The organism is Leptobacterium meishanense (assembly GCF_037645805.1).
Lineage (GTDB): Bacteria > Bacteroidota > Bacteroidia > Flavobacteriales > Flavobacteriaceae > Leptobacterium_A > Leptobacterium_A meishanense.
Map to the genome: position 1 here is coordinate 1 of NZ_JBBEXE010000010.1, position 57,671 is coordinate 57,671.

47 protein-coding genes and 1 tRNA gene (1 of these 48 running past the window's edge) are annotated in these 57,671 nt (G+C 36.3%); 26 read left to right on the plus strand and 22 right to left on the minus strand.

The window, feature by feature from the left end; all coding sequences use genetic code 11:
* Positions 1-134: 134 nt before the first annotated feature.
* Positions 135-207: transfer RNA gene (locus WBG21_RS10525), tRNA-Phe, on the minus strand.
* 100 nt (positions 208-307) lie between these two features.
* Between WBG21_RS10525 and WBG21_RS10530 the strand changes: the two genes are divergently transcribed.
* From WBG21_RS10530 to WBG21_RS10560, 7 genes are all read left to right on the plus strand, one after another.
* A complete protein-coding gene (locus tag WBG21_RS10530) occupies positions 308-1,039 on the plus strand; it encodes a type III pantothenate kinase (RefSeq protein ID WP_340077673.1) in 732 nt (243 codons plus the stop codon).
* On the plus strand, positions 1,036-2,307 hold the full coding sequence (locus WBG21_RS10535) for a hypothetical protein (RefSeq protein WP_340077675.1): 1,272 nt from the start codon (positions 1,036-1,038) through the stop codon (positions 2,305-2,307). Before WBG21_RS10530 ends, WBG21_RS10535 begins: the two co-directional genes overlap by 4 nt.
* Before the next feature lie 18 nt (positions 2,308-2,325).
* Positions 2,326-3,699, plus strand: coding sequence for a tetratricopeptide repeat protein (locus tag WBG21_RS10540; RefSeq protein ID WP_340077677.1), 1,374 nt, complete (start codon positions 2,326-2,328; stop codon positions 3,697-3,699).
* Positions 3,699-4,259 carry an LPS export ABC transporter periplasmic protein LptC gene (gene lptC, locus WBG21_RS10545; RefSeq protein WP_340077679.1) on the plus strand — a complete coding sequence of 187 codons (561 nt, stop codon included), beginning with the start codon at positions 3,699-3,701 and terminating at the stop codon, positions 4,257-4,259. Before WBG21_RS10540 ends, lptC begins: the two co-directional genes overlap by 1 nt.
* 20 nt (positions 4,260-4,279) lie before the next feature.
* On the plus strand, positions 4,280-4,474 hold the full coding sequence (locus WBG21_RS10550; protein WP_340077681.1) for a hypothetical protein: 195 nt from the start codon (positions 4,280-4,282) through the stop codon (positions 4,472-4,474).
* On the plus strand, positions 4,475-5,749 hold the full coding sequence (locus WBG21_RS10555; RefSeq protein ID WP_340077683.1) for a hemolysin family protein: 1,275 nt from the start codon (positions 4,475-4,477) through the stop codon (positions 5,747-5,749).
* A gap of 88 nt (positions 5,750-5,837) precedes the next feature.
* Positions 5,838-7,946 (plus strand): peptidylprolyl isomerase, encoded by a 2,109-nt coding sequence (locus WBG21_RS10560; RefSeq protein ID WP_340077685.1) that lies wholly within the window; start codon positions 5,838-5,840, stop codon positions 7,944-7,946.
* Between the two features lie 60 nt (positions 7,947-8,006).
* Here WBG21_RS10560 and WBG21_RS10565 read toward each other — a convergent pair whose 3' ends face one another.
* Both WBG21_RS10565 and WBG21_RS10570 read right to left on the minus strand, forming a co-directional pair.
* Positions 8,007-8,981, minus strand: coding sequence for a GYDIA family GHMP kinase (locus tag WBG21_RS10565; protein ID WP_340077687.1), 975 nt, complete (start codon positions 8,979-8,981; stop codon positions 8,007-8,009).
* A complete protein-coding gene (locus WBG21_RS10570) occupies positions 8,981-10,330 on the minus strand; it encodes a hydroxymethylglutaryl-CoA reductase, degradative (protein WP_340077689.1) in 1,350 nt (449 codons plus the stop codon). The genes WBG21_RS10565 and WBG21_RS10570 overlap by 1 nt, the downstream gene beginning before the upstream one ends.
* A gap of 135 nt (positions 10,331-10,465) precedes the next feature.
* On the opposite strand from WBG21_RS10570, the gene WBG21_RS10575 reads away from it, so the two are divergent.
* Together WBG21_RS10575 and WBG21_RS10580 are read left to right on the plus strand one after the other, a co-directional pair.
* Positions 10,466-12,631, plus strand: a complete 2,166-nt coding sequence (locus WBG21_RS10575) for a S9 family peptidase (RefSeq protein WP_340077691.1) — start codon at positions 10,466-10,468, stop codon at positions 12,629-12,631.
* Positions 12,632-12,657: 26 nt separating this feature from the next.
* Positions 12,658-14,217, plus strand: coding sequence for a peptide MFS transporter (locus tag WBG21_RS10580; protein WP_340077693.1), 1,560 nt, complete (start codon positions 12,658-12,660; stop codon positions 14,215-14,217).
* A gap of 6 nt (positions 14,218-14,223) precedes the next feature.
* Here the strand turns inward: WBG21_RS10580 and WBG21_RS10585 are convergent, their stop codons facing one another.
* From WBG21_RS10585 to surE, 5 genes are all read right to left on the minus strand, one after another.
* Positions 14,224-16,245 carry a ComEC/Rec2 family competence protein gene (locus WBG21_RS10585; RefSeq protein WP_340077695.1) on the minus strand — a complete coding sequence of 674 codons (2,022 nt, stop codon included), beginning with the start codon at positions 16,243-16,245 and terminating at the stop codon, positions 14,224-14,226.
* Between the two features lie 28 nt (positions 16,246-16,273).
* Positions 16,274-16,789 (minus strand): C40 family peptidase, encoded by a 516-nt coding sequence (locus tag WBG21_RS10590; RefSeq protein ID WP_340077697.1) that lies wholly within the window; start codon positions 16,787-16,789, stop codon positions 16,274-16,276.
* Between the two features lie 91 nt (positions 16,790-16,880).
* Positions 16,881-17,996 carry a lipid-A-disaccharide synthase gene (gene lpxB / locus WBG21_RS10595; protein WP_340077699.1) on the minus strand — a complete coding sequence of 372 codons (1,116 nt, stop codon included), beginning with the start codon at positions 17,994-17,996 and terminating at the stop codon, positions 16,881-16,883.
* Between the two features lie 2 nt (positions 17,997-17,998).
* The gene (locus tag WBG21_RS10600) at positions 17,999-18,280 is read right to left on the minus strand and encodes a hypothetical protein (protein WP_340077701.1); all 282 of its coding nucleotides are present in this window, start codon (positions 18,278-18,280) and stop codon (positions 17,999-18,001) included.
* On the minus strand, positions 18,273-19,052 hold the full coding sequence (surE, locus tag WBG21_RS10605; RefSeq protein WP_340077703.1) for a 5'/3'-nucleotidase SurE: 780 nt from the start codon (positions 19,050-19,052) through the stop codon (positions 18,273-18,275). The genes WBG21_RS10600 and surE overlap by 8 nt, the downstream gene beginning before the upstream one ends.
* A 149-nt stretch (positions 19,053-19,201) precedes the next feature.
* Here surE and WBG21_RS10610 point away from each other — a divergent pair, with 149 nt between their 5' ends.
* The gene (locus tag WBG21_RS10610) at positions 19,202-21,334 is read left to right on the plus strand and encodes a carboxy terminal-processing peptidase (RefSeq protein ID WP_340077705.1); all 2,133 of its coding nucleotides are present in this window, start codon (positions 19,202-19,204) and stop codon (positions 21,332-21,334) included.
* A 7-nt stretch (positions 21,335-21,341) separates the two neighbouring features.
* The gene (locus WBG21_RS10615; protein WP_340077707.1) at positions 21,342-22,445 is read left to right on the plus strand and encodes an ABC transporter permease; all 1,104 of its coding nucleotides are present in this window, start codon (positions 21,342-21,344) and stop codon (positions 22,443-22,445) included.
* Here the strand turns inward: WBG21_RS10615 and rodA are convergent, their stop codons facing one another.
* The 7 genes from rodA to WBG21_RS10650 all read right to left on the minus strand — a co-directional run bounded on the left by rodA (position 22,446) and on the right by WBG21_RS10650 (position 30,082).
* Complete coding sequence (gene rodA, locus WBG21_RS10620) at positions 22,446-23,726, minus strand: rod shape-determining protein RodA (RefSeq protein WP_340077709.1); 1,281 nt, start codon at positions 23,724-23,726, stop codon at positions 22,446-22,448. It lies immediately after the preceding gene.
* Complete coding sequence (gene mrdA, locus WBG21_RS10625; protein WP_340077711.1) at positions 23,719-25,590, minus strand: penicillin-binding protein 2; 1,872 nt, start codon at positions 25,588-25,590, stop codon at positions 23,719-23,721. Before mrdA ends, rodA begins: the two co-directional genes overlap by 8 nt.
* Entirely contained in the window at positions 25,587-26,012 is a 426-nt protein-coding gene (locus WBG21_RS10630) for a rod shape-determining protein MreD (protein WP_340077713.1), read from the minus strand. The genes mrdA and WBG21_RS10630 overlap by 4 nt, the downstream gene beginning before the upstream one ends.
* Positions 26,013-26,085: 73 nt before the next feature.
* Positions 26,086-26,910: a rod shape-determining protein MreC gene (gene mreC / locus WBG21_RS10635; RefSeq protein ID WP_340077715.1), complete on the minus strand. Its 825-nt coding sequence runs from the start codon at positions 26,908-26,910 to the stop codon at positions 26,086-26,088.
* Between the two features lie 15 nt (positions 26,911-26,925).
* Complete coding sequence (locus tag WBG21_RS10640) at positions 26,926-27,954, minus strand: rod shape-determining protein (protein ID WP_340077717.1); 1,029 nt, start codon at positions 27,952-27,954, stop codon at positions 26,926-26,928.
* A 63-nt stretch (positions 27,955-28,017) separates the two neighbouring features.
* The gene (gene purH / locus WBG21_RS10645; RefSeq protein WP_340077719.1) at positions 28,018-29,544 is read right to left on the minus strand and encodes a bifunctional phosphoribosylaminoimidazolecarboxamide formyltransferase/IMP cyclohydrolase; all 1,527 of its coding nucleotides are present in this window, start codon (positions 29,542-29,544) and stop codon (positions 28,018-28,020) included.
* An 82-nt stretch (positions 29,545-29,626) separates the two neighbouring features.
* The gene (locus WBG21_RS10650) at positions 29,627-30,082 is read right to left on the minus strand and encodes a GAF domain-containing protein (protein ID WP_340077721.1); all 456 of its coding nucleotides are present in this window, start codon (positions 30,080-30,082) and stop codon (positions 29,627-29,629) included.
* Positions 30,083-30,217: 135 nt separating this feature from the next.
* On the opposite strand from WBG21_RS10650, the gene WBG21_RS10655 reads away from it, so the two are divergent.
* The 7 genes from WBG21_RS10655 (at position 30,218) to WBG21_RS10685 (ending at position 41,406) form a co-directional block, all read left to right on the plus strand.
* Entirely contained in the window at positions 30,218-30,628 is a 411-nt protein-coding gene (locus tag WBG21_RS10655) for an HYC_CC_PP family protein (RefSeq protein ID WP_340077723.1), read from the plus strand.
* Positions 30,629-30,752: 124 nt separating this feature from the next.
* Positions 30,753-34,508: an efflux RND transporter permease subunit gene (locus WBG21_RS10660; RefSeq protein WP_340077725.1), complete on the plus strand. Its 3,756-nt coding sequence runs from the start codon at positions 30,753-30,755 to the stop codon at positions 34,506-34,508.
* Positions 34,505-35,731 carry a TolC family protein gene (locus WBG21_RS10665; protein ID WP_340077727.1) on the plus strand — a complete coding sequence of 409 codons (1,227 nt, stop codon included), beginning with the start codon at positions 34,505-34,507 and terminating at the stop codon, positions 35,729-35,731. The genes WBG21_RS10660 and WBG21_RS10665 overlap by 4 nt, the downstream gene beginning before the upstream one ends.
* 93 nt (positions 35,732-35,824) lie before the next feature.
* Positions 35,825-37,585 (plus strand): efflux RND transporter periplasmic adaptor subunit, encoded by a 1,761-nt coding sequence (locus WBG21_RS10670; RefSeq protein ID WP_340077729.1) that lies wholly within the window; start codon positions 35,825-35,827, stop codon positions 37,583-37,585.
* Between the two features lie 19 nt (positions 37,586-37,604).
* Complete coding sequence (locus WBG21_RS10675) at positions 37,605-38,177, plus strand: DUF3347 domain-containing protein (protein WP_340077731.1); 573 nt, start codon at positions 37,605-37,607, stop codon at positions 38,175-38,177.
* Positions 38,178-38,181: 4 nt separating this feature from the next.
* Positions 38,182-40,560: a heavy metal translocating P-type ATPase gene (locus WBG21_RS10680; RefSeq protein ID WP_340077733.1), complete on the plus strand. Its 2,379-nt coding sequence runs from the start codon at positions 38,182-38,184 to the stop codon at positions 40,558-40,560.
* A 93-nt stretch (positions 40,561-40,653) separates the two neighbouring features.
* Positions 40,654-41,406, plus strand: a complete 753-nt coding sequence (locus tag WBG21_RS10685) for a PepSY domain-containing protein (protein WP_340077735.1) — start codon at positions 40,654-40,656, stop codon at positions 41,404-41,406.
* Between the two features lie 35 nt (positions 41,407-41,441).
* Here the strand turns inward: WBG21_RS10685 and groL are convergent, their stop codons facing one another.
* From groL to miaB, 7 genes are all read right to left on the minus strand, one after another.
* A complete protein-coding gene (gene groL, locus WBG21_RS10690) occupies positions 41,442-43,082 on the minus strand; it encodes a chaperonin GroEL (protein ID WP_340077737.1) in 1,641 nt (546 codons plus the stop codon).
* A gap of 41 nt (positions 43,083-43,123) precedes the next feature.
* Positions 43,124-43,402, minus strand: coding sequence for a co-chaperone GroES (locus WBG21_RS10695; protein WP_340077739.1), 279 nt, complete (start codon positions 43,400-43,402; stop codon positions 43,124-43,126).
* Between the two features lie 144 nt (positions 43,403-43,546).
* Positions 43,547-43,897: a preprotein translocase subunit SecG gene (secG, locus tag WBG21_RS10700; protein ID WP_340077741.1), complete on the minus strand. Its 351-nt coding sequence runs from the start codon at positions 43,895-43,897 to the stop codon at positions 43,547-43,549.
* 20 nt (positions 43,898-43,917) lie between these two features.
* Positions 43,918-44,742: a hypothetical protein gene (locus WBG21_RS10705; RefSeq protein ID WP_340077743.1), complete on the minus strand. Its 825-nt coding sequence runs from the start codon at positions 44,740-44,742 to the stop codon at positions 43,918-43,920.
* A gap of 18 nt (positions 44,743-44,760) precedes the next feature.
* Positions 44,761-45,264, minus strand: coding sequence for an LptE family protein (locus WBG21_RS10710; protein ID WP_340077745.1), 504 nt, complete (start codon positions 45,262-45,264; stop codon positions 44,761-44,763).
* 21 nt (positions 45,265-45,285) lie between these two features.
* Entirely contained in the window at positions 45,286-46,545 is a 1,260-nt protein-coding gene (locus tag WBG21_RS10715) for a sigma-54 interaction domain-containing protein (RefSeq protein WP_340077747.1), read from the minus strand.
* Between the two features lie 68 nt (positions 46,546-46,613).
* Positions 46,614-48,059: a tRNA (N6-isopentenyl adenosine(37)-C2)-methylthiotransferase MiaB gene (miaB, locus tag WBG21_RS10720; protein ID WP_340077749.1), complete on the minus strand. Its 1,446-nt coding sequence runs from the start codon at positions 48,057-48,059 to the stop codon at positions 46,614-46,616.
* A 115-nt stretch (positions 48,060-48,174) separates the two neighbouring features.
* Between miaB and WBG21_RS10725 the strand changes: the two genes are divergently transcribed.
* The 8 genes from WBG21_RS10725 to WBG21_RS10760 form a co-directional block, all read left to right on the plus strand.
* Complete coding sequence (locus tag WBG21_RS10725; RefSeq protein ID WP_340077751.1) at positions 48,175-49,089, plus strand: lipid A-modifier LpxR family protein; 915 nt, start codon at positions 48,175-48,177, stop codon at positions 49,087-49,089.
* Between the two features lie 65 nt (positions 49,090-49,154).
* A complete protein-coding gene (gene topA, locus WBG21_RS10730; RefSeq protein WP_340077753.1) occupies positions 49,155-51,626 on the plus strand; it encodes a type I DNA topoisomerase in 2,472 nt (823 codons plus the stop codon).
* 3 nt (positions 51,627-51,629) lie between these two features.
* Positions 51,630-52,787 (plus strand): formimidoylglutamase, encoded by a 1,158-nt coding sequence (locus WBG21_RS10735; RefSeq protein WP_340077755.1) that lies wholly within the window; start codon positions 51,630-51,632, stop codon positions 52,785-52,787.
* Positions 52,788-52,921: 134 nt separating this feature from the next.
* A complete protein-coding gene (gene porK / locus WBG21_RS10740; protein ID WP_340077757.1) occupies positions 52,922-54,283 on the plus strand; it encodes a T9SS ring complex lipoprotein PorK/GldK in 1,362 nt (453 codons plus the stop codon).
* Between the two features lie 44 nt (positions 54,284-54,327).
* Complete coding sequence (gene porL / locus WBG21_RS10745; protein WP_340077759.1) at positions 54,328-54,972, plus strand: type IX secretion system motor protein PorL/GldL; 645 nt, start codon at positions 54,328-54,330, stop codon at positions 54,970-54,972.
* A 43-nt stretch (positions 54,973-55,015) separates the two neighbouring features.
* The gene (gene porM / locus WBG21_RS10750; protein ID WP_340077761.1) at positions 55,016-56,578 is read left to right on the plus strand and encodes a type IX secretion system motor protein PorM/GldM; all 1,563 of its coding nucleotides are present in this window, start codon (positions 55,016-55,018) and stop codon (positions 56,576-56,578) included.
* Positions 56,579-56,594: 16 nt separating this feature from the next.
* The gene (gene porN, locus WBG21_RS10755) at positions 56,595-57,485 is read left to right on the plus strand and encodes a type IX secretion system ring subunit PorN/GldN (protein WP_340077763.1); all 891 of its coding nucleotides are present in this window, start codon (positions 56,595-56,597) and stop codon (positions 57,483-57,485) included.
* Between the two features lie 58 nt (positions 57,486-57,543).
* Positions 57,544-57,671, plus strand: the 5' portion of a protein-coding gene (locus WBG21_RS10760; protein WP_340077765.1) for an NAD(P)/FAD-dependent oxidoreductase. 934 nt of this gene lie beyond the right edge of the window; the window shows 128 of its 1,062 coding nt (coding positions 1-128); it begins with the start codon at positions 57,544-57,546; its stop codon lies beyond the right edge, outside the window.

Genomic DNA, 57,671 nt, shown 5'->3' on the forward strand with positions numbered 1-57,671 from the left:
AGAGTTTAACGATGGGGAGCGGGAACCTATTGATGGATGGGTATATTTGAATAGATAAGATAGGAAATATTGACATTCTTTTTTGCCTCAAAAGAAAACCCCTTAATTCAAATTAAGGGGTTTGTGTTTGCTAGTGGTGCCTCCAGGAATCGAACCAGGGACACAAGGATTTTCAGTCCTTTGCTCTACCAACTGAGCTAAGGCACCAGTTGCATTATTGCGGGGCAAATATAAATGGTAATTTATTATTACCAAAAAGAAACCTTAAAAAAATGGTTTCGTAAATTTACAAACTTTTGTGCAAAAGATGAACCTAGTCATTGATGTTGGAAATACGATTGTAAAAGTGGCCGTTTTTAACAAGGGGGTAATACTATACAATGAAACTTTTAAGGTAAAATCCTTTCCAGATAAAATAGCAGTTATCTTTAGTAAATATCCTGAACTGCAATATGGTATCTTATCCAACGTGGGAATGATATCGGCGGATACTGTACAAATAATAAAGAACAAATTAAAACTTCACATACTTTCGCCAGATTCCAATATTCCATTCAAAAACAACTATACTACACCAACTACATTAGGGGCGGACCGTATGGCTTTGGTAACTGCCGCTTATTATCGTTATCCAAAACAAAATAGCTTGATTATAGATGCAGGAACTTGCATTACCTATGATATATTGGATGCTCAACAGAACTATTGGGGAGGCGCTATTTCGCCCGGTATACAAATGCGCTTCAAAGCACTTCACCAATTTACCTCAAACTTGCCTTTGGTATCGGATATAGTGCTGGATGACTTTATTGGAAACTCAACCCAAAAAAGTATTATTTCAGGGGTTATTAACGGAATTGTACAGGAAATAGAAGGAATAATAGTACAATATTCAAAAAGATATAAAGATTTAACAGTTATTTTAACAGGAGGAGATGCACAATTCTTGTCAAAACAATTAAAAAACACCATATTTGCCAATTCCAAATTTTTATTGGAAGGTCTTAATTATATTTTGAAACTCAACAAGGATAGATGACACGAAAGGTTTTTGTTGGAATTTGTATTATTTTCTCATTGTCTTATAGTAGTATATATGGACAGGAGGGATCAGCGTCCCCCTATTCCTTTTTTGGTATAGGAGAACTGCGTTTTAAGGGCGTAGTTGAAAATCAAATGATGGGAGGGGTTAGCGTATATCCGGATAGTTTATACCTCAACTTAAAAAATCCGGCTGCATACGGGAAATTACAACTTACAGCATATGCTGTTGGAGGTAGTTATAACCTACTGAACATAAAAAATGACGAGGTAAAGGAAAGTTCGTCTTTAGGGACTTTCGATTATCTGGCACTTGGTCTCCCTATCAGTAAAAAAATAGGGATTGGTTTTGGAGTACTCCCCTATACATCTGTTGGGTATCGTTTAATAAGTGTTGATGAAAGCCAGGAATTGGATGTTTTAGATCAATTTACAGGTGAAGGTGGCCTGAACAGGGCATTTTTTAGTATAGGGTATGCAATAACAGAAGGTTTGAGCATAGGTGCTACGGGAAATTATGACTTTGGAAAGATAGAAAACAGCAACTTAAGAATAAGGGAAAATGTAGAATTAGGTACTAGGGAGACAAATGCGTCATCGTTAAGTGGAATGGACTTTAACTTTGCTGTCAATTATCAGAAAGACATAGGAAAAGGATATACCATATATTCTTCTTTGCTATATGCCCCTGAAACCAACATCGCATCAGAAAATGAAAGAACCATAGCTACCATTGCATTTATTGATGGAAGAGAGATACCGGTAGAAGAAGTTGAAGTGGATTTGGATGCATTGGGTCTTGAAGAAACAGATTTGGTTTTACCTTCTAGTATTACTTTTGGGCTTGGATTGGGAAAGAAAAATAAATGGTTTGTTGGGGGAGAATATGAATTTAAAAAAAACAGTAAATTTGACAACCCTTTTGTGACTATAGATAATTTGAGATATGAAGATGCCAGCAGAATTTCTGTTGGAGGGTTTTATATTCCCCGATATGATTCGTTTACGAATTATTTTAGTAGAATTGTTTACCGGTTGGGAGTTCGTTATGAACAGACAGGGATAAACCTAAATAATTCATCTGTTGACGACTTTGGCATATCTTTTGGTCTAGGTTTACCGGTAGGGATATCAAAACTCAATGTAGGGTTTGAAATAGGCCAACGGGGAGATACCTCTTTTGGGAAAATACAAGAAAATTATTTTAATATAAGAATAGGCTTGTCATTAAGTGATAAGTGGTTTATAAAAAACAAATATCAATAACCATATAAGTTTAAAAAGATGAAAACGAAGCGCCCACTATTTTTATTTGGTTTGATAAGCATTTTTTCAGGAATAAATGTTCAAGCTCAGAATGCTGAATGTACAACAAACCTGTCTATTTTTGCTGAGCATGTAAAAGTAAAGAACTATGATGCTGCTTATGAACCATGGAAGAAAGTAAAAGATGATTGTCCGGATTTACATGTTGCAACTTATATATACGGAGAGCGTATTTTAAAAGATAAGATTAAAAAATCTTCCGGATCAGATAAAGAAACCAATGTAAATATGCTTTTGAGCCTCTATGATGATGGGTACAAGTATTTTCCTAGCAAGTTTAAGTTAGCAGATGTCCTTTCTGATAAAGCGTTATTAATGTATGATGAGAAAATAGGTTCAGATGAAGAGATATATGAATTGCTTAATAAAGCATTTACAGAAGACAGGGCTAATTTTAAAAACCCAAAAGCACTGTACCTTTATTTTTCATCACTTGTAAACCTTCACAATGCTGGTAAAAAGGATTTACAAGTAGTTTTTGACACGTATGACAATGTAACAGAACGGATTGAAGAAGAAAAAGCAGACCTGTCTCAAACTATCGATAAGTTAGTGCCGAAGGAAGAAACTGGGACTTTAACGAGTAAAGAGAAAAAGGCACTTGAAAGATCCCAGGTCAATTCAGAGTCCTATGATAAGATTGCAGGGAGTATAGATGGAAAATTAGGAGTATTAGCTGATTGTGAAAACCTTATTCCTTTATACGAGAAGAATTTTGAAGCTAAAAAAGGCGAGGCTATATGGCTTAAGAGAGCAGCAGGGAGAATGGATGCTAAAGAATGTACTGATTCGCCTCTTTTTGTAAAATTAGTAGAGGCCTTACATCAACTAGAGCCTTCTGCGAGTTCTGCATATTATCTGGGGATTTTAAATGATAAAAAAGGGAATAGTTCAGAAGCAATTAAATATTACAATGAATCTGTAGAATTAGAAACAGATAATTATAAAAAAGCAAAAACATTATATAAGATTGCTTATAAATATGAAAAAAGAGGGCAAAAATCTACTGCTAGAAATTATGCCCAAAAAGCAATACAATATCAACCTTCTAATGGAAATGCATACCTCCTAATAGCGAGGTTATATGCAAACAGTGCCAATGATTGTGGTGCCACGCCTTTTGAAAAACGTGCCATTTACTGGAAAGCTGCTGAAATGGCCAGAAAAGCAGGGAGGGTAGATCCGTCTGTAAAAAGTATTGCAGATAAAACGGCGAATAGCTACTCGCAACGAGCACCTAGTAAGCAAGATATATTTAGTGCTGCTATGGGAGGAAAAACGATTAAGTTTAATTGCTGGGTAGGTGGAAGTGTAACAGTTCCTAACCTGTAATGAGAAGTAGCTTAAAAAATAATTTCAACCTTACTGTCACAGTTATTGCTGTGACAGTATTTTTTTCATGCCAAGGGAACTACAAAGAAGTGCAAAAATTGAGTGTTACAGAAAGATTTCCCGGTGGGGTTGCCGAAAACTTTCAGTTAACATATACAGACTCCGGAGTGGTTAAAGCCATCCTGACAAGCCCATTGAACACTGATTTCTCTAATCAGGAATTTCCATACCAAGAATTTCCAAAGGGGTTAAGCGTAGAATTTTTTGATGAGCAACAGAAAAAGAGTGTAGTAACGGCAGATTATGGGATTATTTATTCAGCAACAAATTTGATTGACCTTCAGGGGAATGTTATTTTAGAAACGCATGACGGTAAAAAACTGGAAGCCCCTCAAATATACTGGGACCAGTCTAATGAATGGATCTTCACAAAAGAGAAATTTGTATTTACGAACCCTGAGGAAGGTACCATTATGCATGGGGAAGGAATTGATTTTGATAAAGAGTTTAAAGTGGCAAATGCCCATAAAACGTATGGTGTATTTTCTATAGAAGATTAATAATAATAATAGATGAAACCATGAGGTTTTTTAAATTTTTTGAAATTGTATATCTTGTAGTGGCCATTATATCCATTATTGAAGTTTTTATACAATGGAATGTGGATAGAAACAGAGCATATTTATTTGTAGTATTTGCGGTAGTTTCAGTGTTTATGTTTTTCTTTCGGCGTTATTACCGAAAGAAATTTGAAGCCCGCCATAAAAAGAAATAAATGGATTTTTCGATCCTTATTATTGCATTATCACTCGCCTTATCAGCCTTTTTCTCCGGAATGGAGATCGCTTATGTCTCGTCCAATAAAATTCACATAGAAATTGAGAAGAAGCAGAAGAACCTTTTGGCAAAGGTGCTTACAAAACTGACTCAAAAACCTTCAAAGTTTATTACCACGATGTTGGTGGGGAATAATATCTCGTTGGTGGTTTATGGATTTTTTATGGGGGAACTGATTGTTAAATGGCTGTATCCGGAATATATAGCTATTACTGAAAAACCGTTTTATGTGATTTTATGGCAGACCTTAATATCTACATTGCTTATTTTAATGACGGCTGAATTTTTACCTAAGGTTTTTTTTCAGATATATGCCAATACTTTAATCAAGCTGTTTGCTGTTCCAGCATACTTTTTCTATATCTTGTTTTCGCTTATTTCAGATTTTGTTATTTGGATATCGGATTTCATTTTAAAAGTGGTTTTTAAAACGAAAGGGGATCAAATACAATTGGCTTTCACAAAAGTAGAATTAGGGGACTATATCAATGAGCAAATGGAAGCTGTGGATGATCAGGAAGTAGTTGATTCTGAAATACAGATATTTCAGAATGCACTGGAATTTGCTGAGGTAAAAGCTAGAGAGGTAATGATCCCAAGAACAGAAATCATGGCTGTAGAGATACATGAAACCCCTAAAAACCTCATAAAACTATTTACAGAAACGGGCTATTCAAAAATATTGGTTTATAAGGACACTATCGATGATATTATTGGTTATGTGCACTCTTTTGAACTTTTTAAAAAGCCAAAAACCATAAAAAGTATTTTGCTCCCTGTAGAATTTGTTCCGGAGACGATGCTTATTAATGATATTCTAAACATCCTTATAAAAAAGCGAAAAAGTATAGCAGTTGTCCTAGATGAATATGGAGGCACTTCAGGAATTATGACAGTAGAAGATATAGTAGAAGAGCTATTTGGGGAAATAGAAGATGAACACGATACAATAGCACTCCATGAAGAAGTAATTAGTGAAAAAGAGTTTAAGCTTTCAGCCAGGTTGGAAGTAGATTATTTAAATGAAGAGTACCGCCTCGAACTTCCGGAAAGTGAAAATTATGAAACCTTAGGGGGGCTCATTGTAAACCACTTAGGGGAGATTCCCGAAAAGGGTGAAACGCTTAAGATAGGAAACCATCAATTCACAATTTTAGAAGTAAGCAATACTAAGATAGACCTTCTTCATCTCAAGATTATAGAAGAAGATTAAAAAAGCCGTAATTAATACACCTACAGGTTTTTATTGTTCCAAAAAAGTGGTATTTTCGCCCCCTGTAATTTCATAAAAATAAGAGGAAATGGCAATTCTTGAGAAAATAAGAAAACGTTCGCTTTTCTTGATATTGGTAATAGGTTTAGCATTGTTTGCATTTGTGGTCTCGGATTTATTCAGGAATGGAAACTTTAGCTCTACAAAATCCATTATAGCTGAGGTTAACGGAGAAAGTATTCAGCGTGATGCGTTTGTGCAACAAGTAGAAAACATTTCGAGACAATATGGCGCAGGAGCTTCCACTATTCAAGTTGTAAATCAAGTTTGGAACCAAGAATTACGAAAAACATTATTAGGACAACAATATGAAGAATTAGGGTTGAGCATTGAAAAAGATCAAATTATAAATGTAGTAAAAGCAAACCCTTCCTTTGCTTCAGACCCAACGTTTCAGAACGAAGCAGGATTGTTTGATGAAGGAAAGTTTGTTGAGTTTATTGCTGATTTAAAAGCAAACAACCCACTAGCATATCAACAATGGACACTACAAGAAGAAGCCTTGATAAACCTTGCAAAAGAACAAATGTATTTTAACTTGATAAGGGCTGGCGTGGGGGCCACTATCAAAGAAGGAGAGTTAAACTATAAATTGGAAAATGATAAAGTAGATATAAAATATGTTCAAATCCCGTATAGTACCATCCCCGATAGTACGGTAACTGTTTCTAAGAAAGAAATTGAAACATACATAAATGCACATAAAGAAGAATTCAAAGAAGAAAAATCCAGAGACATTCAATATGTATTTTTTGAAGAAAAACCATCTTTAGAAGATGAAGAGACTGTGAAGGATGCTATAACTGCTTTGCTTGGGAACAGCATAGAATACAATGAAGCTACTAAGCAAAATGATACTGTTGCTGGGTTTAGGACAACGAATGATGTTGAAAGCTTTGTAAACAAACATTCAGATGTACGTTATGATTCTACTTTTGTGGCAAAGAAAAGTCTTTCTATTGTTTATGCGGATAGTATCTTTAACCTAGCTATTGGTGAGGTATATGGCCCATATAAAGATGGAGATGCTTATAAATTGACACGAATGTTGGCAAGAAGACCTAATGGCTCTGTAAAAGCAAGCCATATCCTTATTGCTTATGAAGGAGCCACAAGGGCAAACCCTAATATAACCAGAACAAAAGCTGAAGCTGAAGCGAAAGCAAAGGAATTATTAGTTGAAGCCAGAAACAATAAAGATAAATTTGCCGAACTGGCAAGGGATAATTCAGATGGACCTTCAGCACCACAAGGAGGTGATTTAGGGTATTTTCAAGAAGGGGTAATGGTTCCTGAATTTAATGATTTTGTTTTTTCAAATCCAGCAGAAAGCGTAGGTTTTGTAGAAACGGAATTTGGGTACCATGTCATAAAAATTGATGATAAAGAAGATGTTATTCAGTTAGCTACTGTAGTACAAGAATTGGAACCTTCTGAAAAAACAATTAATGAACTTTTTACTACAACGACGAAATTTGAAATTGCTGTTGCTGATGGAAACTTCACAGACGTAGCAAAAGAAAATAATTATTCGGTACGCCCTGTAAATAAAATAAAAGCGATGGATGAGAACCTTCCTGGTGTTGGCAATCAGCGAGCAGTAGTGCAATGGGCCTTTTCCAAGGACACAAAGGTGGGTGATGTGAAACGTTTTAACATTAGCAACGGATATATTGTGGCACAGCTTACAGATAAAACAGAAGAAGGAGTGATGACCCCGGAAGATGCGTCAGCCAGAGTACTACCTATTCTTAGAAAACAAAAGAAAGCAGCAATTATTAAGGAAAACAATACAGCTGCCAGCTTAGAAGCGTTCTCACAGGCAAACAATGTTCAAATTAATACAGCATCAGCATTAAACATGAAAACACCAACAATTGTTGGGGCAGGTAGAGAGCCAAAAGTTGTAGGTGTTGCTTTCGGCCTACAAGAGAGTGCTACTTCCGGATTGATTGAAGGTGAAAATGGGATATATATGGTTCAGGTAACAAAAAAATCATCTGCTATAGCGTTAGACAATTATATTACCTATGCTATTACGAAAAAGACTTCAAACAGAAACAGTGTCAGTAGTTCGGTATTTAATGCATTAAGAGAAGTTGCTGAAATAGAAGATAACAGGTCAGATTTCTATTAAGATATCGGATAAAAATGAAAATATTGAAAGAGTGTCCGACGGACACTCTTTTTTTATAGATTACAAAAACATTTTATGATAAGGAACAATAGTTTTAAACCCCTTATTATAGAAATAATCCAAGGTATTTTTATTACCTGTTGCTAAGATAAAGTCACCGCCCCAGGCACCTAAACTTTTAATTGTACCATAATTATAATCAGGGAATAGGGATTTCTTAATTGTCGGAAACCCCAACATTTTTGAAATAACCTGCTCGTGCTGTTCAATAAGCGACTCAAAATCATTTAGCGTTTTTGCAACAAGGAGTTTTTCGGTAATTTTTGAAACAGCTTTTATATATGGTAATTTTGACCCTCTCAAATTTTTATACAGCGCAATTCCATCCCTGCTGTTTTGTTTTTTATTGAGGTAAACAAAAAACAGCCGGTCTTTATATAGAGGGTCAAAACGGACTTCTTTTACAATGGGATTTTTATTGACAAGTTGATATGTGATGGGCGTATTATGTTTTGCACAAGCAATATCATAGCCACTGCCCGAAAAGGTATGCTGTAAAAGTTTATATGGGTCAATAGTGGCCCATTGCGCTATATTATTTATAAGTGTAGAAGAAGAGCCGAGCCCCCAATCTTTATTAAAAGTAAGTTTTGTGGTTATCTCATATCCTTCCGGGCCGCTTAAAAATATCGAATTTAATTTTTGTGCCTCTATGAGTATTTTCAGAAGTGTAATCGCTATTTCAACGTCAGAGGTTTTAGTAATTGCTTTGGCTAGGGCATTGTTTTTTTTATTTTGAAATGTTTGCACTTTATTAAATATATTCAACTTTAATTCATCTAAATCAATAGTTGCTTCAAACCATCTTTTTCCTTGCTCATCAATGCTTTCCCAGTAAAGAAAACGGTTATTTTTAGGCTCAATAGTTAATGACTGTCCGTAAGAAGTAGGCATTGCCAAACTTAATGCCCCGTCTAGTACGACATACTCTCCGGTAAGTAACAGTTTACCATTGCTATAGAATGTTTTATGCATTATGTTTTTGCTCTATGATTGTTAAAAGCTGAAACTACTGCAGCATGGGTAGCTGTTTTATCTTTGAAATAGTTGACAAAATATTTTTTTTCGTCTTCTGTGGCACCCAATTGGTTAAGAATATTCAATAAATGCATTTTCATATGCCCTTTTTGGATACCAGTAGTAATAAGGGACCTGATAGCAGCAAAGTTTTGTGCCAATCCGGCAACAGCCACAATCTGCATTAATTCTTTAGCACCGGGGTTTCCCAGAATGTCTAAAGCCAATTTCACTAGTGGGTGCAGACTGGTTAAACCACCCACAGTACCCAATGCTAACGGAATTTCAATCCAAAACCGGAAGGTTCCGTTTTCTATAGTGGCATGTGTTAAGCTTCCATAAGTTCCATTCCTGCCTGCATAAGCATGGGTGCAGGCTTCTACTGCTCTAAAATCATTTCCGGTAGCTACTACAACGGCATCGATCCCATTCATGATACCTTTATTGTGTGTTACGGCCCTGTGCGGTTCTACTTCAGCAATGGTAACTGCTTGTATAAACTTTTCAGCAAATTCATGGGGGGACAATTCTTCATCTTCATTTAGCTCTTCTATAGGGCATGAGACTTCTGCTTTTACCAAACAATTGGGCACATAATTAGAAAGAATGCTCATAATTATCTGCAATTGCTTATCGGAATTATTACACAAGCCTTGTATTTCAGCCTCTTCTGTAAGGGTAGTTGCAAATTGCTCCAGACAACTGTTTATGAAATTGGCTCCCATGGCGTCCAATGTTTCAAATGTGCAGTGAAGCTGGTAATAATTAGGTAACAATGTTCTTTTATCCCTTAATTTGATCGCTGAGATACCACCGCCACGTTTTTCCATATTTTGGGTAATGGTTTTCACGGCGGCAAACAATTTAGGTTTTATAGACTCAAAAAAAGAGGTTAATTTATCAACCTCTCCATTGTAAATAAAATGTACTTGGCCTATTTTCTCAGTTGATAGCACTTCTGCTCTGAACCCTCCGCGTTTTTCCCAAAATTTAGCTGCTTTTCCTGCTGCAGCAATTACAGAGCTTTCTTCTATAGCCATAGGGATAACATATGTGCGGCCATTGATATTAAAATTAGGGGCTATTCCAAAAGGAAGATAGTAGTTGGTAAGCGTATTTTCTATAAACTCATCATGTAATTTTTGAAGCCCCTCATCAGTATTCCAATATTGTTTTAAAACTGCAATACCTTCCTGGATGTTTGTGAAATAATTCTCAGCAAGCCAGAGTATCTTTTTTTCTTTTGATAATTTAGAAAACCCTTCAATTTTTTGCCCCATACTATAATTGGCTTTATATGAAGACAAAGATAGTAATTAAGGGGATTAGCAAAGTATTGTTCCAAAGAACCAATAGGAACTCCTAATGTTTAACGAAAAAAGTTTATTTTTTTGTTAAATTATTAGTAAACTTGATGGTTTTTTGCTCAATCTTTAAAAACTATGAAAAAAAATATTGTTGTATTCTTTTTGTCTTTAAGTTTTTCAACTTCTTTAATTGCTCAAAATCAACAAATTACACTAGAAGAAATATGGGGAGGGGCTTTTCGGACGGAAAGTATGGATGTGCTTCGCTCTTTAAATAATGGAAAACAATATGCTGTTTTAAACGTTGATAGACGAACCAAAGCAACTACCGTTGATGTTTATGACTATGAAACGTTGGAAAAAGTAAAAACGTTAGTCTCTAGTAATAACCTAGATGCTTTAGATAATTTCTCTTCTTATGAATTTAGTAATGATGAGTCTAAGTTGCTGTTGGCAACAGATATTACTTCAATATATAGGCGTTCTACGTTGGGAAGATATTATGTGTACGATATTAAAGCAAAAACACTGAGCAGTGTTTCAGAGAATAAAATTCAAGAACCTACTTTTTCTCCTGATGCTGGTAAAGTAGCATTTGTTTATGAAAATAATATCTACGTTAAAGACTTAACTTCCGGGGAGACGAAACAAATAACAACAGATGGTAAAAAAAATAAAATCATAAATGGTGTTACGGATTGGGTATATGAAGAAGAGTTTAGCTTTGTGAGGGCTTTTGACTGGAACGAAACAGGGACTCACATAGCATACATTCGTTTTGATGAACGTGAGGTGCCTGAGTTTTCTATGGATGTTTATGGTGAAGCGCTGTATCCTACGCAGCAGGTATTCAAATATCCTAAGGCAGGAGAGGAGAATTCGGAAGTTAACTTATTTGTATATGACTTGACTACAGGGAAAGCTGAAGAAGTCTCATTAAAAGATGCATATTACATACCTAGAATGAAATGGACCAATGATCCAGAAGTGTTAAGTATACAAGTGATGAACCGACATCAAAATAAGTTAGACATCATGTCATATGATGTTAACTCAAAAACAACAAAAACAATATTAAGCGAACAAGATGATGCTTATATAGATGTTACAGATAATTTAAAATTCTTGAATGACAACAGTTTTTTATGGACTAGTGAACAAAATGGGTATAATCATATTTATCTATATGACCGCAATGGAAAATTAATTCGTCAAATTACCTCAGGTGAGTGGGAGGTTACTAATTTCTATGGATTTAGCCCCAATACGGCCAGAATATATTATCAATCCACAGAGGAAGGATCTATTAATAGAGCGGTATATTCCATAGGAATTAATGGAAAAGGAAAAAAATTATTAACCCCTCAAACAGGAAATAACAGTGCCAAGTTTAGTAGCGATTATACTTATTTTATAAATACGCACTCGAGTGCATATAGCCCTTATCGATATACATTGCATAGATCTAAAGACGGGAAGGAACTTAAAGAAATAGTTAATAATAATAAGCTTGAGGAAAAGTTAATAGCATACAACCTTCCTAAAAAAGAATTCACCACGATTAATGTTCATGGAAATGAATTGAATATGTGGATGATGAAACCGGTTGATTTTGATCCTGAAAAATCATATCCGTTATTTATGTTCCAATATAGTGGTCCCGGTTCTCAACAGGTTTCTAACAGATGGCATGGAAGTAATGATTACTGGCATATGTTATTGGCACAACAAGGATATATAGTAGTATGTGTTGATGGGCGAGGCACAGGGTATAAAGGAGCTAATTTTAAGAAATTGACTTATAAGGAGCTAGGAAAATATGAAGTAGAAGACCAAATTGAAGCTGCAAAAGTTTTGGGGGAACAATCCTTTATAGATGAAAACCGTGTAGGTATTTGGGGATGGAGCTATGGAGGCTTTATGAGCAGTAATGCCATTCTTAAAGGAAATGATGTGTTTAAAATGGCCATAGCTGTAGCACCGGTAACGAGTTGGCGTTTTTATGATACCATCTATACAGAAAGGTATATGCAAACACCACAAGAGAACCCATCAGGATATGATGATAACTCACCCATTAGCCATGTGGACAAACTGAAAGGTTCGTATTTGTTGATACATGGTTCGGCAGATGATAATGTGCATGTACAAAATACCATGCGGATGATTGAAGCATTGGTACAAGCAAATAAGCAGTTTGAATGGGCTATTTATCCGGATAAGAATCATGGGATCTTTGGTGGTTATACCCGTTTACAGTTGTATACCAAAATGACCAACTTCATCAAGGAAAATTTATAAAAAAATAATAACCAACACTTTGACATATGGAATATAAATATGGTGGATCAGAAATTAACCAAAGAACCGTATTAGGGCATCCCTCAGGGCTATTCGTTCTCTTTTTTACGGAAATGTGGGAGCGTTTCTCTTATTACGGAATGCGCGCCTTGTTAGTTTTATTTTTAACCTCAGCATTATTTGGGGACAATCCCGGATGGGGATGGGAACGCGAAGACGCATTAAAATTATATGGTATATATACCGGTTTGGTCTATTTGACCCCAATTATAGGAGGGCTTATTGCTGACAAACTACTGGGATATAGGAAAGCAGTAGTATTAGGGGCATTGATTATGACACTGGGACATGCCTCAATGGCTTTTGAAACCAGTTTTTTCTTCTATGCCGGGTTAGCTTTCTTAATTGTAGGGAACGGACTTTTTAAACCGAATATTTCTTCTATAGTAGGACAACTCTATAAAACACAAGGTAAAGAGAAAGATGCGGGCTATACCATTTTTTATATGGGGATTAATGCCGGAGCCTTTTTAGGAATTTTACTTTGTGGGTATATTGGTGAAAAGATAGGTTGGAGCTATGGCTTTGGTTTGGCCGGAATATTTATGTTCTTTGGAATGTTACAGTTCCATTATGCTCAAAAAATATTTGGAAAAATAGGTTTAAAACCTGATAAAAATGACAATTTCATAGACATTGCAGAAAAGGATGAGAAAGATAAAGCACTTCCTGCTAAAGTTAAAATAGATAGGATTATTGTAATTTCAGTTTTTTCATTATTTACGATATTTTTCTGGTGGGCATTTGAACAAGCAGGAGGTTCTATGACTGTTTTTGCAAAAGATTATACAGATCGGGTTTTAGAAGGCAATGGAGCTTTTATTTTCAAAATTATAAATACGTTATTGACTGTTGTTCCTATGCTTATTATTACATGGGTTTTAGCAATGTTATTTAAACAAACATATAGTAATTATTCACTGTCAAACATTTTTTTAGGCACTAGTTTTGCAATCATATGGGTAGTTGTTATATGGATGCTCAATAGAGAATTTGCAGCCGAAACCACTGAGGTACAAGCTTCTTGGTTTGGAATATTAAACTCATTCTATATAATCACTTTTGCGCCGTTATTTTCTAAAATATGGCAAAGTAAACTCAATCCTTCAGGGCCTGTAAAATTTGCTATAGGCTTAGTACTGTTAGGCATAGGTTTTGCAGCTTTGGCATATGGCTCTGCAGAAATTCCGCAAGGAGCTAAAACAGCTTCAGTAAGCATGCTGTGGCTTATCTTAGCATATTTATTCCATACACTTGGAGAACTGTGCATTTCGCCTGTAGGGTTATCGTATGTGAGTAAATTGTCACCTCCAAAACTGGTAGGCTTGATGTTTGGTATATGGTTTTTGGCTAATTTCATTGCAAACCTTACGGCCGGTTGGACAGGAAGTTATATTGATGCCATTACAGAGGCGTATTCAATAAGTACGTTTTTCTTAATATTTACATTAATACCTATAGCAGCAGGAGTTGTAATGTTCTTGCTTAATAAAATCTTGATTAAGAAAATGCATGGAATACGATAAAAGGCATTAAAAGTTTATTATAAAAACTCCTTTTTCACTAGTATCATGGAAAGGGAGTTTTTCTTTTAGGCAAGTAGTTTTCCATTGTGCTTTAAGGTTTTTATAATTGCTAGCATCTGCTATAATAACTTTTGGTTGAATAGTATGTATAAGGCGTTCCAGATTAATCTTAGGAGATTGTGTAAGTAAGACATACTTTGGTCTTAAATGAGGAATTTTGTAAACTCCGAAACTATCTACTTGCAATAAGATATCATTGCCTATTGGATAGATATTTTTGTTTTTATCCTTTCTAATGTTTTTAATACCATTTAGCACTTTATAATCATTAAATACATTAGTAATACAATCATTCGTATACACAATTAATTCATCACTTATTTTTTGCCCCAGTAATGTATTCTTACTATTGTTGAATACAATAAACGCATTGGTTGTTTCAGTAAGGTATTTATGATAGATAAGAACACTTTGGAACAATAAAAAAGTAGTTAAAAAGAACACAATTTGACGTGGTCTTTGTTTTTTAAGCAATAAAACAAGGCTAATAATCATAATATAAGAGACAATAAATAAGCTCTTGTCAAAAAAGATGTTTTTAAATAAAAAGGTTTCCTGTAGTGCAACCCATTTCACAAAACTGTTCATTGCATTTAATAAGAAAGAGTAGAATGTTACTAGAAATGAAGGGAGTAAATTCATCAATGCCAGAAGCACTACAATGACCCCTATTGAGAGGATTAACCCAATAAAAGGAATGATAACGAGGTTAGAAATAAAAAATAACCCGGGAAATTGATGAAAGTAAAACAAGCTAATGGGCAGCACACCTATTTGTGCAGCCAAAGTGACTGTAAGTAACTTCCAAAAATAATTAGGTATCATATATTTAGGTAACCATAATCGATATAATTGAGGCTGTATCCAAACAATGGAGAGAACAGCAGCATAGCTTAGTTGAAAACCAACATCAAATAAAAACTCGGGCTTGATCAGTAACAGAATGAACATAGAAACAAACAATGTATTATAGATATTTGTTGGTTTTCTATGGTGCATTCCCAATGAAACGAATGAAAACATAGTAACTGACCTGACTACAGATGGGGACAACCCTGCAACAAGCGCAAAGAGCCATAGCAAGGAAATTACTAGAACTAATTTTACAGTTTTTCCATACTTGAAACGTGCTAGTGGATTGAAGAGAAAATTGAGGACTAACAAAACAATCCCCACATGGAGCCCAGATACTGCTAAAATATGCACAGCTCCCGCATTAATATAATTAGTATAAATATCCTCATCAATAGTGGTTCGCTGACCCAATAAAAGAGCATTAATAATGGATAATTCATTACTCTTAAATTCATTTAAAATAAGAGCAGTATTAATATTTTTTCTCCAGTTGGCAGCCATACGGTGTATAGAGCTATTACTTTTTTTAGCTAGTACAATTGCATCTTTATCCAGGTATAATTGATGATAGATGTGATTTCTTCTTAAATATTCTTTGTAATTGAATAAGGAGGGGTTTAAAGGAGGCTTTATTTCTCTGAACAATACCCACGAGGTGATTACATCACCAACTGTTAAAGGAAGCGAAACACTATCTTTTTTGATATTCACTAAAAGTGTTCCTGAAGCATTTTGTTTGTCGATTTTTTGAATATATGCTTCATAACGTTCATAAAAGTCATTGTCCTTTAATACTTTTTTTATACTAAGTTGAGCATAGTAAGGATTATTAGTATTTAATTTTTTTGTGTAATGGTTTTGGTGGTTTTTTTGCTGATGAAATGTAATGGTAAGTACACCTACTTGAAACGTTGTCAAAAAAGCAATAATTCCAAATAAATACCCTTGTTTTAATTTCTTATCCGCATAAATAAAAAGAATGGCTAAAAGAACTAAGGAAAAGATAAATGAAATAAGAATGCTTTCCCATGAGATAGGCATATAAAGACCAAACAATATTCCTATAACAAGAAAAAAAGTAAGCTTTATGATTACAAAATTCAGTAATTTCATATACAAAACTACTGAAAAAACATATAAATTATAAAACCCTTCGCGCCTCTACAAAAGCACTGCTCCAATACCCTTCATTTAAGGAAGACACCAAGACCCCTCTAGAAGTAGTGGCATGAATAAATTTTATGTCATTCCCGTTAGCAGAGACAACAAGCCCTACATGATTGATATTATTATGGTTTTTATTGGTGTTGAAAAATAATAAATCACCTTTTTTCACTTCTTTGACTTTGATCCTTTTACCTTCTGTAGCCATCAATGAAGAAGTTCGTTGAATATTAACATTGTTTTCCTTAAAGGAAGTATAAATAAGCCCTGAACAATCCATTCCTTTGGAGGTAGTGCCTCCATATAAATAGGGGATTCCGTTAAAAGATAATGCTGTTCCAATAATTTTGGGAGCCTTGGGGGCAGCGAAAGTATTACGGGTCTTTTTGGTGGAAATAGTCTCCGTTTTAGGCTTTACCGTAACAGTTTTCTTGGTGGATTTACATGACAAAACTAAAAAAGCAAGTATAAAAACAGGAAGAATTGTTTTCATTAGGGCTGTGTTTATACAAATTTAGCTATTTTTTGTTAGAGATTTCAGCTCTTTAGATATTTGGCAAAATTTAAATCTGTGAGATTCTCATTTAAATATTTTGAAAGATCAGTTTTGCTGTTTTTTCACTGGCACCTTTACCACCCAGTTCTTTCTCTAACTCATGATAATCACTAAAAAGCTTTTTTCGATGGTTATCATCTAGGAGTTTATCAAGTTCTTTTCGTAATCGTTTAGGGTTGAAGTCATTTTGTATAAGCTCGGTAACAACTTCCTTATCCATGATGAGGTTTACTAATGAGATATAACTAAGGGTGATAACCCTCTTTGCAATTTGATATGAAATCCAATTTCCTTTATAACAGACCACTTCCGGTACCTTAAATAATGCAGTCTCAAGTGTTGCGGTACCACTTGTTACCATAGCAGCATATGCGATACTCAATAAATCATAAGTTTTATTGGCAACGAAATGAACATTTGAAGCCTTTGAAATAAATGGTTGGTAAAAAGCATAATCAATGCTTGGCGCTCCGGCAATTACAAATTGATAATCATTATAATCACCAACAATAGTGAGCATTACAGCAAGCATTTTCTTGATTTCCTGTTTTCTACTACCCGGAAGAATAGCTATAATCGGTTTTGTGGCATCCAGTCCATTTACATCTCTAAAAGCTGCTTCATCTACTTGAGGGCGTCCATTAATGGCATCAATGAGGGGATGGCCTACAAAGTGTACTTTGTAATGATGTTTTTCTTCATAAAAAGATTTTTCAAAGGGCAAGATTACATACATTTTGTCAACGTCTCGTTTAATTGCTTTTACCCGGTTCTCTTTCCAAGCCCATACTTGTGGAGAAATATAATAATGTGTATTATAACCTAATTGATGCGCCCATTTAGCGATGCGCAGGTTAAAGCCCGGATAATCTATGAAAATAAGCACATCAGGTTGAAAAGCCAGAATATCTTTTTTACAGAATTTTATATTCCTTAAGATAGTCCTTAGGTTTAAAAGAACCTCTAAGAAGCCCATGAAAGCAAGGTCTTTGAAATGCTTAACGAGCACTCCACCTTCCTTTTGCATAAGGTCGCCCCCCCATATCCTGAACTTAGCTTTAGGGTCTTGCTTTTTTAAGGCTTTCATTAAATTAGAACCATGAAGATCTCCGGATGCCTCTCCTGCTATAATGTAGTACTTCATGATTATAGGATTTTATAAGCTAAAGAAACTAAGGCAGAGAGAATAGTGGCCATCAACACCCCCTTTGCGCGCATGTCCTTATTGAACCTTAAGAATATAAAAAATACAATAAGGTTCAGGATAGCGCCCAGTGCAAACAAACTTCCCAGATAACCATTTATTTTGGCTATTTTGATGGTTTCAATAACCTTGTTTTCAGAAAAAATAAGAATGTACAAAAGAGTCCCTAATGCATTGGCAATAATGCCTGTAACAAAGCCAATAAAAAGTTCCCTTTTAATCATTTAGTGCCCATGTGTTTAAATCCTGAATAGCATGATGCGCTGTAAGGTCAAACTGAACCGGTACAACAGAAACATAACCATTTTCCAATGCCCATTCGTCAGTATCTTCCCCTTTGTCTAAATTTACAAATTTTCCTGTTAGCCAATAATAATCACGTCCTTGTGGATTTGTTCGCTTGTCGAACTCTTCTACCCAATTAGCTTTGGCTTGCCGGCATATTTTGACACCTTTAATTTCTTCTTTTTTCAATTTTGGAAAGTTCACATTGAGCACAACCCCCTTTGGCATGCCATTTTTAAGCGCATTCAATGTTATTGTTTTTACATATTCCTTAACAGCTTCAAAGTCAGCTTCCCAAGAATAATCACATAAAGAAAACCCAATAGCAGGGATACCCTCTATACCAGCCTCAACAGCAGCACTCATGGTTCCGGAATAAATAACATTGATAGAAGAATTAGAGCCATGGTTGATGCCACTTATACAGATGTCCGGTTTTCTGTTTAAAATTTCATTCACAGCAAGTTTTACACAATCAGCAGCAGTACCACTGCAAGTATACTCAATTTGAACATCATCGTCATGAATTGTAATAGGACTGCAATAGAGGGTGGAGTTTATCGTGATAGCATGTCCCATAGCTGATTGTGGGCTATCTGGAGCTACAACCACTACATCACCTATTTCATTCATTACAGCTATTAATGCTCTTAATCCGGGAGCTGCTATACCGTCATCATTTGTAACTAGAATTAGTGGTTTTTTACTCATATGGAATACTTTGTTTATTTATAATGCTAAAATACACAATTTGGGAGTTAAATAATCCTTAAGTCATGTTTAACAAAAAATTAGTAACATTGTGTAAAACTGGCATGGTTTTTTAAGTATTTTAGTAACTTAAATAAAAGTTTGATAATATGAAAAGGAACTTAATTTACCTGATGGGCGTACTGATTATATCAGTTGCCTCTTGTAGTTTCACAAATAAAACATTTGATAATCCGGATAAAGATGCGGTGCTTGTAGAGCTTATCTCTTATGTTTTAGAACGTGGCCACTTTGACCCCAAGGACATTAATGACAATTTTTCTGAGAATGTATATTATGATTATTTAGATGCAATTGATCCATTAAAAAGGTTCTTTTTGGCATCAGATATCAAAGAGTTTGAAAAATATAAATATGATCTGGATGACCAAATAAAAAATTCCAACATTACTTTTTTTAATCTCACATATGATCGTTTCATGAAACGTATTAAAGAAAGTGTTGAGCTTTATAAAGAAGTGTTGAACAGCTCTTTTGACTATACTGTTGATGAAACTATTGATGTAGACTATGAAAAACTTCCTTATGCTAAATCCAAAAAGGAAATGGTCGAGCGATGGAGAAAGCAACTTAAATTTTCAGCTATTTCAAACTATGCCTCTAAAATAGAAGATGAAGAGCGAAAAGCAAAAGATGACCCTGACTACAAAAAGAAGGCAATAGTAGACATAGAAAAAGAAGTGAGGGCATCAATTCTAGAAACGTATAATGAATATTTTGATTTTGTAAACGATTTAGAGCGTAAAGATTGGTTTTCGCAGTACCTAAATGCTATTGTGGAGGAATTTGACCCACACACCTTCTATTTTGCGCCGGATGATAAAGATAGGTTTGATACAAGCATGTCCGGTAAATATGAAGGGATCGGAGCTCGGTTACAGAAAAAAAGTGACCATATCCGGATAACTGAGGTTATTTCTGGAGGACCTGCATGGAGAGACCAAAAACTGGATGTGGGAGATGAAATACTAAAAGTAGGGCAAGCGGAAGAAGAACCTGTGGATATAGTGGGAATGCGGTTAGACGATGCTATAAAATTAATTAAAGGGCCTAAAGGAACTGAAGTTAGGTTAACCATTCGCAGAGTAGATGGCACCATAGAAGTAGTGCCCATCGTAAGAGATATTATTGAATTAGAAGAATCTTATGCAAAATCGTCTATTGTAAAGAAAGGTGAGAGGACATTCGGAATTATTAATTTGCCTAAGTTTTATATTGATTTTGATGACTATAAGGAGCGGAATGCCGCTTCGGATGTTGCTAAAGAAATAGGACGCTTAAAACAAGAAGGTATAGAAGGTTTGGTGCTCGACTTAAGGGATAATGGAGGCGGATCACTTAAAACGGTAGTAGATATGGCAGGATTGTTTATTAAAGACGGACCAATTGTGCAAGTGAAAAGTACCGGACAACGAAAAGAAGTGCTTAGCGATAAAGATAAAACCATTCAATGGGACGGGCCTTTGGTAATATTGGTAAATGAACTTTCAGCCTCTGCTTCAGAAATATTAGCTGCAGCCATGCAAGATTATAAAAGAGCTATTGTTTTAGGGAGTAAACAAACGTATGGAAAAGGAACTGTCCAAAACATAGTGGACTTAAACCAATTTCTAAGAAATAACAACGATTATGGAGATGTAGGCGCATTAAAGCTTACTACTCAAAAATTCTACAGGATTAATGGCGGTTCTACACAATTGGAAGGCGTAAAGAGTGATGTGATAGTGCCTGATCGTTATAGCTATATTGATATTGGTGAAAAAGACCAAGAAAACCCATTGCCTTGGGATAAAATAGACCCTGCCTATTATGAAGTTTGGGATGGCTATATTGATTATGAAGAAACGATTAAAAAGAGCAAGGAACGAATGGCCAATAACCCACAAATAGGATTGATTGATGAAAATGCAAAATGGATAAAGAAACAGCAAGATGATAAAGAATATCCGTTAAGTTATGATGCATACAAAAAACAATTAGAAGCAGATGATGAGAGAGCTGCTTATTTTAAGAAAATAGCAGATTATAAAACAGATTTAACATTTAATTCATTACCTTACGAAAAAGAACTGTTTTTAAAAGACACTGTTTTAAAAAAGAAAAGAATGCGATGGCAAGAGAACATGTCCAAAGATGTATATATTGAAGAAGCATTAAATGTATTGGAAGATCTTAAATTGAGTAATATAAAACGAGGAAAAGTAGCTGGAATTAAAGGCTAATGATTACATGGAGTTCTCAAACTCATTAACACAACTAACGCCCCAAAAGTTTAAGAAAAACTTTTGGGGCGTTCTTAGTTTAGCGATAATCCTTTTTTATGGTTTTATTGCAATTTTTGCATACACATTGGCTCCGGACAATTCTAAAAATGCCAATCAAATGCATATATCTATTCATTCCAAGAAACCCGGATTTGAAGTAAAGATGCTCACAATACCATCACAAACTAATGAAAAGCAACCCGTTATTGATAAAATATTTTTTGGAACAAAGAATAATAACACAGAGATTCCAATAAGTGACTATAGAATAGTAGAAAATACATTATACTATACAGAATATGCCCCATCCGGCAGAGGACTTGAAAAAGAAATTCCTTTGGGAAGTTTTTCAAAAAACATACCTAAAGAGGCAATAGCATTAACCTATATAAAGAATAAAAAGTTTTTTTTAGGAACGGATAAATACGGTAGGGATATGCTTAGCAGGATGTTGATAGGTACCCGAATTTCTTTTTCTATTGGTTTTGTTGCTGTACTGATTTCGTTACTAGTTGGATTGTTCTTGGGAGCTCTTGGAGGATATTATGGAGGAAAAATAGACGCTTTGATTATGTGGTTAATCAATATTGCATGGTCTATCCCTACACTTTTATTGGTTATTGCAATAACACTGGCTTTAGGAAAAGGTTTTTGGCAAGTATTTATTGCAGTTGGACTCACAATGTGGGTAGAAGTAGCCCGTGTGGTCCGGGGGCAGGTAATAAGCGCGAAAGAAATGCAATATGTTACTGCAGCAAAAGCATTAGGATTTAAAGACACGCGTATTATTTTCAATCATATACTTCCTAATATTATGGCACCTGTAATTGTAATTTCAGCAGCAAATTTTGCTGCGGCAATTCTTATCGAAAGTGGCTTGAGTTTTCTTGGGATAGGAGCACAACCACCTATGCCAAGTTGGGGAGCTATGATAAAAGATCATTATAATTATATAATATTAGGCAAACCATATTTAGCAATTATCCCCGGATTAGCGATTATGACACTGGTAATGGCTTTTATGTTTATGGGCAATGCGCTTAGGGATACTTTAGATGTAAAAAGCTAATTATTTCCATTCGTTGAGCCTATTGGCATCTACCTTTAGAAAGATAAAAAGAAGAATTGTAAAACCCCAGAGGGCAGACCCTCCGTAGCTAAAAAATGGCAATGGAATCCCGATAGTTGGCAATAGGCCTATGACCATACCGATATTTACAGTAAAATGGACAAATAGAATTGCGGTAATACTATAACCAAAAACTCTACCAAAGGATGTTTTTTGTCTCTCAGCTAAGAAAATGAGCCGTAATAATAACACAGTAAATAAAATGATAACTACAATACTTCCAATAAATCCCCATTCTTCACCAACGGTGCTAAATATATAATCTGTATGCTGCTCAGGGACAAAATGTCCTTTTGTACGGGTACCTTCCAAATATCCTTTTCCCGTGAACCCTCCGGAGCCTATGGTGGTTTCTGATTGATAAGTATTATAACCAATAGTCTTTCGTATTTGATCTAATTTTTCAGGGTCTTTTTCTAGTCTTAGCCATAAAGAAAATCGATCCCTATGTCGTTGTTCAAAAACATTGTCATAAATAAATTGTACAGAAAAGGAAAATCCTATAGCGACGATCAATGCAATGAACAATGGAAACACTGGCACTTTTTTTTCTGCTCGCTTCCTAAATGAATAGAAGATAAAAAGAATTATTGCAGCACTAAAGGATACAAGTGCCGGTCCAAAAATTAGTGTAGCTACAAAAAGGACTATAAAAATAAATCCTATCAGGATATATAAAGGAGAAAGTCCTTCCCTATGTAATGGAAATAGAAAAGCGGTAAATACTAAGGCGCTGCCAGGGTCAGGTTGAAGCGCAATAAGCAGCGCCGGTAATGCGATAATTAAAAATGAAGCAAATTGATCTTTAAACTTGTTTAAATTTGTTTGAATATTGCTAAGATGTTTTGCAATGAGGAGTGCTGTCGTAGTTTTTACAAATTCAGCTGGTTGAATAGTGATTCCTCCAATAGCATACCATGATGTAGCTCCATTCACATTTTTTCCAAAAAGAAAAAGCCCTAATAAAGAAATAATACCCAGTAAATAAAAAATATTAGAAAAGCGTTCATAAAACTTTACTTCTAACGCTAAGATTAAAACAATTAAAATACTACTTAGAATTATAAACAACAACTGTTTCCCATATGGTTGGCTCATATTAAAGATCCCGGTACTCTCATCACTTATGGTGGCTGCATAAATGTTTAACCACCCTATAAATACAAGTAAAAAATAAAGGAGTACGGTAAGCCAATCTATTCTTGGAATGAGCTTATTCATTTATTTTGAAGGGTTTTCCACTATATGGTTTGGCATATTCTTCTTCAAGGCTTTTTGTTAGCATTAACCACTCTAAGTCAGTTCGGGAAATAGCCCCTTTGATATGTTTTTCAATCATTAATGAAGCAATGGGCCCTGCATACCTTGCTCCCCAGTAACCGTTCTCAACAAATACAGCAATAGCAATCTTTGGGTCTTCTACTGGTGCAAAAGCAACAAAAATAGAGTGATCGGTCAGCTGAACTCTTTTGCCGTCTATTTTAGTAAAATTCTCTGCAGTTCCGGTCTTGCCTGCTATGTTTATACCTTTTACCTGTAATCCTTTTGCAGTCCCTTTTTTATATACATCATACATGCCTTGCACAACAGGTTCAAAATGCGCTTTCTTAATAGTTGTTCTTTTAGGAATAGTATAACTAGCATTATTAATGGGATTGTCATCAATTTTTTTAATGATATGTGGCGTATAATAGAACCCTCTATTAGCGATAGCTGCTGTAATATTTGCTAATTGGATAGGTGTGGTGAGTACTTCACCTTGTCCTATGGCATTGGACATGGTATTGGTTGCAAACCAATGATTTTCACCATAGACATCATTATATAGTCGGGGTCCGGGAACTTTTCCGGATTTTCCCACTGGAAGGTCATAACCAAGATAATCTCCGAGGCCAAAGCTTTTTACATGCTTCTCCCATACTTTCATACCTTCTTGGGAAGAAGGGTATTTTTCAATGACTCTTCTATAAGCATTTCCAAAATAAGTGTTGCACGATTTGTAGATACCCCTGTTCATATTGCTTTGTGCACGATACCCATCATTACAATGGCATCGCATAAAAGCATTTTTTCCATACCGGAACCCACCATAACAGGTAAAAGAAGTTTCTGTAGTAACCACACCTTCTTCTAAGGCAATTAGGGCATTTAGTGTTTTAAAAGGAGATCCGGGGGGGTATAATGCTAAAAGCCCTCGATCGTAAAGAGGTTTTGCGATGGAATCATAATAAAGCTTTGTGTAATTTTTAGAGCGCTTTCGGCCTACTAACAATGCAGGATCATATGTAGGGGCAGAAATCAATGCTAAAATCTCTCCTGATTTTGGATCCAGTGCAACAATACCTCCTCGTTTATTTTCCATTAACTTCTCACCATAAGCTTGTAAATTGGCATCAATAGTTAAGGTTATATCTTTACCGCGTACAGGTAATGTGTCATACATACCTTCTTTAAAAGGCCCAATATCCCTGTTGAATCGATCTTTTTGAATGAATTTTACACCTTTACGCCCCCTTAAAACATCTTCATATTGTTTTTCTACACCTTGTCGCCCTATCAATTCTCCTGATTGATAGTAAGAGTTGTTTTTGAGATCCCTGTCATTTACTTCACTAATATATCCTAAGATATTGGCGGCAATATTTGTATTGTAATAGCGAAGTGACCGTTTTTGAATATAAAACCCTTCATATTTGCGCATCTTCTCTTGAAGTATGGCATATTCTTCTTTTGATAATTGAGGCACAAATACAGAAGGTAGTCGGGGAGAATATGATTTTGCTTTGGAAAGCTGTTTAATGAACACTTCTTTAGAAATATTTAATAATGTACAAAACTCAAGCGTGTCAAGTGTTTTTACATCTTTCGGGATTACCATTACATCGTATGCAGGTTGATTGGCAACCATTAAAGCTCCGTTTCGGTCATATATATAACCTCTTTCAGGGTAATCATATATTGATTTAATGGCAGTATCCTCTAAAATATTTCCTACGGGGGGATTGATAAGCTGCAAATAAGAAAGCCTGCTTATATAAATAGTAGCAATGATAATTATAATAGATGACAACAATAGTTTTTTCATGATCGTTTTCTTGCAAAGAAAGGAATCGCCAACAAACAAACAAAAAGTGTAAAAACACTAGAAAATAACGTTTTTTTAAGGATTGTAAGTATATCCGTAAAGCTAAAAATTTCTAATGAGAAGAGAATTAAATGATGTGTTAAAATTAAGATACTCAAATATGCCAAGCGTTGTCCTAAAGGAGTATTGGCGATCTTAATATTTTGGTGTTCTATAATGGTGCCAAAAGAGAAATTTATGATTATAGGTCTCATATAGGCAACACAGAGACAGGCTGTAGCGTTGATCCCTCCACTATTTCCAAAAAAATCAAGGATAAGTCCCATTACAAAAGAAGAAATAAGAAATAGTGTCCTGTTATCATCCTTTACGGGATATAGAATGATAAAAAGGATATAAACATAAGGATTGATATATCCCATAAAATTAATGTTATTGAATATGAGTATCTGAGCAGACAAAAGGACTACAAAACGAATAATATTTATAGTGGTTTCATTCCTCATTACTATATGCCTCTAATTTTTTGATCTCATCAGTATGTTTATTCTCAATGATATATACATAACTTATATTGGTCATATCATTGAAGAGCTTCACATTTATTGTATAGTAATTTTCAGAAATATCAGGATTAAAATCTTGAATCGTTCCTATTAGGATTCCTTTTGGAAATATAGTGGACATTCCTCCGGTAATAATGGTATCACCTACTTTAACAGGGGCTAGAGATGGAATATCCGTAAGTTGTACTATGGTGTGGTCTTTTCCATTCCACTTAAGTGTTCCAAAGTGACTGGTGTTTTGAAGTTGAGCATTGATTTCCGATAATGAATTCAGGACAGATTGAATTACAGCATAGTTTTTGGAAGTATTATCTACAATTCCAACAATACCCTTAGATGTTATAACTCCCATATCTTGTTTTATACTGTCTTTTTCTCCTTTATCGATGGTAATATAGTTCTTAGTCTTTGCATAGCTGTTGTGAATAACAGTGGCAGTTTTCACATTGTATAGATGAGGGGAGAAAGCCTTGGGTGTATTTATGGAGTCGCTAAATGTATCGTTGTTTATTAGCAGACTACGAAGTCTTTTATTTTCCTCGATTAAAGTTTGGTTGGTTTCTTTCAGGTCAAAGTACGCATAAACGTTATTTACAGAATTATATATACTGCCGGTAAACCAGTTGGCTGAGGTTATGAATTTACTTTTATGATATGAGTGTGATTGGAATGTAAATACAAGCGATAAAGACAATAAAAAAATAAATAAAAAGAAATTTCTGTTTCTTATAAAGAAGCTTATAATGTTCAGCATGCCATTCTAACCGTCTTACTTGATGAGGATACTTTTATATTTTTCTATATTCTTGAGAGCAATACCTGTTCCCCGAACAACTGCTCTTAATGGATCTTCTGCGATGAATACAGGGAGGTCTGTTTTTTGTGAAAGGCGTTTGTCCAACCCTTTTAACATAGAACCTCCACCTGCTAAATAAATCCCTGTATTGTATATGTCAGCAGCAAGCTCGGGAGGTGTTTGTGACAAGGTTTCCATTACAGCATCTTCTACCCTTAAAATAGACTTGTCTAATGCTTTGGCTATTTCTCTCCAAGTAGTGGAAATTTGCTTAGGCTTTCCGGTCAACAAATCCCTTCCCTGAACGCTCATTTCATCCGGAGGGGTTTCTAAATCTTCAGTAGCAGCTCCAATTTGTATTTTAATATTTTCTGCAGTAGTTTCACCGATATACAAGTTGTGCTGTGTACGCATGTAATAAATAATATCATTCGTGAAAACATCTCCTGCAATTTTAACAGATTTGTCACAAACAATTCCGCCAAGGGCAATAACTGCAATCTCTGTAGTTCCTCCCCCAATATCAATAATCATATTTCCTTTGGGCTGCATAATATCCAATCCGATACCAATAGCTGCCGCCATAGGCTCATGGATGAGGTACACTTCTTTCGCATTTACACGCTCTGCAGATTCCTTTACCGCACGCATTTCTACTTCTGTAATTCCGGAAGGAATACAGATAACCATTCTCAGAGAGGGTGTAAACCATTTTTTCTTTAGGGCAGGAATGTTTCTAATAAACATATTGATCATCTTTTCAGATGCATCAAAATCTGCGATAACACCATCTTTTAATGGTCGGATAGTTTTTATATTCTCATGAGTTTTTCCTTGCATCATATTAGCTTCACGGCCTACGGCAATAATTTTTCCGCTGGCACGGTCTCTGGCAACTATAGAAGGGCTGTCAACTACGACTTTATCATTATGGATGATAAGTGTATTTGCAGTTCCTAAATCGATAGCTATTTCTTCAGTTAAGAAGTCAAAAAATCCCATGTAACTCTTTGTTTATTAGTGTTATCCTGTTTTTAAAAAATGATGGTTTTCAAAGGTACTAAATTAATGTTTAAAATGACGGATGCTTGTAAAGACCATCGCCATATTATTTTCATTGCAATAATCAATGCTTAGCTGATCTTTGATAGATCCTCCGGGTTGAATGACTGCTGTAATACCTGCTTTATGTGCAATTTCTACACAATCGGGAAATGGAAAAAATGCGTCACTTGCCATTACAGCTCCCTTCAAATCAAAACCAAAAGACGTCGCTTTTTCAATGGCTTGCTTCAAAGCATCTACTCTGCTTGTCTGACCCGTTCCACTAGCAATAAGTGTATTGTCTTTTGCCAATACAATAGTGTTTGATTTTGTGTGTTTACATATTTTGGAGGCAAATAATAAATCAGCTATTTGAGTTTCAGAAGGCTTGGTTGTTGTAGGGTAGGTTAAGTTTTCCTTAGCATCGGTAATCAAGTCTTTATCTTGAACTAATATGCCATTGAGTGAAGTGCGGACTAGTTGTGTTGGAAGCTCAAGCACTTTTTGAACCATGATAATCCGGTTCTTTTTTCCTTTAAGGATTTCTATAGCTTCTTCTGAAAAAGAAGGGGCTATCACTACTTCGCAGAAGAGTTTGTGTATTTCCTCAGCTGTCTGAGCATCAATAGGTGTATTCGAAATCAAAATTCCACCAAAAGCAGATACTGAGTCTCCAGCTAGTGCATCAAGATAAGCTTGTTTAATCGTATTTCGGGTCGCTATTCCACAGGCATTGTTATGTTTTAAGATAGCAAAAGTGGGCGGAGCCTCTCGGAATTCTGCCATTAAGTTAACGGCTGCATCTACATCTAACAAATTGTTATATGACAATTCTTTTCCATGGAGCTTGTCAAATAGAGCTTCAAAATCCCCAAAAAAGAACCCTCTTTGGTGTGGGTTTTCTCCATACCGAAGGACTTTTCCTTTTGTAATACTGGCTTTGTAAACTAATTCTTCTTCATTAAAATAATTAAAAATAGCGGTGTCATAATGTGATGATACATTAAAGGCCTTTGCAGCAAAACGCTTTCTGTCCGCTAAAGAGGTTGTGCCACTTCCATCAGCTATCAATTTCAAAAATTCAGCATAATCTTCTACGGAAGCCACACACATAACATCCTTAAAATTTTTAGCAGCAGCCCTAATGAGGGAAATACCGCCAATATCTATTTTTTCAATAATATCTTGTTCTGAAGCACCACCCGCCACTGTTTTTTCAAACGGATATAAATCCACAATCACAATATCAATTTGAGGGATTTGGTATTGCTCCAGCTCAGCAACATCCGTATGGTTATCCTGTCGGTTAAGGATGCCTCCGAATACTTTTGGGTGCAATGTTTTTACCCTTCCTCCCAAGATAGATGGATAACTGGTAACGTCTTCCACTGGAACGACATCAATGCCCAATTCACGGATAAACTTTTCAGTCCCTCCAGTTGAATATAAAGTAATTCCAAGCGCATCTAATTTTTGAACGATAGGAGCCAGTCCATCTTTATTGAAGACGGAAATTAAGGCAGATGTTGCCAATTTTAAATCTGTCATTATTACGGTATTGTGATCGGTTGCAAAAATAGTTTTTTTGCTTCAATATCAGAGAGCTATATAGAATAAATCACTACAAAAATTATAAAATACCCGCTACTTTTTCATTTACAAATTCCAGAAACTGTTCATCTGCTTTCGTAAAAGGGTTTAAAGTGTGGGAGTCGATGTCAATTTGCCCAATATTTTCACCATTGACAAATAATGGAATAACGATTTCCGATTTAACATCAATACTACAGGCAATATAATTATCCTGCCCTTTTACATCCGGAACCACAAAATTTTGATTGGAAATGGCTACCTGCCCGCAAATTCCTTTTCCAAAAGGAATGATAGTATGGTCTGTTGGCTCACCAGCGAAAGCCCTGAGCTTTAATTCATCCTTATCCCCATTTTTAAAATAAAAACCTACCCAATTATAATACGGAACAGAAGACCGTAACAATTCGCAAATGGCAGTTAACCGCTCATTAACGGGAGTTTGAGAGTTGTTTAATAACTCAGAAACTTTTTGTTTTAGTGTTTCAAAACTCATAGCTTGTTTTTCTTTTTAACAAAAGTATTTAAAAAAGAACACTAAATGAAGCAGGATGTCCTATTAAGCTAACTGATTGTTAATGAAACCATAAAAACAATCAATATTGTAAATATTTACTACTTTTGTTTTAGCATGAAGCAGTTATTTCATAAAATAGCGGCATTTTCAATGGCACTTTTGGTGCTTATTTCTACGGTTTCCTTTACTGTAAGCAGCCATTATTGTGGTACGTATTTAGTAGATAAGGCAGTATTCTCAGAAGCACATAAATGTGGTATGGAGAAAGACCTTTCTCCTATTGAGGCTTGTGAGGTTACCAAAAAATCGTGCTGTAAAGATGAAGTAACCCACGTGAAAGGGCAAGATACGCTAGACAAAATCTCTCATGATGTAACTTTCCAAAAAATGTTTTTAGAAGTATTTGTGTATAGTTATGTCAATCTTTTTGAAAGTTTAGACCAGTATATTATCCCGTTTAAAGAGTACTCACCGCCACTTCTGGTGAGAGATGTCCATTTGCTGGACGAAGTTTTTCTTATTTGATTTTAATGTTATTGTTTTTAGAGCAACATGCTTAAAAAAGTATGTGCTTTTGTCATTTTGACCCCGATGTCTATCGGGAGAGAAATCTATGTTTGTCGATAAGCATTAAACCATTTAAGAAGCTATGTTAAACAAAATCATCCGATATTTTTTAGAAAACAGGTTAATTACCATTCTATTGCTCTTAATATTTATGGGCTGGGGATTGATAACGTCTCCTTTTAATTGGGATACCGGTTTTCTTCCTAAAGACCCTGTTCCTGTCGATGCCATTCCTGATATTGGTGAAAACCAACAAATTGTTTTTACGCGTTGGGAAGGCCGTTCTCCTCAGGATATTGAGGATCAGATAACGTATCCACTAACTTCGGCATTATTAGGGGTTCCGGGAGTAAAATCCATTCGGAGTTCTTCCATGTTTGGATTCTCTAGCATTTATGTTATCTTCAATGAAGAAGTCGAGTTTTACTGGTCGCGCTCCCGATTATTAGAAAAGTTGAATGCACTTCCGGCAAATCTGCTTCCTGATGGTGTACAACCTTCATTGGGGCCAGATGCAACTGCATTAGGGCAAGTATATTGGTACACATTGGAAGGGCGAGACTCCTTGGGAAATGTTACCGGAGGTTGGGATTTGCAGGAACTCCGTAGCATTCAGGATTTTTATGTGAAATATGGTCTGGCAGCCACAGATGACGTTGCTGAAGTGGCTTCTATAGGAGGTTTCGTGAGAGAATACCAAATTGATGTCAATCCGGATGCATTACAAGCCTTTAACATAGGTATTGACAAAGTCCTGAAAGCTGTAAAAAATACCAATCGGGATACCGGGGCAAAGACTATTGAAATTAATAAAGCCGAATATTTGGTAAGAGGTTTGGGCTATATCAAATCAACAGAAGATATTGAAAAAACGGTGGTAACTGTTCAAGATAACAAACCCATACTTATTAAAGATATCGGAGTGGTTACCGTAGGCCCGGCATCAAGAAGAGGGATACTAGATAAAGAAGGGGCTGAGGTGGCAGGAGGAGTTGTTGTAGCACGTTATGGGGCCAACCCATTGGAAGTGATTACCAACGTAAAGAAAAAGATCAAAGCGATTGCTCCGGGGATGCCTGAGAAAATATTGGCAGATGGCACAAAAAGCAAATTAACTATTGTTCCTTTTTATGATCGGACACAACTCATCAATGAAACCATCGCAACTCTGGAAGAAGCCCTTTCCGAAGAAATCTTGATAAGTATTATTGTAATTATTGTACTGGTTTTTAACCTCAGGGCTTCCGTACTCATATCAAGTTTGCTCCCCATAGCGGTACTCATGGCATTTATCATTATGCGTTATACAGGGGTAGATGCCAATGTAGTGGCACTCTCTGGTATTGCCATTGCTATTGGTGTAATGGTAGATGTGGGGATTGTTTTTACGGAGAATACCATTCGTCATTTGGAAAAAGAACCGAATAAAGGAGCTGGGAAAGAAAAATTACAAACAATTATTTATAAGGCTACTGTAGAAGTAGCACCAGCAGTGATTATTGGATTGGCAACAACAGTGGTGAGTTTCCTCCCTGTATTCTTTATGGAGAATGCTGAAGGAAAATTGTTTAAACCATTGGCTTTCACTAAAACTTTTGCCCTTACCGCTTCTTTTATTTTAGGGATTGTTGTATTGCCAACGCTCTCATATATGATATTTTCTTTGGATTTAAGAAAAAGACGTATAGCAAGGATATGGAACTTTTCATTAATGGTTTCCGGAATTGTACTATCACTGGTGTTTTCTATGTGGCTTCCATTGGCATTAACAGTTATTGGAGCTAAAAACGTTTTTCAACATAAACTCCCCGCATATTTTGGGAAACATTCTAATGAAATCACATTGGGAATTGTTTTGCTAACTACGGTTTTTTTCTTGACTAAAGGCTGGTTGCCACTGGGAGATGAAAATAACATGCTGGTCAATTATGTTTTTGTGGTTTTCATGGTAGGGAGCACATTAGGGGTTCTTTATGCAATTATATACTTCTACGAGCCTATCTTGAAATGGTGCCTGAAAAACAAAGGTAAATTTCTGCTGATTCCATTAATGACTATTCTGTTAGGAATTATGATATGGCAAGGAGCTCCAAGAATGTTAGGGTTTGCCGTTTCAGGTTTTGATAAAATAGGGATTAATATTAAAAACACATCATTTTGGCAATCCATATCAAAGACATTCCCCGGAGTAGGAAAAGAATTTATGCCTTCATTAAACGAAGGAAGCTTTTTGTTAATGCCTACTTCTATGCCGCATGCAGGGATAGAAGAAAACAAGCGGATATTACAACAATTAGATATGGCGTTGGCCAACATTCCTGAGGTAGCACTGGCCGTAGGGAAGTTAGGACGAGTAGAAAGCGCACTCGATCCGGCACCTATCTCCATGTATGAAAATATAATTAATTACAAACCTGAATACCTTACTTTGGGCTCGGGGAAAAAAGGGATGTTCAAAACAGATAGAAAAGGACGGTTTATTCTAAAGTCTGGAGATACACTCACCAATAAAGAAGCAATTCTATATAGGGCAACGGAGAAAGATTTAATTCTTGATAAGAACGGAAAATATTTCAGGAATTGGCGTTCACATATTAAAAGTCCCGATGATATTTGGAATGAGATTGTTAAGGCGACCCGTTTGCCCGGAGTTACCTCTGCACCAAAGTTGCAGCCTATAGAAACCCGCTTGGTAATGTTACAAACAGGTATGCGTGCCCCTATGGGGATTAAAGTGTATGGCCCTGACTTAGAGACTATTCAAGATTTTGGATTCAAGTTAGAGCAGTTGTTAAAAGAAGTTCCTTCTGTAAAAACAGAAGCTACTTTTGCCGATCGTGTAGTAGGAAAACCGTATCTGCAACTGGATATAGACAGAGATGCAATTTCCCGGTACGGATTGCATGTTGAAGACGTTCAAAGAGTGATAGAAACAGCCATTGGAGGGATGCAAATAACCACAACGGTGGAAGGCAGGGAACGTTTTCCGGTAAGGGTACGTTATCCTCGTGAGCTGCGTGATACACCTGAGAAGCTAGAAAAAATACGTGTACCTACACCATCAGGAGCACAAATACCATTGGGGGCATTGGCCACAATAGAGTACCTTAGAGGGCCACAAGTTATTAAAAGCGAGGATACCTTCTTGACCGGCTATGTCCTTTTTGATAAAAAAGAAGGCTACTCAGAAGTGACGGTGGTAAACGATGCGGCTTCCTATATCCAAAAAAGCATAGCTTCAGGGGCGTTAAAAGTCCCCAAAGGAGTAAGTTATAAATTTTCAGGAAGTTATGAAAATCAAGTACGTGCTACAAAACGCCTATCTATTGTTATTCCGTTAAGTTTACTAATTGTTTTTATGCTCCTGTATTTTCAATTTAGAACAGTAATTGCCTCTGCTATTCATTTCTCAGGGGTCTTTGTTGCCTTTGCCGGTATAAATATGCGCGATTTATTTCAAATGCACACCATCAATTTGAGTGTAGCAGTATGGGTTGGTTTTATTGCGTTGTTTGGTATCGCTACGGACGATGGCGTATTGATGGGGACCTATATCCATCAGGTTTTTGAAGAAAAACAACCCAAAACAGTCCCTGCTGTACGGGCTGCTGTTCTAGAAGCAGGGCAGAAGCGCGTCCGTCCGGCCATTATGACAACAGCAGTCACCATTATCGCATTATTACCTGTATTGACCTCTACAGGAAAAGGCGCTGATATTATGGTGCCCATGGCAATACCTACAGTAGGGGGTATGACAATTCAGTTAATGACCATGTTTGTAGTACCGGTATTGCAAGCTTATTGGAGAGAAACCATTCTAAAAAAGAAAAAAGTATGAAATCGAAAACCATTCTAATTTTCCTGTTCATAGCCGGATTTTCATTTTCACAGAATTTGGAAGGTTACCTAAAGATTGCTGTTGAAAACAATCCAGAACTCAAAGCGGCCTATGCTACGTTTGAAGCTGCTATGCAACAAGTACCACAGGCAAGTAGTTTACCTGATCCGGTATTTTCTTTTAGCGTACTGGGAGAAATGGCGGAAACGCGTGTAGGCCAACAACAAGCACGTTTTTCGCTGATGCAGCAATTCCCTTGGTTTGGTACCTTAACGGCTAAAAAAGATGTGGCTAGCTCCATGGCAGCCTCCAAATTTCAAGAATACTTGAATATCAAAAATGAATTGTTATTCAAGGTTAAAGCTGCCTATTATGAAGTGTATGAATTGCAGGAGACTATTAAATATCAGGAAGAAAACCTTAAAATCATAGCATCGCTAAAAGAATTGGCATTGAGCAAGTTCAAAAATGGAAAAGCAGCAATGATAGATGTTATCCGCGCAGATATGTTATATAACGATGCGAGTACAGGATTAGCAGTGTTAAAGACAAAACAACGCCTTTTAGCAGCCAATTTCAACACATTGCTCAACAGGGATATAGAGGCAACAGTTAATGTTTCAGGATTTACAATGGCCGATATACTTCCTGTAAAAGATAGAGGAGTGGAATTGAATGAACATCCGTTAGTAAAAATGACTGACGATAAAATAGCCTCAGCTATAGCACAAGAAAATGTTGCCGTAAAGAGTGGATTGCCAAAAATTGGTGTGGGTGTTGAATATGGAATTGTTGCTAGGCGGACAGATGTAGCCATTACAGATAACGGAAAAGACATGTTCATGCCCATGGTTTCAGTATCACTCCCTATTTTTAGAAAGAAGTACAAGGCTGCTAAAAAAGAAGCGTCCTATAAAAAAGAAGCCTATGAGCACATGAAAGAAGCAATTCAGGATAAATTGATAGCTGACTATGAGGAAACGGTATTTGAAATGGAAAATACGGTACAATTAATGGCACTTTATGAGAAGCAAATAAAAAATGCCGAACAGTCCGTTCAATTATTGTTAAAAGCATATAGTACGGCAACTTCTGAATTTGAAGAACTGTTAAAAATGCAGCAACAACTTTTAAAATACCAACTAGCAAAAACAACTACACTTAAGAAATATCATACAGCAGTAGCTAATTTGGAATACCTGAACACAACATCAGAAAAATGATGAAAACACCAAATGAACAGAAATCTCTTGAAATTGGTAAAAGCATATTTGTTAGTGAATAGAATGAGAAATAGATAAAATAAAAACAAGAAAATGAAAATAGAAACGAAACAGCTCATAATCATATTGATAACATTGATAGTTGGAGTTATTCTAGGAAGTGTTTTTTTTGGGAGAACTCCTGAAAAAGAAGGGCTAAACAATAGTATGACAACCGAAGCGCATCATGATATCTGGACCTGCTCTATGCATCCACATATACAATTAGAAGAACCGGGGCAGTGCCCTGTCTGTGGGATGGACCTTATTCCTTTGGAAGAAGAGACACCTCTTTTTGACCCCAATGCTATTCAAATGACCGAAACAGCTATGAAACTGGCCAACGTACAGACAGTACGTATAGGCCATGAAGAAATCTCCAAACAGCTTCGGTTAAATGGGAAAGTAGTAGCTGATGAACGTAAAATATATGCACAATCAACACATATTTCAGGTCGGATAGAACGATTAATGGTCAATTTTGAAGGAGAATCGGTGAGAAGAGGACAGGCTTTAGCAGAGGTTTATTCCCCTGAACTCGTAACAGCCCAGGAAGAACTGCTTCAGGCATACACCATCAAAGATGCACAACCGGAATTGTTCAATGCAGCAAAAGAAAAACTCCGGAATTGGAAAATAGGGGCATCTCAGATCGATAGAATAGTAACCGCAGGAAAACCAATAGAACGTTTTACCATTACTGCAGACATAAGTGGCATTGTAACTGCTAAAAAGGCAGTGTTGGGCGATTATGTGCAACGTGGTATTCCACTGTATGAAATAGCGGATCTATCCAAACTTTGGATTGTATTTGATGTGTATGAACGAGATATTCCATGGATAAAAATAGGTGATGAAGTTAATTATACCATTTCATCAATCCCTGGAGAAATAGTTACAGGAAAAATTACTTTTATAGATCCTGTTATAAACCCAAAAACAAGAGTAGCGAAAGCACGTATAGAAGTTTTAAACAAAGAAAACCGTTTAAAACCGGAAATGTTTGTATCAGGAGTGGTTACAAATAAAATGACCAATACCAATAAGAAGGAATTAATACTTCCTAAAAGTGCTATTATGTGGACAGGAGAGCGGTCTATTGTGTACGTGAAACAAACTTCGGGAAATATTCATGAATTTGTGCTTCGCGAGGTGGTTTTGGGGCCGTCTTTGGGAGATTCGTACCTCGTAAAACAAGGATTGGATGTAGACGAAGAAGTGGTGGTTAACGGAACTTTTACAGTAGATGCAGCCGCACAATTAGCAGGAAAGCCCAGTATGATGAACCCGGAAGGAGGAGTTTCCATAAATGAGCATAATCATGGAACCTCTCATATTGAACAGAAAGAACAATTACCAATTGTGATAACTAAAGAAACTAAAACAGCATTAGAAAAGATAGTAACCCAATATGCCAATGTGAAAGATGCTTTGGTAGCTACAGATTTAGAGCGTACAAAAGAAAACATAAAAAAATTTCAAAGCACGATTGATCAAACAGATATGAAATTATTTTTAGGAGAAGCACATATCGTTTGGATGCCCTTGGAACAAAGACTAAAGACCCATATTAAAGCAATTAGCGAAAAAGCGGCTATTGATGAAGTAAGGGAGGTATTTGATGAACTATCCGAAACTATCATAGAAATAGCCACTGTATTTGGACCATTTTCCAGAACTTTGTATGTACAGTATTGCCCTATGGCAAAACAGAATAACGGGGCTTATTGGCTTAGTTTGTCAAATGAAATAAGGAACCCTTATTTCGGAGACGCCATGCTTACCTGTGGAGAAGTAAAAAATGAAATTAAATAACTATAAAAACTAAATAAAAATGAGAAAGCAATTAATTATATGTAGTATCGCTATAGTAACCGGATTTTCATCTTGCAAAGAAAAAAAAGAAGAAAAAATTATTACGGTAGAGCAAAACCACCATGAAGAACCCATGGATCATAATAAAGAAAAAAACCATGATAACATGCATCATGAAGAAACCGCAGCTTTGTCTTTTAGCGACCCCAAGATCGCAAACGTGTATGGACACTATATCCATATAAAAAAAGCGTTGGTGTTTACAGAAGCCAAAGAAGCAAAAAGTGGTGCAAAAATGTTGGTAAAAGCCCTTTCAGAAGTGCCCAATAACGAAGCTGCTTTAAAAGAAGCTAAAAAAATTGAAGCATCAGGTGATATAGAAGTGCAACGTGTGGCATTTTCACCTTTATCAGCTGAAATCAATAAACTGATAGAAGGAAAAATAACCTCAGGGGCCGTCTATAAACAATATTGCCCCATGGCGTTTGATTTTAAAGGAGCGTATTGGCTGTCTTCAGAATCAGAAATAAAAAACCCTTACTTTGGCGATAAAATGCTAAACTGTGGAGAGGTAAAAGACACCATTCAATAATTGAATGAAACATACCTATCACATACATGGAATGACATGTAATGGCTGTAGAGAGCATGTAGAGGATGCGCTGAACAGTGTAAAAGGAGTTGTTTGTGCAGCGGTTGATTTAAAAAATGCTTCTGCTACCATTGAAATGGATACACACGTTTCCTTAAAAAAGCTGCAAGAAAGTTTAACCCAAGCAGGAGGAAACTATACCATTGCACTGTTGGGGGAGAAGGGAACTTTTCAAAAAAATAAATCAAAACCAACAGAAACCGGGGTTTATTATTGCCCTATGTATTGTGAGGGTGACAAAACGTATGATACAGCAGGAGATTGCCCAGTATGTGGTATGGATTTAGTTCCTTTAGAAATAGATGGTTCCGAAGAAAAGAAAACGTACAATGCACTTCTCAAAAAGTTTAAAGTAGCAGTAGCATTTACGCTCCCCATTTTTATCATCGCTATGTCAGAGATGATTCCGGGCAATCCTTTTGAAAAAGCAATGAAAATTGTTTATTGGAACTGGGTGCAGTTTGCATTATCTATTCCTGTAGTGTTTTATGCTACCTGGCTGTTTTTTGAAAGAGCCTACCGCTCTATCGTTACCCGGAGACTGAATATGTTTACTTTGATAGGTATCGGTGCCGGTGCGGCATGGCTTTTTAGTGTTGTTGCCTTATTGGTTCCTGATGTGTTTCCTGATCAATTCAAAACCCCCAATGGTACGGTGCACATATATTTTGAAGCAGCTACCGTTATTTTAACATTGGTATTGTTGGGACAATTATTAGAAGCTCGTGCACATAGCCGTACCAATGCTGCTATCAAAGAATTACTCAAACTAGCTCCTAACACAGTAACACGCATCCGTAATGGAAAAGAAGAAGTAATTGCATTAAATGCAATTCATAAAAGGGATGTGTTGCGTGTAAAACCAGGAGAAAAAATCCCGGTAGATGGAAAAATCATAGAAGGCAACAGTAGTATTGATGAATCCATGATTACCGGAGAGCCTATCCCTGTAAATAAAAAAGAAGGAGATGATGTAAGGTCTGGAACCATTAATGGGAACAAAACCTTTATCATGAAAGCTGAAAAAGTAGGTGATGAAACCTTACTAGCCCAGATTATTAAAATGGTCAATGAAGCTAGCCGTTCAAAAGCCCCCATACAGAAGTTAGCAGATGTGATTTCCGCTTATTTTGTTCCCATAATTATTGGAGTGGCAGTAATTACCTTCTTCATATGGAAACTATATGGGCCAGAGCCTTCTTATGTATATGCCTTTGTAAATGCCATTGCCGTATTGATCATTGCGTGTCCTTGTGCATTAGGATTGGCCACTCCCATGTCGGTAATGGTAGGTGTTGGAAAAGGGGCACAATCCGGTGTGTTGATTAAGAATGCGGAAGCCTTAGAGAAAATGAACGAGATAGATACCCTTATCATAGATAAAACAGGAACGGTTACCGAAGGAAAACCCTCCGTTGAAAATGTAGTTACCATACAAAGGGTAATTGATGAAATGAACATGGTTCAATATATAACTTCTCTAAACAACGTTAGTGAGCACCCTTTAGCGAAAGCGACCGTTGCCTACGGAAAAACCCGAAATGTAATACCTTTTGAAGTAAAAGATTTTGAAGCATTGACCGGAAAAGGAGTTGTGGGAAAAGTTCAAAATAAAAAAATTGCCTTAGGAAATGTAGCATTGCTCAACAGCATGAATGTTACTATTGCTGATGAGGTGAGAGAAGAGGTGGCTAAAGAACAGCAATTGGGTAAAACGGTCTCCTATGTAGTGGTTGAGAATATGTTGGCAGGGTACATAATTATTTATGATGCCATCAAAAGTGGAAGTAAAAAAGCTATTGAAAAACTGAAAGAAGAAGGAATGGAAGTGATCATGCTGACAGGGGACAATAAAACAACAGCTAAAGCAGTAGCCGATACATTGGAGTTAACTAATTATAGAGCCGAGTGCCTTCCTGAAGACAAACAAGAGGAGGTTAAACAATTACAAGCTAAAGGAAAAAAGGTAGCGATGGCAGGAGATGGGATCAATGATGCACCCGCACTAGCACAAGCTGATGTGGGGATTGCTATGGGTACCGGAACAGATGTAGCTATTGAAAGTGCCTCTATTACATTATTAAAAGGTGATTTAGAAGGTATTTTAAAAGCGAGAAAGCTAAGTCATAAAGTAATGCGAAACATCAAACAAAATTTATTCTTTGCATTGGCCTACAATACATTGGGTGTTCCGGTGGCAGCCGGGCTGTTATATCCTGTGTTTGGTGTGTTGTTATCGCCCATGATTGCCGCTTTAGCCATGAGCTTTAGTTCGGTTTCCGTGATTGCAAATGCATTGAGGTTGCGAAGTGTAAATATTTAGTATAAATTAAAATTATTAGAATTGTCATTTCGACTGTAAGGAGAAATCTCAATTTTTAATGGATGCTTATAAAGATTCAACAATTATAATTTTATGGTAGGAAGAAAAACATCCTTACGGATACGAAAGATACATCGTTACTTAGGTTTATTTCTCGGAGTTCAATTTATTTTTTGGACGTTGGGAGGGCTTTATTTTTCATGGAGCAATATGGATGAAATTCATGGGGATACCTATAGAAATCCGTCTAGTTATTTAAATGCTTCCGATTCGTTAGTTTCCCCGAGTTTAGTTATTCAAAAAATATCTGAAAAGGTTTCAGTTGATAGTTTAAAAAGTGTACAACTTATAGAAATACTAGAAAAACCTGTTTACAGAATTCATTATTTTTCAGAAGGAAAAGTAGTTGCCCAATTGGCAGATGCATCATCGGGAGTACTTCGGAGTTCTTTAACAAAGGAAGAAGCAGTATTAATGGCACAACAAGCATTTAAACCCCATAATATGGTTGAGTCAGTGGAATATCTAACAGCTACAGGAAAGCACCATGAATATAGAGCGCGGAGCTTGCCTGCTTGGGCAGTAACTTTTGAACATCCGTCAAGGACAACCATTTATATCGCAGCTGAGGAAGGGGTTATAGAACGTTTCAGAAACCGTAACTGGCGTATTTTTGATTTTTTCTGGATGATGCACACGATGGATTATGAGGGAAGGGACCATTTTGGGAATTGGTTACTTCGCGCCTTTTCTATATTAGGTTTTGTAACTGTATTTTTTGGATTTTTGTTATGGTTTGTTACATCACCCACAATTAGAAAAGCGATAAAAACTAAAAAGCCTTGAGAATATCAAGGCTTTTAATGATCTATTAGATGGTATTACATCATTCCCGGCATTCCGCCACCACCCATTGGAGGCATTCCGCCTGCGGGGTTATCTTCTTTAATATCTACTAAAGCACATTCGGTAGTAAGGATCATTCCGGCCACAGAAGCGGCATTCTCCAAAGCAACTCGGGTTACTTTTTTAGGATCAATAATCCCTGCTTTTAGCATGTTTACATATTCTTCAGATTTAGCATCGTATCCAAAATCATTTTTGCCTTCCAATACTTTAGCAATTACTACAGAACCTTCGCCACCTGCATTTTCTACAATGGTCCTAAGAGGGGATTCTATAGCACGGGCAACGATTTGTACGCCTGTGGCTTCATCTTCATTAATGGTTTTTACTTTGTCAAGTACAGCTTTCGCCCTTACTAAAGCTACACCACCGCCGGCTACAATACCTTCTTCTACGGCTGCTCTTGTAGCATGGAGTGCATCATCTACACGGTCTTTTTTCTCTTTCATTTCTACTTCAGATGCAGCACCTACATAAAGAACAGCTACCCCTCCGGCCAATTTGGCCAGACGCTCTTGAAGTTTTTCTCTATCATAATCAGATGTAGTAGTTTCTATCTGAGCCTTAATTTGATTCACCCGAGCCTTAATGTTTTCAGGGTCACCGGAACCATTTACGATGGTAGTATTGTCTTTGTCAATAGCTACTTTTTCAGCAGTTCCAAGCATATCCAAAGTGGCATTTTCTAGTGTAAAGCCTCTTTCTTCAGAAATTACAGTACCTCCGGTTAATATGGCAATGTCTTCTAACATTGCTTTTCTTCTGTCACCAAATCCGGGTGCCTTTACAGCAGCTACTTTTAATTGTCCTCTTAGTTTGTTGACAACTAAGCCTGACAGTGCTGTTCCTTCAAGATCTTCTGCAATGATAAGTAATGGTTTTCCTGACTGGACAGCTTTGTTTAGGATTTCTACAAAACTTTCATCAAGGTTGGAGATTTTTTTATCTGTAATAAGGATTAACGGATTTTCCAGTTCAGTGACCATTTTCTCCGCATCAGTCACAAAGTATGGAGAAATGTAACCACGATCAAACTTCATCCCTTCTACTACATCTACGTACGTCTCGGTTCCTTTAGCTTCTTCTACTGTAATTACCCCTTCTTTACCAACTTTTTCAAAAGCTTGTGCTATTAGGTCTCCGATATTGCCATCATTGTTTGCAGAGATGGCGGCTACTTGTTTTATTTTTTCTGAGGAATCGCCTACAGCAGTAGCTTGTTTTTCCAAATCCTTTACGATACTTTCTACAGCTTTATCAATACCTCTTTTAAGGTCCATTGGATTGGCACCTGCAGCCACATTTTTCAGGCCTTCTTTTACAATTGCCTGTGCTAAAACTGTAGCAGTTGTAGTTCCGTCACCTGCCAAATCATTGGTTTTAGAGGCTACTTCTTTTACCATTTGTGCTCCCATGTTTTCGGTAGCGTCTTCTAATTCTATTTCTTTAGCAACGGTAACACCATCTTTTGTAACGGTGGGTGCTCCAAAGGACTTACTAATGATTACATTGCGCCCTTTTGGCCCTAATGTTACTTTTACAGCATTGGCCAGTGCATCTACACCTTTTTTAAGGCCATCACGTGCATCGATGTCAAATTTTATATCTTTTGCCATTTTTCTTGGTTTTTTAATTAAAAGTCTGAGTTTTTAAGTTATTAGATGATGGCTAGAATATCACTTTCACGCATCATCAGATAGTCAGTGCCTTCTAGTTTTAGTTCTGTTCCTGAATATTTTCCGTATAGTACAGTATCACCAATTTTAACAGTCATTGGGTCATCTTTAGTTCCGGGACCTACTGCTACGACAACTCCCTTTTGTGGTTTTTCTTTTACCGTGTCGGGGATAATAATACCTGAAGCGGTGGTGGTTTCTACCGGAGCAGGTTCTACAAGAACCCTGTCTGCTAGTGGTTTAATATTTAGTTTAGCCATTATGAAGTAATTTTTAATTGATTAATTTTTTCGTGTTTATATTGACAGAAATTATGCCAATCACCATATAACCTGACAAAGCGATAAAAAAAATGCCAGCTTGTCATTTTGCCGGCATTTGTATATTTATGTATCATGTAAGTTTTACTCGGTGGTTGTAGAATCCGTCACAGTTGAAGGGATTTCAGCAGGGCTTGTTTCAGGAACGGTATTCTCAATGTTTTCATTATCTAATAGTTTAGAGTCTGTATTAGAATTACCTGATTTTATAGTAATATTTGAAAGTAGTATTAATGCCCCTAATAAAGTTGCCAATGTCCATGTGCTCTTATCTAAGAAGTCGCCTGTTTTTTTAACGCCTCCTACAATTTGACTGCCTCCACCCCCGAATGATGATGACAACCCGCCACCCTTAGGATTTTGTACCATGATGACTAGTACTAATAAAAAGGCTACAATAATTATCAAGACCAAAAAAATTGAAAATGTACTCATCTCTTGTACCTGTTATTTTTTTACTGTAATTTTTCTATTGCTCGAATTTGGTCTGCAAAGAAACCACTTTTTTCCGGATATTTCAAACTTAAAATTTTATAAGCTTGTATTGCTTTTTTATATTTTTTTTGTTCCAGATATACTTTTGCCAATGTCTCTGTCATCAACTCATCCGGTATTATTTGATGTGTTTCAGCTAAATTTTTATTGGAAGTAGCTTCTTTATCGGGAACTATTTTAGGGTTGGTTTCTATAAATTTATCAATAAGTTCAAATTTTTTATTTTTTGGTGCAATCGGTTTTTTTTGTTCTTTTTTATTTCTTTGAATGAGCTTGGTTTCTGTAATTCTTAACCATTCAATAAAAGGATGTTTTTCATTTTTTTTAAAAGTTATAGGTTTTCCTACTTGTAAAGTTTCCTCTGGAGTTCTTGATTTTTCTTTAATAACTTCTTTTTTCTTAAAGAGATGAGGGTCTAGCACGGCATCAGCTTCCTTTTTAGTCCCTAAATATATCTTTTGAGCAGTTGTTTTTTCTTTTGAACCAGTTGTTTTTGACCGCTCTTTTAATTGATTTGTTTGGATGGTATTTGCTACTTCATGTTGAAGGAACTTTTCAGAAGTGATAAAATCAAACAATACGGTTCGGTCTGTGGTATGAGCAGCGGTATTTTTTAATGCTTCGTTATATTTATGACTGTTCTGATTTTTCAATGCTTTTAGATAAATGGACCTTGCAGCCTGGAAGAAAGGATAATCTTTAATGACATCTTCTAAGTAAGGAACATGCTCTTTTGTTACTTTTTCTGGATATTGAATTAAGGATGTAAAATCGTTTTTATCCATTATAAATCTATATAGTCTCTACCAATCGGCAAGAGAGGCATTAAAAATGTCTTGTGTTAAACGGTCAAAAATAGCTTCAAAAGCAGTTTGTTTTATGGTGTTTATCTGAGTTGCGGCAGGATAGTCAAAAAAGAATGAAAAGCGCCTTTCAAAATCTTTACCCTCCTCCAAATTGTTTATGTACCTTACATTTACGGCAATAGTAAGCCTGTTTTGGGCGGCTGTTTGATTGGCTGTGGCACTGTTGGGTGAAATCCGATAGTCCACAATTTCTCCTTCATAAACAAGATTTCCATTGGCATTGACAAGATCTAAATTAGTCTGACTTAGAATAACGTCCTGTAATGCAAGTGTAAAATCCCGATCTAATCCGGGTTCTATAACAGGAGCATTGTTTTGAAAAAAGTTAACTTGGAAGGTTTTTGCGTTCCCTGTGCTCCCCCCTGTAAAATTGTACACACCACATCCATGGAAAATAAAAATAAAAAGTATAATGTACAAAAAATGCGTTGCTCGATTCATACGGTAAATATATTCAACAAATTACAAATCATACTGTTTTATTTTTCTGTAAAGTGTTCTTTCGGAAATACCTAGTTCGGAAGCAGCTGCTTTTCGCTTGCCTCTATTGCGTTCCAATGCTTTTTTAATGAGTTCTATTTCTTTTTCTTGTAAAGAAAGGGTTTCTTCTTCCTCAATTTCTTCAGCAAAGTGATATTTATCTTCTCTAGAGGCAACAGGGTCTTCTGTTTTTTCAGGGATGTGAACAACTTCTACAGGGTCTTCTGCATTTTCATACGGAATGGTTTCTTCATCATTTCCATAGATTTTTTGAATGAGGCTTTGATTGTCTTCTTGTACCTTTTTGTTATCGCCAGTTTGCATGAGCTGCATCGTAAGCTTTTTCAGGTCGTTCAAATCACTTTTCATATCAAACAACACTTTGTACAAAATTTCACGTTCATTGCTAAAATCACTTTCAGATTTTCCATTACTTATTATGGCAGGCAAATTGCTTTGTGTTCCTGGAAGGTAACTGGCTAAGGTATTTGCACTAATGGTTCTCTTTTCTTCCAATACAGAAATTTGTTCTGCTACATTTCGAAGTTGCCGTATATTTCCGCTCCATCGATATTTCAATAATGAAGCTACAGCATCTTCTTCTAACCGTATGGAAGGCATTTTATATTTTTGGGCAAAATCAGCTGCAAACTTTCTGAACAATAGATGGATGTCTTCTTTTCGTTCGCGCAATGGTGGTAACAAAATTTCAACAGTACTCAACCGATAGTACAAATCTTCTCTGAATTTTCCTTTTTTAATGGCTTCAAACATATTGATGTTGGTGGCAGCTACAATTCGTACATTGGTTTTTTGCACTTTTGACGAACCTACTTTGATGAACTCACCATTTTCGAGTACACGTAATAACCTTACTTGTGTGGTTAGGGGGAGTTCACCTACTTCATCTAGAAAAATGGTCCCTCCGTCAGCTTCTTCAAAATAACCACTCCTAGTTCCCGTAGCTCCGGTAAAAGACCCTTTTTCATGCCCAAACAATTCACTATCGATGGTCCCTTCAGGAATAGCTCCACAGTTCACAGCGATGTATTTACCATGTTTACGGTGTGAGAGCGAATGAATTATTTTTGGAATGCTCTCTTTACCAACACCACTTTCTCCGGTAACCAATACGGAGATGTCAGTGGGGGCTACTTGAATGGCTTTTTCAATAGCTCTATTGAGTTTAATGTTGTTTCCAATAATTCCGAAACGTTGTTTTATAGCTTGAACAGATTCCATGTTTTATAAAGTCAATATTCTTATGTTATCTCAACCGAAGGGAGTGATTGGTCTATTCGTAATGATTTTTAATTATTGTCTGAATACCCAACAGCCTCACCGATAAGGGTTGCTGAAGTGCATTCATTTATTTTTACATTGACAAAATCACCGATTTTATAATTTCCTTTCGGAAAAACAACAACAGTATTTTGTGTATTTCTTCCCATCCAGTGGGCTTCCGATTTTTTGGAAACCCCTTCAATCAGTACTTCTTCCGTGTTACCCAAATGTTGCTGCGTGCGGTACAATCCGTGTTTTTGCTGTAGGTTGATGATTTCTGAAAGCCTTTGTTTTTTTACATCTTCCGGAACATCATCCTCCATTTTTCGGGCAGCAAGCGTGCCAGGCCGCTCAGAATAAGCAAACATAAATCCGAAATCATATTTAACATACTCCATTAAAGAGAGTGTATCCTGATGATCTTCTTCTGTTTCAGTAGGAAAGCCAGCAATCATATCTTGTGAGATGGCACATTCGGGAATAATCTCTCTGATGGTATCAATTAACTTGAAGTATTCCTCGCGGGTATGCAGGCGGTTCATCTTTTTTAAAATACGGTTGCTTCCGCTCTGAACCGGTAAATGAATGTATTTGCAAATGTTCCTATGAGCAGCCATCACATGCAATACATCTTCTGTCATATCTTGTGGGTTTGAGGTAGAAAACCGGATACGCATTTTTGGTTGTGCCGTGGCAACCATATCCAGAAGCATAGTAAAATTAACCGCTGTCGCTTTCTGTATTTCCGAAGCGTTATCAAAATCTTTTTTTAATCCTCCGCCATACCATAAATAACTATCTACATTCTGACCCAATAGTGTTACTTCTTTATAACCTTTATCCCATAATTGGTTGACTTCATCTACAATAGATTCCGGATCTCGGCTACGTTCACGCCCTCTTGTAAAAGGTACTACACAAAAAGTACACATATTGTCACAGCCTCGTGTTATGGAAACAAAGGCACTCACTCCATTACTGTTTAACCGAACGGGTGCAATATCGCCGTAAGTTTCATCTTTAGAAAGAATTACGTTTACTGCATTTCTTCCTTCATCAATTTCCTGAATAAGATTGGGCAAATCTTTATAGGCATCAGGACCTACCACCATGTCCACAATTTTTTCTTCTTCGAGAAACTTATTCTTCAAGCGTTCCGCCATACAACCCAAAACTCCTACTTTCATGTTCGGGTTAATCTTTTTTACAGCATTAAATTTCTCTAGGCGTTTACGGACTGTTTGCTCTGCTTTATCTCTTATGGAACAAGTGTTCACCAGTACTAAATCAGCTTCTTCTAGTTGCTGTGTAGTGTTGAACCCTTCATTGGCTAATATGGAAGCAACAATTTCACTATCAGAAAAATTCATCTGGCAGCCGTAACTTTCAATATACAATTTACGTGTATTGACAGTCTTTTCAGGCATTACAAGACTTTCACCTTGTTTTCGTTCATCAATTACTTTTTCCATCGCGCTTAAATGATGGACAAAGATAAATTAATTTAATGAGGTGTCAAAGTGTCAGGTTTTTATTTGTCAGAATAGTCTCAAATTTAGTTTCTTTGAAAAATTATTTAAAAAGGAAATGTTGCGCTATATATTAATTTTATTTCTGTTATTGTCATATGTGGCCTTTTCTCAGGAGGTGTTGTATAAAAACCAACTATCGTTTAGATCGGATAATGATTCTTATATATTTTCTGATCGTTATTATTCTTTTGGAAGCCATATACGCTACAGCAGGAGGCTTTCTTCCGATTTTATTTTTAAAAACACAGAGCAGCATACACTTCAACTTAACCTTACTATCGGTCAAATGGCATATACGCCGGATAATTTTACAGAGACAGATACGAATTTATTTGATTATCCTTTTGCCGGTTGGATGTATCTTTCAGGGGAAGTTATGAAATCAGATGAAAAACATCTTTTTGGACTGAATCTAGAGATTGGCGTAACAGGAGAAGAATCATTAGTGCGCCAAATACACCAATGGTATCATGATTTTATTAATATTGATCATCCTAGTTATGTAGCACAAATACCAGGAGAAGTAATGATGAATCTAAAGGGGAAATATGTTTATGATATGATCCTTACGGATGATCAGAGCCTATTTTTGAGTTTTGCTACAGAAGCGTCTTTAGGGACCAAAGATATTTTTCTAGAAGAAGGGGTTACCTTGTCATTCGGAAACCGAAGAAAATTAAATAATACGGCATTGCAGAACATGATTAGTACCAGTGGGTCTGAAAACTTTGGGCACCTTACAATTGCGTACAGATATGTGGGCCATAATACGTTGATAGAAGGAAGTTTTTTAAATGATAATGCTCCCTTTACATTGGATGCAAAAAACAGTGTTGTAAGTGTGCGGATAGGAGCGAGTTTTAGAAAAAATAAGAATACATTTAAAATACAATATAGTTATAATACAGAAGAAACATCTTTGTCTGAAAACCATCGTTTTTTGTCCTTATTATACGAATTGAGTTTCTAAAAACGCTGTCCTTACCATAAGGAATTAGTAAAATCTGTTACTTTTGTACTTTCAAAAAAGTATGCATGGCTAAGAATTTAGTAATTGTAGAGTCGCCTGCGAAGGCAAAAACCATTGAAAAATTTCTAGGAAAGGATTACAAAGTAGTATCCAGTTTTGGTCATATTGCTGATCTTCCGTCCAAAGAAATGGGAGTAGATGTCACCAAAGGTTTTAAGCCAAAGTACATTGTTCCAAAAGACAAAAAAGAAATTGTTAAGAAGTTGAAGGAGCTGGCAAAAAAAGCAGAAACTATATGGCTTGCTAGTGATGAGGATCGCGAAGGAGAGGCTATTGCATGGCACTTAGCAGAAGAGCTTAAATTGGATAAAGAAAAAACCAAGCGGATTGTTTTTAATTCAATTACTAAAAATGCCATTTTAAAGGCAATAGAAAACCCTCGTCAAATAGACCATAATCTGGTAAATGCACAACAAGCTAGGAGGGTATTGGATAGATTGGTAGGCTATGAACTATCTCCGGTGCTTTGGAAAAAAGTAAAAACAGGCTTATCAGCAGGAAGGGTGCAGTCAGTTTCTGTGCGGTTGATAGTAGAACGTGAACGGGAAATACAAAGATTTGTCCCAGAGGCATCCTATAAAGTTGTTGTTGAGTTTAAAACTGATACAGGAAAAACGTTTTTAGCAAAACTCGGAAAATCCTTTGCTACAAAAGAAGCTGCTGAAGCATTTTTAGAAAAAAACAAAACAGCTATTTTTAAAGTAGCGTCATTAGACACTAAGCCTGCAAAGAAATATCCTTCGGCACCTTTTACTACCTCTACTTTACAACAAGAGGCTTCGCGGAAATTATACTTTTCTGTGGGTAAAACTATGAGCGTAGCGCAACGGCTGTATGAAGCAGGGTTGATTACTTACATGCGAACAGATAGTGTAAACCTATCTAATGAGGCCATAGCAGCTGCTAAAAACGAAATAGAAAAGTCGTTTGGAAAAAAATATAGCAACTCAAGAAATTATACGGGAAAAACAAAAGGAGCACAAGAAGCCCATGAAGCGATTCGTCCTACAGACATATCAAAGCAAATAGTCAATGTAGAAAGGGATCAGGCTCGTTTATATGAATTAATATGGAAGCGTACCATTGCCTCTCAAATGAGTGCAGCTGAATTGGAGCGGACTAATGTTAAAATAGCAACAAGTACACATGACGAAATGTTCACCGCTAATGGTGAAGTATTAAAATTTGACGGTTTTTTAAAAGTCTATATTGAAGGCACAGATGAGGAAAATGAAGAACAAGAAGGAATGCTACCTGAGTTAAAGGTTAATGAAGAAGTATATCCGAAGTACATTACTGCTACAGAACGTTTTACAAGACCCCCATATCGTTATACAGAAGCTTCACTGGTTAAAAAGCTAGAGGAACTAGGTATTGGCCGTCCGTCAACATATGCTCCTACAATTTCAACCATACAAAACAGAGGCTATGTACAAAAGGGGAGTATTGAAGGGCAGGAAAGAAGCTATACACAGCTGATGTTATCAGGAGATACTATAAAAGAACAAAAACTTACAGAACGTATAGGTTCAGACAAAGGAAAATTGGTGCCTACAGACATAGGGATGATTGTAAACGATTTTCTAGTAAATCATTTCTCAGGAATATTAGACTACCATTTCACAGCTAAAGTAGAAGAAGATTTTGATCACATAGCTTCCGGAAAAGAAGATTGGACTTCAATGATGAAAGATTTCTATGGGGATTTTCACCCACAAGTAAAAGAAGTAGAAGAAACAGCAGAAAGAGAAAAAGGAGAGCGCATTTTAGGAGTTGACCCTGAAACGGGCCGGCAAGTGAGTGTCCGGCTAGGTCGCTTTGGTTCCATGGTACAGATTGGAACGGCAGATGAAGATGAAAAACCCAGATTTGCAAGCCTTCTTCCCGATCAGTCTATAGACACTATTACATTTGAAGAAGCATTGGACCTATTCAAGCTGCCACGATCGCTAGGCGAATATGAAGGTGAGGAATTAGCCGTAAATGTGGGCAGGTATGGGCCTTATATCCGATATGGTAAATCGTTTGTTTCCTTAGAAAAAGAAGACAGTCTTTTTGATGTTACATTGGAGAGAGCGATCGAATTGATTAAACAAAAACAGAAGGCAGATGCTCCTATAGCAACCTATAAAGGCTTAGGTGTAATAAAAGGGAAAGGTCGTTTCGGACCTTTTATTAAATGGAACAATATGTTCGTGAATGTAAGCAAGAAATATGATTTTGAAAATCTTTCTGCTGATGATATTGAGCAACTTATAGAAGGAAAACTAAAAAAAGATGCTGAAAAAGTTATCCATAATTGGAGAGAAGAAGATATTCGTGTAGAAAAAGCAAGATGGGGACGTTCAACGATTATTAAAGGAAGAACAAAAATAGAGCTCCCGAAAGAAGTGGATGCAACAAAATTGACGCTGGAAGAAGTAAAAGAGATTCTTAAAAAACAAACACCTGCTAAAAAATCAAAATCAAAAAAATAATAAATGAACGTTGATTTTCTCTCTCCGGTAGAAAAAGTGGTATTGGCCCACAATCAATTACTGCCTAAACAAGCGCTTGGAAGATCAATAAAAATTCACACTGAACAAGAAGGAATCCCTGATCTTTCAGGTATTCAAATTGCTTTGATAGGAATCAAAGAAACCCGAAAAGCACATTTTCAACCTAACCAAAAAATCAGCTTTTCAAATATGCGAATAGCTTTGTATGAGCTATTCTATGGCAATTGGAATACTTCCATAGCGGACCTTGGTGATATTGAAAGTGGTGATACTGTGGAAGATACTTACTACGCAGTCAGTACCGTTATGAGAGAACTGCTTCAAAAAAAAATCATCCCTGTTTTAATAGGAGGAGGGCATGACCTTACATATGCTACGTACAGGGCGTATGATAAATTAGGTCAAATGGTTAATTTGGTTTCCGTAGATAGCAAGTTTGACTTTGGAGGGACAGATGAGCTGATCTCTTCGGAATCATACATGAGTAAAATTATAGTAGAAAAACCTAACAACCTGTTCAATTTTTGTAATATAGGATATCAAACGTATTACAATGCACAAGAAGAGATTGATTTAATAGATAAGCTTTTTTTTGATGCTTATCGATTAGGGCAAATCTCAGAAGATATTACCATTGTAGAGCCCTTATTGAGGGATGCAGATATTGTAAGTATAGATATGACTGCAGTGAAAAGCACTGAGCTATTGGGTAAAAACCATATATATCCAAACGGTTTCGACAGTAGGGAAATATGTGCTATTGCCAGATATGCAGGGATCAGTGATAGCGTTTCATCATTTGGAATTTATGAAAACGAAAATACCCCACAATGCTCTCAGTTGACGGCACAAATGATATGGTATTTCGTCGAAGGGGTAAATTACAGAAAAAATGATTATCCGTATACCTCCCATGAATCTTATGAAAAGTACATAGTGCCAATAGAAGAAGAGGAACTTTCTTTTTATAAAAGTGATATTTCCGGCCGTTGGTGGATAGAAGTACCATTAATTCCAGACTTAAATAATAAATTAAAAAGACATGCGTTATTACCTTGCACCCACCAAGATTATTTAGATGCGTGTAATCAGATAATCCCTGAAAGATGGTGGAGAGCTTATAAAAAAACAATTGTATAAAGATGAATTCGGTCAAAAAACATTTAAGTATCGATGAAATGAACATATTTTTGGAAAAATTGTTTATTTCAAAATATTTAAATAGGTTTACGGTCTTGAATCTTGAAATTAAACTTAACCAGTAACCAGTATTTATGAAGAAGCTATTTATAGTTATAATCTCAGGATTACTTTTGTATAGCTGTGGTTCTAAGAACAGAGGGGAATTAGTGGGTGTAAAAGGTAAAAAATGGCATCCTGAGAAACCCTATGGTATGACCCTCGTCCCCGGTGGTGCTTTTATAATGGGGAAAGCAGATGATGATTATGCAGAAGTCCTTAACGCACCCACCAAAACAGTTACCGTCCGTTCCTTCTACATGGACGAAACAGAAATCACAAACAGCGAGTACAGGCAATTTGTAGAGTGGGTAGAAGATTCCATTATAAGAACACGTCTTGCAATTTTAGCCGATGAACTAGGAGAAGTTCCCGGTAATGGAGGGATTGGTGAATATGCGTTTAAAGATGCGGATACTTCAAAACTTTCTGTGTATGACAAATATATGCTTGACAATTATGTTGGCTTTGGTCCTACCGGTTATGAAGGCAGGATGCTTAATAAAGATATTGACTTAGAGTGGAATGTAGATGATTATCCTGATGAATACTATGCAGAAGTAATGGATTCTATGTATTTGTCTGCAGAAGAAACCTATAATGGTGTCCCTACCATAGATGTAAAAAAGCTCAAATACCATTATACATGGATGGACATTCAGGCAGCAGCAAAAGATAGAGAAGGAAAAACCAGAAAAGATTTTATACGTACTGAAGAGATAGGAATATACCCAGATACTACCGTATGGATAAAAGACTTCAATTATTCATACAACGAACCTATGCACAATGACTATTTCTGGCATGATGCATTTAGTGATTATCCTGTTGTGGGAGTCAGTTGGGACCAGGCAAGAGCGTTCTGTGCATGGAGGACAAAGTACAAGAATGATGATCAACGTTCGAGAAACCGTCAACATGTCAATCAGTTTAGGCTTCCAACCGAAGCAGAATGGGAATATGCAGCAAGAGGTGGATTAGAATCAGGTATTTATCCTTGGGGAGGCCCTTACATTTTGAATGACAGGGGGTGCTTCATGGCTAATTTCAAACCTCAACGAGGAGATTATGCTGCAGACAATGCCTTGTACACCGTAGAAGCAAAGTCATATGAACCTAATGACTATGATCTGTATAATATGGCGGGAAATGTTTCTGAATGGACAAACTCCTCATATGACCCCAATGCCTATGAATATACTTCAACGATGAATCCCAATGTATATGATGATGTAAATAAGCGAAAAGTTATAAGGGGAGGATCATGGAAAGATGTGGCATATTTTCTAAGAGTAAGCTCTAGAGATTATGAATATAAAGATTCAGCAAGAAGTTATATAGGCTTCCGTACCGTTCAGGATTATTTAGGAACAGAAGCAACGAAAAACACAAAATAATTAACCCAATCAATAAATTATACTTAACTTAAAAACAAATTATTATGGCACAGTCAAAATCATCTAAAAAATTATTCAACCTAGCATATGGTTTAGGAGCTTCCATTGTAATTCTAGGAGCATTATTTAAAATCCTTCACTGGGAATTAGGCCCTTTAAATGGAGGATCACTATTAGCGATAGGATTGATCACCGAAGCAGTCATTTTTGCAATATCAGCCTTTGAGCCTGTAGAAGAAGACCTAGATTGGTCATTGGTATACCCTGAACTTTCAGGAGGATCGTCTAAAAAGAAAGACGCTGCACAAGCTAAAGAAGCGGAAACGATCTTATCGAAAAAACTAGACGATTTATTAAAAGAAGCAAAAATAGATTCAGAATTAATGTCCAGTCTAGGACAAAGCATCCGGAAATTTGAAGATGCAGCACGCAATATGGGACCTTCAGTAGATGCTATCAACTCTACTAAAAAATACAGTGAAGAACTTTCTTTGGCTGCTGCACAGATGGAATCTTTGAACAGTTTGTACAAAGTACAATTAGAAAGTGCAAACAGACAAGCCAGCATTAATGAAGAGGTAACCAGTAATGCAGGGAAATTAAAAGAACAAATGGAGTTTTTAACATCTAACCTTTCTTCACTAAACAATGTGTATGGAGGAATGTTATCTGCTATGAGCAAAAACTAATTAGTAAGACCCCTAACTATTAAAAACCTAAAACTGATTAGAAATGGCAGGAAATAAATTATCCCCAAGACAAAAGATGATAAACCTCATGTATTTGGTATTCATCGCCATGTTGGCATTGAATATGAGTAAAGAGGTATTGTCTGCTTTTGGACTCATGAACGAAAAGCTCCAATCTTCTAATACAAAAACAACAGAAAATAACTTAGCCTTTTTTGAAGGGTTAAAAATAAAAGCAGAAGAACAACCTGAAAAGTTTGGAGAACTCTTCCAGAATGCTGCAACTATAAAGACAATATCAGAAGAATATTATAGCTATTTGGAAGAGTTAAAAACAGAAATGAAAACCGGCTTAAAAGATGATAAAGATTATGAAGTAATGGACAAATCGGATTTTCTGGATCAACAGTTTTTTGAAGGAGATAAGTATTCTTCAAAAGGACAAGAGTTCGTTGATAAAATGAACAATTATCGAGAAGGTGTCATAGAAGCACTTCCCGATACATATAACGATACAGAAGAAGCTGTTAAAGCGAGGTTCAGTACCGGAGAAAATGGAAAGGTAACCAATCGTGATGGCCGTCCGGTAGATTGGTTAAACTATCATTTTGAAGGATTTCCGTTAATAGCGTCCTTAACAAAAATCACGCAGATGCAAGCTGATATAAAAGCAACTGAAGAAGATGCGCTTTCTAAAATGCTTGAAGGACAGCTTCGTACAGAGGTATCTATGACCAATTATACCACACTTTTGGAGCAACCCAAATCAGCCTATTACCAAGGCGAAAAATTTGATGGACAAATTGTGCTTGGTAGAACAGATGCAACCACAAAGCCAAACGAAGTAGAATTATTTCTTGATGGGCGCAAGCTTTCAGCAAATGATTTCACTATGGATGGAGGAAAAGTAAAATTAAACGTCAATGCCGGGAGTGCCGGTGACCATAAGATAACCGGAAACCTATATTTTGACCAAGATGGAGAACGATTGGCTGTTCCAGTAGACCAAACCTTTGCAGTAATAACAAAGCCCAATGCAGCCGTTATTTCAGCAGATAAGATGAACGTAGTTTATAGAGGCGTTGCCAATCCAATTACAATTTCTATCCCGGGAGTACCTGACAATAAAGTTACAGCAGCTGCTCCGGGACTTTCAAAAGTTTCAGGAAGCAAATATGTAATGAATCCTGGAACAGGGAGAACAGTAACAATAACAGCCAGTGGAACACTCCCTGATGGGCAAGTAGTGAGAACGCCATCTGAATTTAGGATTAAAGATATTCCTAGACCATCCGGGACTATCCGTGGTGAATTTGGAGAAGTTAAAATGCCAAGGAACAACCTTGAAATATCAACGATTGGAGCTATCTTGGAAGATTTCGACTTTGATTTGAACCTTGCAATAAGCGGATTTAAATTTAAAGTTCCCGGGCAACCTACTGTTGAAGTACGGGGAAATAAATTGGACACCAGGGCGAAAAACACCCTGAAGAGAGCTAGAAGGGGAGATGCCGTTCAAATATTTGATATTCAGGCGTATATTACAAATAATAGGACTTATAAACTTAAGAAAGTATCTCCTGTCGTAATTGAACTTACAAATTAACAGTAACAGGTATCGTATGAATAGGAAAAACATATATCTATCAATTATCGGAATCTTTGTAATCGCAGAACTTTTTGCGCAGGCTAATTTGCTTAATGCTAAGCTTCCTAGTGAAATAGGCGTGAAGACAGAAGAACAAAAATTAGCTGACAATGATGGGCCGTTACCCTATGGATATGTAGATGATCGAGATATTCTATGGTCAAAAACTACATGGGAAATCATTGACCTTGATGAGCGTGTAAACTTCCCGTTCTACTACCCTTTAGATACTATAGGAATAGGTACTGACAGGCGTTCATTATATGACAATATAATGATAAACATAAGGAACGGAAACTTAAAAGAAGTATATACCGATTCTTATTTTACGGAAAAAAGAACGTTAAAAGATCTTGAAGCAACACTAGTGAAAATAGACACTACAGATGCAGGCTATGAACAGTATAATGCAGGCGAGCCTATTTCTCCGGAGTATATAAATAAACGAAAGTTGACTGCTGCTGATATAGAGGAATGGCGTGTAAAGGGCTTATGGTATTTTGATAAGCGTCATGGAGAGCTGAAATACCGGATTTTGGGAATTGCTCCTGTGGCACCTGATGTGAATTTCATAGATAGCGAAACCCCTGATTTGGTAGAATTGTTTTGGGTATGGTACCCTAGTGCACGCCAGATTTTGTATGATGCAAAAGTGTTTAATCAAAAAAATAGTGCTAAGCCGATATCCTTTGACCATCTTTTAAATGCCCGGCGCTTTAATGGGTATATCTATAAGGAAGATAATGTATATGGCGATCGTGAAATTTATGATTACCTAAGTGATAACTCACTGTTCCAACTATTAGAGTCACAGAAAATCAAAGAACAAATCCGTGACTTTGAACAAGATATGTGGAATTATTAATTCCTAGAAAAGTAATATAAAAACGCTCACATCTGTGGGCGTTTTTTAATTTAGCAAGATGATAGATTATATAATTGTTGGATTAGGGTTGGCTGGAATTTCTTTTTGTGAAATTTTAGAAAAAAACAACAAATCCTACGTTGTGTTTGATGACGATTCTCAACAATCCTCAAGAGTTGCAGGAGG

Bases quoted from the DNA above. Each gene is read 5' to 3' on its own strand.
- miaB (WP_340077749.1), bottom strand. From the start codon at position 48,059: ATGGAAAAAGTAATTGATGAACGAAAACAAGGTGAAAGTCTTGTAATG.
- purH (WP_340077719.1), bottom strand. From the start codon at position 29,544: ATGACAGATTTAAAATTGGCAACATCTGCCTTAATTTCCGTCTTCAAT.
- WBG21_RS10540 (WP_340077677.1), top strand. From the start codon at position 2,326: ATGAAAACGAAGCGCCCACTATTTTTATTTGGTTTGATAAGCATTTTT.
- WBG21_RS10630 (WP_340077713.1), bottom strand. From the start codon at position 26,012: ATGGGATATATCAATCCTTATGTTTATATCCTTTTTATCATTCTATAT.
- WBG21_RS10735 (WP_340077755.1), top strand. From the start codon at position 51,630: ATGAACGTTGATTTTCTCTCTCCGGTAGAAAAAGTGGTATTGGCCCAC.
- WBG21_RS10710 (WP_340077745.1), bottom strand. From the start codon at position 45,264: ATGAATCGAGCAACGCATTTTTTGTACATTATACTTTTTATTTTTATT.
- WBG21_RS10530 (WP_340077673.1), top strand. From the start codon at position 308: ATGAACCTAGTCATTGATGTTGGAAATACGATTGTAAAAGTGGCCGTT.
- mrdA (WP_340077711.1), bottom strand. From the start codon at position 25,590: ATGAAAAAACTATTGTTGTCATCTATTATAATTATCATTGCTACTATT.
- porM (WP_340077761.1), top strand. From the start codon at position 55,016: ATGGCAGGAAATAAATTATCCCCAAGACAAAAGATGATAAACCTCATG.
- lptC (WP_340077679.1), top strand. From the start codon at position 3,699: ATGAGAAGTAGCTTAAAAAATAATTTCAACCTTACTGTCACAGTTATT.
- topA (WP_340077753.1), top strand. From the start codon at position 49,155: ATGGCTAAGAATTTAGTAATTGTAGAGTCGCCTGCGAAGGCAAAAACC.
- WBG21_RS10670 (WP_340077729.1), top strand. From the start codon at position 35,825: ATGAAAATAGAAACGAAACAGCTCATAATCATATTGATAACATTGATA.
- WBG21_RS10725 (WP_340077751.1), top strand. From the start codon at position 48,175: ATGTTGCGCTATATATTAATTTTATTTCTGTTATTGTCATATGTGGCC.
- WBG21_RS10590 (WP_340077697.1), bottom strand. From the start codon at position 16,789: ATGAAAACAATTCTTCCTGTTTTTATACTTGCTTTTTTAGTTTTGTCA.
- WBG21_RS10550 (WP_340077681.1), top strand. From the start codon at position 4,280: ATGAGGTTTTTTAAATTTTTTGAAATTGTATATCTTGTAGTGGCCATT.
- WBG21_RS10575 (WP_340077691.1), top strand. From the start codon at position 10,466: ATGAAAAAAAATATTGTTGTATTCTTTTTGTCTTTAAGTTTTTCAACT.
- mreC (WP_340077715.1), bottom strand. From the start codon at position 26,910: ATGCTGAACATTATAAGCTTCTTTATAAGAAACAGAAATTTCTTTTTA.
- WBG21_RS10535 (WP_340077675.1), top strand. From the start codon at position 1,036: ATGACACGAAAGGTTTTTGTTGGAATTTGTATTATTTTCTCATTGTCT.
- lpxB (WP_340077699.1), bottom strand. From the start codon at position 17,996: ATGAAGTACTACATTATAGCAGGAGAGGCATCCGGAGATCTTCATGGT.
- WBG21_RS10715 (WP_340077747.1), bottom strand. From the start codon at position 46,545: ATGGAATCTGTTCAAGCTATAAAACAACGTTTCGGAATTATTGGAAAC.
- WBG21_RS10600 (WP_340077701.1), bottom strand. From the start codon at position 18,280: ATGATTAAAAGGGAACTTTTTATTGGCTTTGTTACAGGCATTATTGCC.
- WBG21_RS10565 (WP_340077687.1), bottom strand. From the start codon at position 8,981: ATGCATAAAACATTCTATAGCAATGGTAAACTGTTACTTACCGGAGAG.
- WBG21_RS10685 (WP_340077735.1), top strand. From the start codon at position 40,654: ATGGTAGGAAGAAAAACATCCTTACGGATACGAAAGATACATCGTTAC.
- WBG21_RS10655 (WP_340077723.1), top strand. From the start codon at position 30,218: ATGAAGCAGTTATTTCATAAAATAGCGGCATTTTCAATGGCACTTTTG.
- porL (WP_340077759.1), top strand. From the start codon at position 54,328: ATGGCACAGTCAAAATCATCTAAAAAATTATTCAACCTAGCATATGGT.
- secG (WP_340077741.1), bottom strand. From the start codon at position 43,897: ATGAGTACATTTTCAATTTTTTTGGTCTTGATAATTATTGTAGCCTTT.
- WBG21_RS10675 (WP_340077731.1), top strand. From the start codon at position 37,605: ATGAGAAAGCAATTAATTATATGTAGTATCGCTATAGTAACCGGATTT.
- WBG21_RS10555 (WP_340077683.1), top strand. From the start codon at position 4,475: ATGGATTTTTCGATCCTTATTATTGCATTATCACTCGCCTTATCAGCC.
- WBG21_RS10615 (WP_340077707.1), top strand. From the start codon at position 21,342: ATGGAGTTCTCAAACTCATTAACACAACTAACGCCCCAAAAGTTTAAG.
- groL (WP_340077737.1), bottom strand. From the start codon at position 43,082: ATGGCAAAAGATATAAAATTTGACATCGATGCACGTGATGGCCTTAAA.
- WBG21_RS10660 (WP_340077725.1), top strand. From the start codon at position 30,753: ATGTTAAACAAAATCATCCGATATTTTTTAGAAAACAGGTTAATTACC.
- WBG21_RS10695 (WP_340077739.1), bottom strand. From the start codon at position 43,402: ATGGCTAAACTAAATATTAAACCACTAGCAGACAGGGTTCTTGTAGAA.
- WBG21_RS10585 (WP_340077695.1), bottom strand. From the start codon at position 16,245: ATGAAATTACTGAATTTTGTAATCATAAAGCTTACTTTTTTTCTTGTT.
- surE (WP_340077703.1), bottom strand. From the start codon at position 19,052: ATGAGTAAAAAACCACTAATTCTAGTTACAAATGATGACGGTATAGCA.
- WBG21_RS10640 (WP_340077717.1), bottom strand. From the start codon at position 27,954: ATGGGATTTTTTGACTTCTTAACTGAAGAAATAGCTATCGATTTAGGA.
- WBG21_RS10580 (WP_340077693.1), top strand. From the start codon at position 12,658: ATGGAATATAAATATGGTGGATCAGAAATTAACCAAAGAACCGTATTA.
- WBG21_RS10665 (WP_340077727.1), top strand. From the start codon at position 34,505: ATGAAATCGAAAACCATTCTAATTTTCCTGTTCATAGCCGGATTTTCA.
- WBG21_RS10610 (WP_340077705.1), top strand. From the start codon at position 19,202: ATGAAAAGGAACTTAATTTACCTGATGGGCGTACTGATTATATCAGTT.
- WBG21_RS10650 (WP_340077721.1), bottom strand. From the start codon at position 30,082: ATGAGTTTTGAAACACTAAAACAAAAAGTTTCTGAGTTATTAAACAAC.
- rodA (WP_340077709.1), bottom strand. From the start codon at position 23,726: ATGAATAAGCTCATTCCAAGAATAGATTGGCTTACCGTACTCCTTTAT.
- WBG21_RS10680 (WP_340077733.1), top strand. From the start codon at position 38,182: ATGAAACATACCTATCACATACATGGAATGACATGTAATGGCTGTAGA.
- porN (WP_340077763.1), top strand. From the start codon at position 56,595: ATGAATAGGAAAAACATATATCTATCAATTATCGGAATCTTTGTAATC.
- WBG21_RS10560 (WP_340077685.1), top strand. From the start codon at position 5,838: ATGGCAATTCTTGAGAAAATAAGAAAACGTTCGCTTTTCTTGATATTG.
- porK (WP_340077757.1), top strand. From the start codon at position 52,922: ATGAAGAAGCTATTTATAGTTATAATCTCAGGATTACTTTTGTATAGC.
- WBG21_RS10705 (WP_340077743.1), bottom strand. From the start codon at position 44,742: ATGGATAAAAACGATTTTACATCCTTAATTCAATATCCAGAAAAAGTA.